Origin of the sequence: Polaromonas sp. (assembly GCF_043778355.1) — a bacterium.
Classification (GTDB): Bacteria; Pseudomonadota; Gammaproteobacteria; order Burkholderiales; family Burkholderiaceae_C; genus Polaromonas.
Window position 1 is genome coordinate 1 of record NZ_JAYWHI010000108.1, and the last position, 43,764, is coordinate 43,764.

Sequence of the window (43,764 nt, forward strand, 5' to 3'; positions counted from 1 at the left end):
AGCACGATGAAGAACACCACCAGCAGCAACATCAGGCTGAACGGTGCGAGCTGCAACCCCCCGATGAATTCCGCGAGATGCCGGGGCAGCCCGATGAAGCCCATCGCCAGTGTGAGGAACGCTGCGCCGGCCAGGATCAACCCGATCATGCAGTAGATGCGGCACGCGGCCACCAGACCTTCACGGAATTTGTCCCAGGTCAGCGACCGCTCGATGGCGGCCAGCACCAGCGAGCCGGCCACACCCAGAGCCGCAGCCTCGGTGGCCGTCGCAATACCGCTGTAAATCCCTCCCAGCACCACCACAATCAGCGAGACCACCGGGATCAGATGCCGTGAGGCATAAACCTTTCGCCCAAAACTCATGGCCGTGTCGGCAGCCGGGACTTTTTCCTTGTTCAGCAGCGCCCAGACCATGATGTAACCCATGAACAAGGCGGCCAGCATCAGGCCTGGGATCACACCGGCCAGAAACAGCTTGGCAATTGATACGTTGGCGGCGACGCCGTACACAATCATGATGATGGACGGCGGGATCAAGAGGCCCAGCGTGCCAGCGCCCGCGAGGGTTCCGATGGAAATATCGTCGGGGTAGCCGCGCTTCTTGAGCTCGGGCAAGGTGATCTTGCCGATGGTCGCGCAGGTGGCGGCCGACGAGCCGGAAATCGCCGCGAAGATGGTGCAACCGACCACGTTGATATGTAAAAGTCGCCCCGGCAAACGGTCCAGCCAGGGTGCCAGTCCCTTGAACATGCTGCTGGAAAGCTTGCTGCGAAACAATATTTCGCCCATCCACAAAAACAGCGGCAGCGCGGTCAGCGTCCAGCTGGAAGTCGAACCCCAGATGGTCAACATCATGCTGTCGCCGGCCGGGCGCGCGGTCAGCAGCTCCATGGCCAGCAGAGCCACAGCGAGCAGCGACAGGCCTATCCACAAACCGGAGCCCAATGCCACAAACAGCAGCACGATCAGCCCGAAAGCAATAACGATATCCATGGTGATCTTTCTTGAATCGGGCTATTCGATGTGGGCAGCATCACTGGGCACGGCAATGAAGTTGCCGCCCTGCCAGCGTTCAAGCAGAGCCTGCGCGAACGACAGCGCGAAGCCAAAACACCCCAGCACCATGGCAATTTGCGGAATCCACAGCGGTGAAGCATCGGCTGCCGGCGAGATGTCGTGGGTGGCATGGGACACCCACGCCAGCCGCCCCGCGTACCAGGCCATGTAAACGGTCAAAACCAGGCCTGCACCCAGCGACCACCATTCCAGGATATTGCGCACCCTTGGCGACACCCGGTCCAGCAGCAGCGTCACGCGGATGTGGTCGCCATGCTGCAGCGTGCCCGGCAGGGCCAGGAACAGCGCAGCGGCAATCGCGTAACCAGCGTAGGCATCGAGGCCGGCGATGTCCCAGTTGGCTTCGCGTGCCAGCACACCCAGCATGACGCTGCCGAAGGCCGCCAGCATGGCCAGGCAGGACAGCGCCATCAGCAGTTTGTAAAAATTCTGGACGAGTTTGCCCATGGCATGCTCCTGCACGGATTCGAAAAAAGACAAAAGAAGAAGGTGGCGGGTCGTCTGCCGCTGACGAACCCGCCTCGCCGCGCCACGCGGCAGTTGCGGGGCTTACTTCCTGCGGTAAGCGTCGACCACGGCCTGGCCTTCTGGGCCGGCGGTCTTGAGCCATTCGGCTGTCATGGTTTCGCCTATCGCGGCGAGTTCTTTCTTCACGCTGTCTGAAGGCGCAGCGATGGTCATGCCCTTGGCACCCAGTTCCTTGATGTACTCGCCGTCAAGCTTTTCGCTGGTGGCCCAGCCGCGCTCCTCGGCAGAGGCGGCGGCCTTGAGCAGCGCGTCCTGTGTGGGCTTGTCGAGGGCGTCAAACGCCTTCTGGCTCACCACCGTGGCATTGCGCGGCAACCAGGCGCTGACCGGGTAGAAGTACTTGACCTGCTCGTGCAGCTTGCTTTCCACGCCGCTGGCGCTGGAGGTCAGGAAGTTCTGCACGCCGCCCGTCGCGAGCGCCTGGCCAAGTTCGGCAAGCTGGATGGTGACGGGCTGGGCCTTGAGCAGTTGCGCAATGCGTGTGGTGGCCGGGTTGTAGGCGCGCATCTTGGTGCCCGCAAAGTCGGCTGGCGTCGTTATCGGTTTGAGCGAGTAGAGCGACTGGCCGGGCCAGGGCACGGTGAACAGCACCTTGACGCCTTGCGACGCGAGCAGTTTGTCCTGCGCCGGCTTGGCCGCTGTGTACAGGCGTTTGGCATCCCCGTAACTGGTGGCCAGGAAAGGGATGGAGTCCACGCCGAACAGCGGGTTTTCATTGGCGGCGCCGGACAGAATGAACTCCGCCGCCTGGACCTGGCCGGTCTGCACCGCGCGCTTGATCTCGTTGGCCTTGTACAGCGAGCCGCCGGGGTGCAACGTGATCTTGAGTTTGCCGCCGGTGAGCTGGTCCACCTCGTTGGCGAACTGCTGCACGTTTTGCGTCTGGAAGCTGTTGGCCGAATAACCGGTGGGCAAATCCCACTTGGTCTGGGCGCCGGCAAGCCCGGCACAGGCGATGCTCAAACCGAAAATAAGTGTCTTCATGAAAGGCTCCTGGTTAGAAACTGGCAAGTTGATGATTGAGAAGATCGGTGATCAGCATGGCGCCAGGCGCATGGGTGATGCAAAACGCGGGGCGCGCCTGGGTGACGGCGGCCTGCGGCGTGACGCCGCAAGCCCAGAACACGGGCACTTCGTCGGGCAGCACCTCGACGGCGTCACCGTAATCTGGCTGACCCAGGTCGTGGATGCCGATCAGCGCCGGGTCGCCGATATGCACGGGCGCACCATGCACATTCGGAAAACGCGAGGTGATCTGGATGGCGCGTATCGCATCGGCGGACTTGAAGGGCCGCATCGACACGACCATGGGGCCGTGGAAAATTCCGGCGCGTTCGGTGGCGATATTGCTGCGGTACATCGCGACGTTGCGCTGCTGTGCAATGTGGCGCAGGGGCAAACCGGCCTGCAACAGCGCCTCTTCAAACGAAAAAGAGCAGCCGATGACAAAGGTCACCAGGTCCTTGCGCCACAAGGCGCTGATGTCGGTTGGCATGTCCACCAGCTCGCCACCCTCCCAGACGCGGTAACGCGGCACGTCGGTGCAGATGTCGATGTCGGTACCCAGCCCCGGCAGTTGCGCCTGACCGGGTTCGGACACCGTCAACAAGGGACAGGGCTTGGGGTTGCGGTGGCAATAACGCAGAAAGTCATTGGCCTCGGCGGCCGGCAGGATGACCACATTGCCTTGCACATGCTCGCTGGCCAGCCCGCTGGTGTGCGCAGTCCAGCCACCCTTGCGAATGATGCCGCGCACATGTGCCGCGCTGCGTATGCCTTGGTCACCGAAGACCGAGAGTGCCGATGCGGCTGATTGCGACGATGTGCTCACCAGAAAATTCCCCGTTGCATGTGTCAATTGGATGACGATGGGCGAATTGTGTGAGTGTCTCCAGCGCCGGGCAAATTCAAAATATTTTGCTTACACCATCGAATTTTTCGATGCTGAAGTCAACTCAAGGGTTTACCTTTAGTCGTCTTTTTTGGTGCGTTTTTGGGGCGGCCCGCAAAACTCAGCGCTGACTGAACCACCGTTTCCACTGTCTTGGAGCTGGGATCGGTCCGGTAACTGGCATGGATGGGCAGGGACTGCAATTTCGCGTCACACGTCAATGGGCGCAGGCGTGCAAACCCGGTCAGCCGCTCGACCGCGGCACGCGGCAACAGGGCCACACCGAAGCCGCCCTGCACCAGTTGCACCATGGCCGAAATCGAGGAAATCGCATGCACCTTCTTGGGTTCCAGGTGATGCAGGCGAAACAGGTCGAGCAGCGTGACGTGCGGTTGCGAGCCTTTCTGGAAGGTCAGCAATTCCATTTCCGCCAGTTCAGCCAGCCTGTAATTTCTTTTTTTATGCAGGTCGGGGTGGCCGACAAAGACCATCTCCATGGTGGGCAATGCCTGGTTTCGCACACCGTCGCTGGAGGCCGGCAAGACCGCAAACACCAGGTCCAGCGTGCCACGCTGGATCAGGTCCACCAGAATGGGCGTGGTTTCCACCGTCAGTTCAAGCTCCAGGCCGGGGTGGTCAGCGCGCAGCTTCTCCAGCCAGGGGATCAGCCAGGAATGCAGCACCGACTCGATCGCGCCTATGCGCATGGACACCGCCATCGGCTGGCCCGAGCCCATCTCCAGCTTGACCTCCCGCTGCAACTCCAGCAACTTCTCGGCGTAGACCAGAAAACGCGCGCCGGCGCTGGTGAGCTTGAACTGTTTATCGCCGCGGTCCAGCAACAGCACGCCCAGCTCATCCTCCAGCGTGGCGATGCGGCTGGACATGGCTGACTGTGTCAGGTAGAGCTTTTCAGCGGCGCGCGAAATGCTTTTGAGCGAGGCTACCCAATAGAAAGCTTCAACAAACCGGAGATTCATGATCGTGGGCCCAGGGAGGTTGGCTTTTTTGGGGTATGTCCGGGGAACTGGCGCGGGATTTGCGTCTATCCTATCCAGACTTAGCGTCCTCAACCATCCTATTTGCCCAGGAGCTTTTCATGAAATTCAAACTTGCACTGATCGCCGCCGTTTTGAGCGTCGGCACCGCAGCCTTCGCCCAGACCAAATGGGACCTGCCTGCCGCCTACCCGGCCACCAACTTCCACAGTGAAAACCTGGTGCAGTTCGCCAACGATGTCGACAAGGCCAGCGCCGGCAAGCTCAAGATCACGGTCCACGCCAACGCTTCGCTGTTCAAGGCGCCCGAAATCAAGCGCGCCGTACAGGGCGGCCAGGCCCAGGCCGGCGAAATCCTGCTGGCCAACTTCCAGAACGAATGGCAAATCTTCGGCACCGACGGCCTACCCTTTTTGGCTGACAGCTACGACAGCTCCATGAAGCTTTATCAGGCGCAAAAACCCGCACTGGAGAAGAAGCTGGGCGAGCAGGGCCTGCAGCTGCTCTACGCGGTGGCGTGGCCTCCACAGGGCATCTACTCCAAGAAGCCGATCAACTCCGCCGCCGACCTCAAGGGCATCAAGTGGCGCGCTTACAGCCCGTCCACATCGCGCATTGCCGAGCTGGTCGGCGCGCAGCCGGTGACGGTCCAGGCCGCCGAATTTTCGCAGGCGCTGGCGACCGGCGTGGTGGAGTCCACCATGACTTCCGGCGCTACCGGCGTGGACAGCAAGCTGTACGAGCATCTCAAGTACTACTACGACACCCAGGCCTGGTTGCCCAAAAACGCCGTGATCGTCAACAAGGCAGCTTTTGACGCGCTGGACGCACCAACCAAACAGGCCGTGCTCAAGGCGGCAGCAGACGCCGAAACCCGCGGCTGGGCGGCCAGCCGCGGCGTCAACACAAGAACGCTGGAAACCCTCAAGGCCAATGGCATGCAGGTGCTGCCGCCCTCGGCTGCACTCAAGGCAGACATGAAAAAGGTCGGCGACACCATGCTCAAGGAATGGGTCGACAAGGCCGGCCCTGAAGGCCAGGCCATTGTTGAGAACTTCCGCAAGTAGGCTGCTGGCATGCGCAAGCTGCTAGACGGCCTTTACAACAGCGCCGCCGCCCTGGCGGCGCTTTTTATGGTGGGCCTGCTCGCCATGGTGCTGCTGTCCATCGTGAGCCGCCAGTTGCACTTTCATGTGCCAGGCACCGACGCCTACGCTGGCTACCTGATGGCCGCCAGCGGCTTTTTGGCGCTGGCCCACACACTCAAGCGTGGCGAGCACATCCGCGTGACGCTGCTGATCAATGCCCTCAAGGGAAGCGCCAAAAAAGCCATGGAAATCTGGGCGCTGACCACGGCCACCTTGCTGACGCTGCTGTTTGCCGTGTACAGCTGCAAACTGGCCTGGCAATCGCGCGCCTTCCACGACATCTCGACCGGCAGCGACGCCACGCCGCTGTGGATTCCTCAGCTTGCCATGGCCTTCGGCGCGGTGATCCTCCTGATCGCTTTCATTGACGAGCTGATATTGGAAATTCAGGGCCGACGCACCACGGTCACCAGCGGCGAAGCGCTGCGCAACGAATAGGGTTCTCATGAGTGATCTCGGCATTACCGCACTTCTGGTGCTTTCCCTGTTTCTGATTCTGGGCACCGGCGTCTGGATCGGCCTGACACTGTCGGGCGTGGCATGGATAGGCATGCAACTGTTCACCACACGCATGGCTGGCGACGCCATGGCCGTCACCATCTGGGGCTCGGCGTCGAGCTGGACACTGACCGCCCTGCCGCTGTTTGTCTGGATGGGTGAGATCCTGTTTCGCACCCGGCTTTCGCAGGACATGTTCAAGGGCCTGGCGCCGTGGATGCAGGCTTTGCCCGGACGCCTGCTGCACACCAATGTCGTCGGCTGCACGATTTTTGCGGCGGTATCAGGCTCCAGCGCAGCCACCTGCGCCACCATCGGCAAGATGACCCTGCCCGAACTCAAGCGCCGGGGCTATCCGGAACACATGATCATCGGCACGCTGGCCGGGGCCAGCACGCTTGGCCTGCTGATTCCGCCGTCCATCATCATGATTGTGTACGGTGTGTCGGCCGAAGTTTCGATTGCCAAACTGTTCATCGCCGGCGTATTGCCAGGCATCATGCTGGCGCTGCTGTTTTCCGGCTACATCGCGGTCTGGGCCTTGCGCAATCCGGAGCAGATCCCGGCCGCCGACGAAAAGACCACCCTGCTGCAAAAACTCTCGGCCTCGCGCGCATTGATTCCAGTGGTGTTGCTGATTGCCGGGGTGCTGGGCTCCATCTATACCGGCATTGCCACCGCCACCGAGGCGGCAGCCATCGGCGTGGTGGGCTCGCTGATCATCTCGGCGCTTCAGGGCTCCATGAACTGGGTCACTTTCCGCGATGCGCTGATGGGCGCCACACGCCTGTACTGCATGATTGCACTGATCCTGGCGGGCGCCGCGTTTTTGACCCTGTCCATGGGCTACATCGGCCTGCCGCGCCATCTTGCCGAATGGATAGGTTCACTGGGCCTGAGCCAGGGCCAGCTGATCCTGGCACTGACCTTCTTTTTCATCCTGCTCGGCTGCTTCCTCGACGGCATTTCCATGGTGGTCCTGACCATGGGCGTACTCATGCCCACCATCCAGAAAGCCGGCATCGATCCGATCTGGTTCGGCATCTTCATTGTGCTGGTCGTCGAGATGGCGCAGATCACACCGCCGGTCGGCTTCAACCTGTTCGTGCTGCAAGGCATGACGGGCAAGGAGCTGACCTGGATCGCCAAGGTCACGCTGCCCATGTTCTTCCTGATGTGCGCTGCCATCGCGCTGGTTTATGTCTTTCCCGGCATCGTGACCTGGCTGCCGCAGCAGATGAGTCGGTAGCAGTCTGCGGCCCAGCCGCGCAGTGATACCCCTGCCGACCTGCGGTTTTGAGCCGCACCGGCCAGGGCCCCGTCTATAGAATCAGGAGACATGCTCCTTCTCCTGCTTGTTCTGCCTTTTCTTGCCAGCGTGATCGCGGCCGCGCTGCCGGCCAACGCGCGCAACCGGGAATCGACACTGGCAGGTCTGGTCGCGCTCGGATGTGCGCTGCAGGTCGCCTGGCTGTTTCCCCAACTGGCCGGCGGCAATGTGATCCGCGAAGAAATCGAATGGGTGCCGGAGCTGGGTCTGAATCTTGTGCTGCGCATGGACGGCTTCGCCTGGCTGTTCTGCATGCTGGTGCTCGGCATCGGCGCGCTGGTGGTGCTGTACGCGCGTTACTACATGTCCGCGTCGGACCCGGTGCCCCGCTTTTTCTCATTTTTCCTGGCCTTCATGGGCGCCATGATCGGCGTGGTGCTGTCGGGCAACCTGGTGCAGATGGTGATGTTCTGGGAACTCACCAGCCTGTTTTCCTTCCTGCTGATCGGCTACTGGCACCACCGGCGCGACGCGCGACGCGGCGCGCGCATGGCGCTGACAGTCACGGGGGCCGGCGGCTTGTGCCTGCTGGCCGGCGTGCTGGTGCTGGGGCGCATCACCGGCACCTATGACCTGGACCTGGTGCTGGCCTCGGGCGACGCCATCCGCGCCCACCCGCTGTACCTCACCGTGCTGGTGCTGGTGCTGCTCGGCGCCTTCACCAAAAGCGCGCAGTTTCCGTTTCACTTCTGGTTGCCACGCGCCATGGCGGCGCCCACCCCAGTGTCGGCCTATTTGCATTCGGCCACCATGGTCAAGCTCGGTGTGTTCCTGATGGCGCGGCTGTGGCCGGTCCTGTCGGGCACCGAGCAATGGTTCTGGCTGGTCAGCGGTGCCGGTGCCATCACCTTGCTGCTGGGCGGCTTCATTGCCATGTTCCAGCGCGACCTGAAGGCGCTGCTGGCGTATTCAACGATTTCGCACCTCGGGCTGATCACCCTGCTGCTCGGGCTCAACAGCCCACTGGCTGCCGTGGCTGCCGTCTTCCACATCATGAACCACGCGACCTTCAAGGCCTCACTGTTCATGGCCGCCGGCATCATCGACCACGAAACCGGCACGCGCGATATTCGCAAGCTCAGCGGCCTGATGCGGCTGATGCCCATCACCGGCACGCTGGCCGTGATTGCCAGCGCTTCGATGGCTGGGGTGCCGCTGCTCAACGGATTTCTGTCCAAGGAAATGTTTTTCGCCGAAACCGTCTACATCCAGACCACCCTCTGGATCAACTGGGGACTGCCCGTCATCGCCACCGTGGCCGGCATGTTCAGCGTCGCGTATTCGGCGCGTTTTGTGTTTGATGTTTTTTTTGGCCCGCCTTGTGGCAACCAGGTGCCGCGCACACCGCATGAGCCGCCGCACTGGATGCGTGTGCCGGTCGAATTGCTGGTGCTGGTCTGCCTGGTGGTGGGTGTCGCACCGCACTGGTCAGTCGGTCCGCTGCTGGCCGAGGCGGCCCGGCCGGTGGTCGGCGGCACTCTGCCGGCGTACAGCCTGGCGGTCTGGCACGGTTTCAACCTGCCGCTGGTCATGAGTTTTATCGCGATGGCCGGTGGCGCCGCCCTGTACCTGCTCCAGCGTCGCGGCCGTGCGCACGGTTACCTGGCGCACACACCGCTGCTGCATCACTTTGACGGCCAGCGCATCTTCGAGAACATGCTGGCACGCCTGAGCGAGATCGGCCGGCGCAGCCGCTACCTGCTGGCCACCCGGCGCCTGCAGTCGCAACTGCTGATCCTGCTGGTGATCGCCATAGCGGGTGCTGCAGCCGCACTGTGGCTGGTCCCTGTCAAGCCCGGCCAGCGCGCACCTCTCGCCTTCTCCACGATGTTTGCCATGACCTGGGTCATAGGCGCGGTCTGCGCCGTCGCTGCCGCATGGCAGGCCAAGTTTCACCGCCTCGCCTCCCTGATGCTGGCGTCTGGCGCCGGCCTGGTCTGCTGCACCACCTACATCTGGTTTTCGGCGCCCGACCTGGCACTGACGCAGCTGGTGGTGGAAGCCGTGACCACGGTGCTGCTGCTGCTGGGCCTGCGCTGGCTGCCCATGCGCAGGGTGACGATCCAGCCCTTGCGGACCCGCGTGAGCCTGTGGGGCAGGCGCGGCCGCGATCTGGCCGTCGCCATTGCCGCCGGCGCTGGCATGGCAACCTTGTCCTGGACCGTGATGACACGGCGTTTTCCGGAAAGCATTTCCCCCTTCTTTCTTGATCGCGCGCTCACCGAAGGCGGCGGCACCAATGTGGTCAACGTCATGCTGGTGGACTTTCGCGGGTTTGACACCTTCGGCGAAATCACCGTGCTCGGCATCGTGGCGCTCACGGTGTACGCATTGCTGCGCCGCTTCCGGCCGGCGCTGGAGTCCATGGCCCTGCCGGCGCAGCAACGCGCACAGGCCGACGATGGCAGCAGTGACCTGCTGAACCCGCGTCGCGCCGTGGACACTGCCATCGGCTACCTGATGGTACCGGCCGTGCTGGTGCGGCTGCTGTTGCCTGTTTCGGTGCTGGTGTCGGTGTACTTCTTTCTGCGCGGACACAACGCGCCAGGCGGCGGTTTTGTGGCCGGCCTGGTGATGTCGGTCGCGCTGCTGCTGCAATACATCGTCTCGGGCACCGAGTGGGTGGAAGAACACCTGCGCATCTACCCGCGCCGCTGGATCGCCCTTGGCCTGCTGCTGGCGCTGGTCACCGGTGGCGGCGCCGTGGTGCTGGGCTACCCTTTCATGACCACCCACACCGCCCACCTGCATCTGCCGCTGATCGGCAGCCTTCATGTGCCCAGCGCACTGTTTTTCGACATGGGTGTGTTCTCCATCGTGCTCGGCGCCACCATGCTGATTCTCACGGCGCTGTCGCACCAGTCGGTGCGCAGCCACCGCTGGGTGGAAGAACAAGATGAGCGGCAGGCTGCCGCCGCCGCGAAGGCCCAAGCCGCCGGAGCGCCTGTCTGATGGAAATCGTGCTCGCCCTCGGCATTGGCGTGCTCACCAGCTCGGGGGTGTACCTGCTGCTGCGCCCGCGCACCTTCCAGGTCATCATGGGTTTGACCCTGATTTCCTACGCCGTCAACCTGTTCATTTTCAGCATGGGCCGCCTCAAGGTCGACAGCGAGCCGGTGCTGGTGACCGGTATCACGGCCACACTGGCCAACACCGCCGATCCGATGCCGCAGGCGCTGGCATTGACAGCCATCGTCATCGGTTTTGCGATGACGGCGCTGTTCCTGGTGGTGATGCTGGCCTCGCGTGGCCTGGCTGGCACCGACCATGTGGATGGCAAGGACGAGACCGCAGACGACACCAGCGTGCATGTGAAAGGTGCGCCGGAATGAACGAACTGCTGCGCTGGCTGGACACACTGCTCGAAGCCACCATGCCGCACCTGGTCGCGGTGCCTATTCTCGTCCCGATGCTGACCGCCGCGCTGATGCTGATGCTGGGCGAGCACCGGCGCAAGACCAAGGCGGCGTTCACCGTGGCCTCCGGACTGGTCGGCATGCTGGCCGCGTTGGCCTTGCTACGCTGGGTCAATGCGGTCGACACCGGAACAGGTCCTGGTTCCATCGGCGTTTACCTGCCCGGCAACTGGCGCGCGCCCTTCGGTATTGTGCTGGTGGCCGACCGTCTGTCCACGCTGATGTTGGCCTTGACCGGCGTCATCGCGTTTGCGGTGTCGATTTATTCGACGTCGCGCTGGGACCGCGCGGGTGTGCATTTCCACCCGCTGCTCCAGTTGCAGCTGATGGGGCTCAACGGTGCCTTCCTGACCGGCGACCTGTTCAACCTGTTTGTATTTTTCGAGGTCATGCTGGCGGCCTCGTATGGCCTGCTGCTGCATGGCTCGGGGCGACTGCGGGTCGGCGCCGGGCTGCACTACATCGCCATCAACCTGGCCGCCTCATCGCTGTTTCTGGTCGGTGCGGCGCTGCTTTACGGCGTCACCGGCACACTCAACATGGCCGACCTCGGCCTGCGCATTGCCCGGCTTGATGGGGCCGACCGCGGCCTGGTGCATGCGGCGGCAGCAATTCTGGCAACAGCATTTTTTGCCAAGGCCGGCGCCTGGCCGCTCAACTTCTGGCTGGTGCCGGCCTACAGTGCGGCAGTTGCGCCCGTCAGCGCCGTGTTTGCGCTGCTGACCAAGCTCGGCATCTACACCGTGCTGCGCCTGTGGACCGTGCTGTTCGCGCCGGACACCGGCGAGTCAGCGCAGTTTGGTCAGGAGATCCTGCTGGCCATTGGCCTGTCCACCCTGTTTGTCAGCGCGCTCGGCATCACCGGTACGCAGCGCCTGTCGCACCTGGCGGGTTACGCCGTGCTGATCTCGGCCGGCACGCTGCTGACCGCCATCGGCCTGGGCCAGCCCGCCGTCTGGGCCGGCGCCCTGTACTACCTGCTGAGCTCGACGCTGGCAGCCAGCGCTTTTTTCCTGTTGATCGACATGATCGAGCGCTGGCGCAATGCGGGCGCCAGCGTGGCACCGCATGAACAGGCAGGTGATGCCCCGTTTTTGTCGGAAGACCTGAGCGCCACAGCCGACGTGAACCTCGACGATGAACAGCAGGCACTCTACGGCCGCGCCATTCCGGCGGGGATTGCCTTCCTGGGCCTGGGTTTTGTGGCCTGCACGCTGTTGCTGGCCGGCCTGCCACCGCTGTCGGGTTTTATCGGCAAGTTCGCGATGTTGTCTGCCCTGCTGGATACGCCAGAGGTTTCACCGGCGAACTGGAGCTTCCTGGCGCTGCTGCTGCTGTCCGGCTTTTTAACGCTGGTGGCGCTGAGCCGGGCCGGCATTCGCTATTTCTGGACGCAGCCCATGACCAGCATGCCTGCCTTGCGCGCACTGGAGGTGTTGCCGGTCGCTGCACTGCTGGCGGCCAGTGTGGCTCTGAGCATCGAAGCCGGCCCCGTCATGCACCACGCGGGCGATACCGCGCGGGGCCTGTACAAACCCCATGCCTACCGAAACGCTGTGATGAACGCACGGCAGGTGCCCAACCCCCCTGCGCGCAAGGTGTCGCCATGATGCGCCGCTGGCTGCCGTCGCCGTCGCTGTCGCTGGCGCTGTTTGGCATCTGGCTGTTGCTGAACCAGACGCTGGATGCCGCCACCCTGTTGATGGCTGCCGTTCTTGCGGTGGTGGTCCCCTTGCTAACCCGAAGCCTGCGGCCCGCCACCGTGCGCCTGCGCAAGCCCGGCGCGGCCCTTCGCCTGGTTTGGCGCGCACTGGCTGACATGTTGCACTCAGCGCTGACCGTTGGGAAATTGCTGCTGACCCGCCGCACCGCAGATATCAAAAGCAGCTTTGTCGAAATTCCCCTGACGCTGCGCGACCCGAATGCACTCGCGATGCTCGCCATGATCTGTTGCCTGACACCGGGCACCGCGTGGGGGGAGCTGTCGTTTGACCGTTCCCGGCTGCTGCTGCATGTGTTTGACCTGAAAGACGAGGCGACTTTCATCGCGCTGATCAAAGAGCGTTATGAAGCCCCGCTGATGGAGATTTTTGAATCATGAGCGACTTTCTTTTCTGGGGCCTGAAACTCGCCCTGTTTCTGCTGGCCGTGGCCATGTTGTGTGCCGCGGCCAGACTCCTGATCGGCCCGACTGCGCAGGACCGCGTGACCGCACTCGACTGCCTCTACATCAACGGCATGCTGATGATGCTGGTGCTGGGCATTGTGTATGCCAGCAATGTGTACTTTGAAGCTGCCATGCTGATCGCACTGTTCGGTTTTATCGGCTCCACCGTGATGGCCAAGTTTTTACTGCGCGGCGAGGTGATCGAATGAGCACCGCGCTACCGCTCTGGGCCGAAGTCCTCACCGCGGTGTTTGCGGTTCTGGGCGCGGCCTTCGCGGCCATCGGCTCCTTCGGGCTGGTGCGGCTGCCGACCTTTTTTCAGCGCATCCATGCGCCCACCCTGGGCGCGACGGCCGGCGTGTGGTGCATCACCATCGCCACCGTCATCTATTTTTCGGTTCAGGGCCAAAACCTTTTTCTGCACGCCGTGTTGATCACGCTGTTTGTCGCCCTGACCGCACCGGTGACGACGATTTTTCTGGTGCGCGCGGCGCTGTTTCGCGAGCGGCAAAAAGGCGGTGATGTACCGCCGGCCGCGCTGTCGTCCGAATCCCCACCGCCTGATGTCGGCACGCCCACCGGGCCGCGCGACCGCTAACCGGAGGCCGCTGCAATGCTTGCCGTTCTTGCCATCTGCGTCGGTGCATGCGTGGGCGCTCTCGCGCGCTGGGGACTGGGCCTCTGGCTCAATCCCGGCGGACTGATCCCGTGGGGAACCGTCGCCGCCAACCTGCTGGGCGGCTACCTGGTCGGCGTCTGTGTCGCCACCTTCCAGCACCTGCCGCAACTGGAGCCGGTCTGGCGCCTGCTGCTGATCACCGGCTTTCTGGGTGCGCTGACCACCTTCTCAACTTTTTCAGCCGAAGTCGTCGGCATGCTGCAGCATGAGCGCTACGCTGCAGCCTTTGGCACGGCCGCGCTGCACCTGTTCGGCTCGCTGCTGCTGACTGTGGCCGGCATCAAGAGCGCTCTGTTTTTAATAGCTTCCCGCGCTTAGCGGGTTTGGGCTTGAGGCCGATCTCTCCGATAAAAAGGGCTCTTGCCAAGCGACCTCTGAAAACCCCTGAGTGCCGACCAGCGAATCGCGCTCCCCAGTCAGCGCCCATCCGCAAGGACTTTTTCAGCGTTTCCATGGCGGTGGTACATGAAAAACTGTGCATCTTTGTGCCAGCCTTGGGCTTCGTAAAGCGCTTGTCCTGGCGTGTTGCCCATGGCCACGTTCAGCGTCATTCGCGCGGCCCCGTGCGCCCAGGCGTATCCCTCCAGCGCGACCAACAACCGCGACGCCACGCCCTTGCGACGACCCATTTCATGGACAAACAGGTCGTTCAGAATAAATACCCTGGCCAGTGCCGTTGACGAATAGCTGGGATAAAGCTGCGCAAACCCCAAGGGTGTGGTCCCTTCGTGAGCCATGAAAACGACAGACTCACCATGGTCGAACCTCGCCTGCAGAAAAGAGCGCGCGGCAGGCAGGTCACTTTGCCGGCCCTGAAAAACGCGATATTGATCAAACAATCCCGACAGTTCCTCCAGGTCGGAAAAAATCGCCTGGCGGACAGTGATGCTGCTCATGGCGCGTAATCTCCGTGTGGGGTGAAGGCTAACGCTGCAGGCTGGCGGATGGAAAGGTCAAACGGCATGGCGATCCAACGGCCAGACTACTCTTTGGGTCGCCAAAACAGACACACACTGGCAAAGAACAGCATGAACACAAAATCGTTCAAGCCATAAATACTGTAGAAGGCGCCGGCAAAAAAATCTTTGGCATATAGCTGCGACAGACTGTTCTCAAAAAGCCACCTGGCCCAAACCACGACATACACCAGCTTTTCGACCGCAAAGGCAGCCATCAGCCATTTGAGGTCTGAACGGATGGCGGCTGCGCCCAGATAAGCCAGACCCCACACCACAATCATCAGAAGCCCGAAATTTGACATCACCACCGGGTCGGCATCGTTGATCGCCGAGTTGGTGAATGCCCGCGAAAACACAAGGACCCCGCCGATGTTCATCAGCCCAGCTGCAACAAGGCCCTTTTTGACGAAATTAGTGGTCACGCGGCAATCTCATCTTTTTTTCCAGGCGGACAACCGCTCACCACGAACGGGGTGCAGCCGAAGGACTTTGGAAAACATATCTTTGTCAAAGTGGCAATGCACCGCGTCCGCTACTGCGATGCGCAGCTCTGCTTCCGTAAAAATGGGTTCGACCAATCCACGGGCGGTAAGTCCCCCTTTGGGAGCCTGCTGGACCACAAAAACAATATCGCTCATGTTGATCTCCTGAAAGGATCAAGTCCGAGACAGACTGAGCCGCCTACCGGAGAGAAGATATCCTGTCGTTTCACATAACAGAGTATGCCTTCAAGCTCAAGTCAAGGCACAGCCTCCCTTTCATCATCGCCGACCCGGTGGGGCCGTGCTGCCGCGAACCACCAGTTCGAACGGAAGCAGCGACTGGGCTGCAATGGCGTCTCCCGCAATGGCCGAAAGCACGCTTTGCGCCGTAATGCGCCCGAGGTCTTGCGTAGGCAGGTGGATGGTCGTAAGACCGGGATTCAGGGCTTCGGCCAGTTCATGGTTGTCCATGCCGCAAATCGAAAGCTGGCGAGGCACGCCCAGGCCCAGACGCTGCGCCTCCAGCAGCGCCCCGGCGGCCAGCAGGTCATTTCCACAGAAGATGGCCGTCGGCGGCTGTCGAGCCCCCATGAGCGCGCGCAGACCAGACCGCCCGCCGTTGAGGTTGAATATCTGTTCACTGAGAAGGCTGGGCGGCAGCTTCAAGCCCACCCGCTTCAGCGCCTGGCGCACCCCCTCGATGCGGCTGCGCGCGCGGTCATTGTGCGACGTGAGCCCGGAGATGACCCCTATTCGTTGGTGCCCCAACGCCAGCAAGTGCTCAGTAGCCATGCGGGCGGCGGCTTCATTGTCAAAGCCAATAGAAGGAAGGCGCGGCTCGCACGACCAAGTCAGAAGCGTGGGTTTGCCCCAAACGCGCAACATTCTCCACAGACCAGACGCGTGGTCGGTACCCACCAGCACCAAAGCGTCCACGCCGCGCTGTTGCAGCACACGCACCACTTCCAGTTCAATTGCCGGGTCGTACTCATGACTGGCCACCAGCAACTGATAACCAGCGCGCGCCAACGTGGTTTGCATAGCCTGGGTGCTGCGCGCAAAAATCGCGTGGTCAAGCGTGGGGATCACGCAGCCGACGGTATGGGTGCGGCCTGAAGCCAGTGCGCGCGCAGCGGCATCGGGCTGGTAGTCGAGCTGTCGGACTGCAGCCATCACCCGCTCGCGCGTGCTGGCGCGCACGAGCTCCGGCCGGCTTAACACGCGCGAAACTGTAGCGGTGGACACGCCCGCAGCCTGCGAAACCTCCTCCAGGGTGATGCGCTGATTCATACCCAGAGCATGCCACAACGCGCTTAAAACCCGTTAAAAATGCAAGCGCTTACGAACGTTGTCTAGGTGTTTTCCAGCAATCTCATCGTAGAACGGACTTTGGTTCTTGACAATAGATCAAAATGGAATCATATTTACTGCAAGCGCTTACATTTTTAGCGCATCTGTTTGTTCCCGGCTAAACAAAGGATGTCACGTGGCCCTGGCGCACCGAAGCAGCATGCGAAGAACCGTTGTCGGCATGGCAACGGTGCTGGCTTTGCTGCTGCTGTGGTACCTGACCACCACGGTCACTGGTCTTATCAACCCCTCACGGTTTCCGCGCCCTGATCAGGTCTGGGAGGCATTCAGCTTCATCCAGACAGAAGGTTATGGAAACGGCAAACTGCATCAGCATGTGCTGCACAGCCTGCTTCTCGTCGCCATGGGATTTTCGGTCGCTGTGGGTGTGGGTGTGCCACTGGGCTTGCTGATGGGCTATTCGCGCCGGGCCGAGGCTCTGCTCAACCCCGCCTTCCTGCTGCTGCGCCCGATACCGCCCCTGGCCTGGATTCCACTAGCCATCGTGTGGCTCGGACTTGACGATGCCTCCAAAGTGCTGGTGATCTTTGTGGCGGCCTTTGTCCCTTCGGTCATCAACAGCTACACGGGCGTACGCAATATCGAGACACCGGTGATGGAGGCGGCAAAAATGCTGGGCACCAGGGGCTGGCGCATGGTCGCGGAAGTGCTGGTGCCGGGCAGCCTCCCGATGATTTTCACCGGGTTGCGGCTTTCCTTGCAGGCCAGCTGGACGACTCTGGTGGCCGCCGAGCTGATCGGCGCGCTGTACGGACTGGGCAGCATCCTGAATCAGGCCTCGCAAGACATCTTTCCGGCAATGATTCTGGTGGCCATGGCTTTCGTGGGAATTTGCGGTGCGGTCACCACATGGCTGCTTGGACAGCTCGAAACCCGTGTCATGCCCTGGCGCCAAGGGCGGGTGGTGGAATGAACGAGAAGCTGTCACGTGCGCAGTTCTGGCGTCTCACGGCCATTGGCGCATTCGCTTTCTTCGCTTTCTGGTACCTGGCACGCATACTGCATTTCGCGCCGCCGCAGTTTCTGCCGATGCCGCACGAGGTACTCGCAAAACTGATCGATCTCTTGCACATCCCGTTTGCAGGCGCAACGCTGGAAGACCACATGCTTTCCAGCCTGCGACGATTTGGCATGGGCTTTGGTCTGGCCGCACTGATCGGCGTGCCGCTGGGCCTGGCGATGGGATGGTTTCGGCTGTTGGACGACATTGTCACGCCGCTGTTTGACGGCTTGCGATTCATCGCGCCGGTGGCTTGGGTGCCGTTTGCCGCTCTCTGGTTTGGCACCGGCATCGGCGGTCCCACACTCATCATTTTTGCCGGCGCCTTCCCGCCCTGTCTGATCAACGCCTACCGCGGTGCGAAGAATGTGGACGTTCGATTTCTGGAAGCAGCCAGCATGCTGGGCGTGGGCAACTTCAGGACGATCACGGAGGTGTTGTTCCCTGCCGCCGTTCCGTCCATCATCGCGGGCCTGCGCATCGGTGCGGGCCTGGGATGGATGTCTCTGGTGGGTGCCGAGCTCATTGTGGCCAGCAGCGGGATGGGAAACCTCATCGTCCGTGCCCAAAGCGCGGTGGCCACCGACACCGTGATGGCTGGAATGATTGCCATTGGTCTGGTGGGCGTGGTGATCGATGTGCTGATCCGCCGGCTGGAGCGTCAGTTGCTCAAGCACCGCAATAGCTGACACCCTGGAATATTCGCCGATACCGAAAGACCTAAGTACATGGCAACCATCGAGTTCAAAGACGTCACGCGGATTTTTCAGCGCGATGGCAAAGACTTTCAGATCCTGGAAGACATCAACCTTGTGGTGCAGGATCAGGAGTTTGTTGCCATCGTTGGCCCATCCGGCTGCGGCAAGACCACCTGCATGCGTATGGCCGCCGGGCTGGAGTTTCCGAGCACTGGCAGCGTGAAGGTGAGCGACCAGGAAGTCACGGAACCCGGCCCGGATCGCGCGGTGGTTTTCCAGCAGTTCGCCCTGTTCCCCTGGAAGTCAGTACACGAGAACATCGACTTTGGCCTGCGCAGCAAAGGCTTGCCCAAGGCGGAACGCGCGCAACTCATAGCCCACTATGTGGACCTGATGAACCTCAAAGGGTACGAAAGTGCCTATCCGCATCAGCTGTCGGGTGGCATGCAGCAGCGCGTGGCGATTGCGCGGGCTTACGCGCTCAACCCCCAGGTGCTGCTGATGGACGAGCCTTTCGGGGCGCTTGATGCGCAAACCCGGGTCGTGATGCAGGAAGAACTGGTCAAGCTCGCCCGTAAAAATCCACGCACTGTACTTTTCATCACGCACGCGGTGGAAGAAGCGGTGTACCTGGCCGACCGGGTCGTGATCATGACCAGCCGCCCTGGCAAGGTCAAGGAAATTCTTGATGTGAAGTCGGTCCGCGAAGCGGACGACTGGGAACGTCACAGCAAGATCGAAGACGTGATGGACCTGGAAAGTTTTGTTCATCTGCGTACCCGCATCTGGAAGTCCCTGCGTGAAGAGCACGCCGGCACAGATCATTGAACCCCAACCGAAAAGGAGAAACGACATGAAAAAATCCATCGTGGCAGCCGCAGTTGCTCTGGGCGTTGCATTCGGAGTCGCCAGTGTGGCCCAGGCCCAAGCGCTGACCCCCATCAAGATCAGCTACCAGCCTTCCTTGTACTGGGCGCTGCCCTTTCACATCGCGACTGAAAAGGGGTGGTGGAAAGAGGTGGGTCTGGCGCCCGAATTCTCGGTCTTCCCGGCCGGTGTGCCACAAATTGCCGCATCGGCGGCCGGCTCCTGGGACGTAGGCGGAACCGGCTCCGTGCCAGCCGTACTCGGTCATGTGCGCTTCGGCATCAAGACCATCGGTTTGACCAACGACGAATCAGCAGCCAACGGGCTGGTGGGCAGCGGCAAGGCGGCCGCCGACTTCGCCAGGGACCCTGCGGCTGCACTGCGCGGCAAGACGATCACGCTGACCCAGAACTCCACGGCCGACTTCGCGGTACAGGCCTGCCTGAAGAAATACGGCCTGAAAAAGGCGGATGTCGTGATGAAGAACATGGGTCAGGCCGAGATCATCTCCGCGCTTTCGTCCAACAACTCCGACCTCGCCGGTATGTGGGCGCCCAACACCTACACGGTAGAGGAAAAGGCCGGTGCCAAAATGTTGTGCAGCGGCAAGGACAGCGGCGCCATCGTCCCCGGTGCGTTGATCGCGCGCGGTGACTACGCAAAACAAAACCCGCAAAACGTGGCGAAGTTTCTGGCGGTATACCTGCGCGCTTGGAGTTGGATGGGGGTGAACCGCCCCGAGGCGATCCGGATGATGAAGGACTTCTATGCCAAGGGCGGCGTGACCATCAGCGACGCGGCCATGAACAAGGAATTCGAGACCCGTCCGACCTTTACTTTGACACAGCAACTTAAGACCATGGAGCGTTCAGGCAGCGCCGCCAACTCCACAATGGACGGCTGGTTCACTGAGCTCTCCGGGTTCATGCGCGAGACCGGGGCCGTGCAGCAGGTGCCTAACGTCGGCGACTTCGTCACCGACGAGTACATGAAGCTGGTGCAGGCCGACCCCAAGCTGCGCGAGCTTGCCAACTCAACCCGGTAAACACCCTTCAGGCTCCGCAGCCAGCCTGCGGGGCCTGCCACCCACAGATCTACCTTTTTCGTCCACGGCAGCGCGGTCCCAGACAGCGCTCGCCCCGAATGACGGATCACCACATACCCAGGAGAACAACGTGGCCATCATCTACCTGAAGAAGGCTGACAAAACACCCGAGACCGAGACGGCGACCGCCCAGCAGGTCGTCAATACCATGCTGGCCGATATCCAGAAGAACGGCGAAGCGGCGGTGCGCAAATACGCTGCCGATCTGGACAAATGGACGGGAGAGATGATCGTCAGCCCCGAGCAGATTGCCGCCAATGCGCGCGAGGTGCCCCCACAGGTCAAGGCCGACATTGACTTCGCAATCAAGCAGATTCATGATTTTGCGCTGGCGCAGCGGCGTTCGCTGTCCGAGTTTCAGGTCGAGCTGCACCCAGGAGTCACAGCCGGCCAGCGGGTGCTGCCGGTCAATGTGGCCGGTTGTTATGCCCCTGCAGGACGGTACGCCCACATTGCCAGCGCCTACATGGGCGTGGCCACGGCGAGGGCAGCCGGAGTCAAAACCATCATCGCCTGCTCCGGACCGTTTCGCGGCGGGCCGATGCACCCCTACCTGCTGTACGCCTTCAACAAGGCCGGCGCCAACGTCATCATGACCCTGGGCGGCGTGCAGGCCATTGCGGCCATGGCCTATGGCCTTTTCACCGGCAAGCCGGCTGACGTGATCGTGGGTCCAGGCAACAAATTTGTGGCCGAGGCCAAGCGTACCCTTTTCGGCAAGGTCGGTATCGATGTGTTTGCGGGCCCCTCCGAGATCGGCATCATCGCCGACGAGACCGCCGACCCGGCCATCGTTGCCAGCGACCTGGTGGGCCAGGCCGAGCACGGCCACGAGTCCCCCGCCTGGCTGTTCACCACCAGCCAGGTGCTTGCGGAGGAGGTGATGCGTCGCGTGCCCTTGTTGATCGACACCCTGCCCCCAACAGCGCGCGACGCCGCGGGAGCCGCCTGGCGCGACTATGGCGAAGTCATGCTGTGCGACACCCGTGACGAGGTCGTCGATATCTCTGACCGCTACGCCAGCGAGCACCTGGAGGTACACGCCAAGGACCTTGACTGGTGGCTCAATACCCTGACCTGCTACGGCTCGCTGTTTCTCGGTGAGGAAACCACCGTGGCCTATGGCGACAAGGCCAGCGGGCCCAACCATGTCTTGCCGACCAAAGGGGCAGCGCGCTATTCGGGTGGCCTGTCGGTGCACAAGTTCCTCAAGACCTTCACCTGGCAGAAGATGACCCGGGCGGCCGCGCGGGACATCGGGCTGGCGACAGCGCGCATTTCGAGACTGGAAGGCATGGAGGCGCATGCGCGCACGGCTGATGATCGCCTGGCGAAATACTTCCCGGACGAAACGTTCGACCTTGGTGAACCGGTGAAGGTGTGAGCTTGACGCTTCTGACGCGCTTGGTGAATGCCCGAAAGGGCCTGGCGTGAACGCCATCGCTGAACTTTTCAAGCTGAGTGGGCGGAGCGCGCTCGTCACCGGGGGGAGTTCGGGCCTGGGAGAAGCCATGGCGCAGGCCCTGGGCCTGGCGGGTGCCCGAGTGGTCCTGATGGCACGGCACCAGGACACGCTGGCGCAGGCAGCCGACCGTCTGCGGGCGCAAGGTATCGAGGTACAAACCGTGGCCTGCGATCTCGCCCAACCGGACGCAGCACCAAAAGGCGCGCACGAAGCGCTCGCCCTGGGTCCGGTTGACATTCTGGTCAACGCTGCCGGTGTGAACCTGCGCGAGCCGTTTGCTGACGTTACGGTGGCGAGTTGGCAGACCCAGATCAACCTGCACCTGAGCGCGCCCTTCTTTCTGGCCCAGGCGCTCGCACCGGCCATGAAGGCGCGCGGCTGGGGTCGCGTCATCAACATCGCCAGCCTGCAAAGCCATCGCGCTTTCCCCAACAGCGCGCCCTACGGTGCCGGCAAGGGTGGCATCGTGCAACTCACCCGCGCGATGGCCGTCGAGTGGGGGTCGCACGGCATCACCTGCAATGCGATCGGGCCCGGCTTTTTTCCCACCGCGCTCACCGCGCCAGTCTTTGGCAACAGTGAACTGGCAGCCCGCCACGCGGCTCAAACCTGCCTCGGGCGCAACGGTGCGCTGCAGGACGTGAACGGCCTGACTGTGTTTCTCGCGAGCGAGGCTTCAGCTTTTGTCACGGGTCAGACCATCATGCTCGATGGTGGCTACACCGCGAAATGACACTGACATGGCCATCGACCTCAACGCTTTCTGGACGCCGTTCACCTCGAACCGGCAGTTCAAGGCCGCACCACGCCTGGTCTTTCTCGCGGCAGCGGGGATGGGTCGGGTGTTCGTGGTCCATAGCGGCTTCGAAGCTTGCCCCAAGGTGATGAAGATCGCGCTGGCTCACCTCCCTGCTCTTGAACACATCTAATGACTTCCTGCGATCAAACCCTGCCGAAGCCGGCCGACATCCATCCGATCATGCTCGGATCGTTGCTTCCCCCCACGGGAGTCAAGCCGCTGAACTTCAGCCCCGGGCCCACATCGCTTGCGGCCGAGGTCGAGGCGGGGGTCAAAGCCCTGTTCGAAGCGCCGCGCATGTGCTCCATGTACCTCTCGCACCGGTCTCCCGAGTTTTTGGGGATTCTGGCCAGCGTCGTGCAACGCTGCCGTGCGGCAATGGAAATTCCTGAGCAGTACGAGATTTTGTTCATGCACGGCGGCGGACACGGGCAGTTTGCTGCGGTGCCGCTCAACCTGTGTCCCCGCGGCGATGAAAAGGCGACCTACCTTGTCAATGGCACCTGGTCCAAACGTGCCTTGTCCGAGGCATCCAAATACTGCCGCCCCATCGTCGTTTCCTCCGAACAATCTGACGGCACGTTCACCCACCACCCGTCTTTTGATGACCTGGACCCGCAATCCAAATACGTGTATTTGTGTTCCAACGAAACGGTGAATGGCATTGAGATGCACCAGCTTCCCAGGCTGGGCCTCCGGGCGCCATTGGTGGTTGACGCGTCGTCAGACTTTTCCACCAAACCGATTGACTGGGTGGGTTGCAACGTCGGCGTGCTGTATGCCTGCGCGTCCAAGAATCTGGGGCACCCCGGTGTCACCCTGTGCGTGATACGCAAGGATTTGCTGGGCACCCCCAGCCGCTCCTGCCCGGGCGTACTCTGCTACACCACCAATGTCCGGGAAGGCAATTTGTGGAACACCATCGCCACCTTCAATGTGGAGGTGGTCAACATCTACCTGCAATGGCTGATCGCGCAAGGTGGCGTGCATGAGATGGAACGCCGGTCGATCGCCAAGTCGGCCATGGTGTACGACGTGATCGACCGCTCCGGGGGGTTTTATTCCACCCCGATTGCAGATCCATTGATTCGCAGCCGCATGAACGTTCCTTTCGATGTCGCCGGTGGCGACGAGGAAGTCACCCAAAAATTTTTGATTCAGGGCTGGGAACGGGGAATCGTCGGCTTGCGAACGCTGACCCCCTTTGGAGTTGGGAAGTACTTGAGGGCCAGTTTGTACAACGGCGTCAGCGTGCAACAAACCGAGGCCTTGGTCGCCTTTATGGCGGACTTCATGAAAAGCGCTCGCGGCACGCGAGCTGGGCATGTGCCCACAACCACGAGTCAAGACAATGAAAGCCCTGGTCTACACCCACCCCTTTGAAGTCCAGCTGCACGATCGCCCAGAGCCCGAGCTGGTCGATGGCGAGGTGATCCTGCGCATAGACGCAGTGGGCATTTGCGGCTCCGACATGCACGCTTTTCACGGCCACGACCCACGGCGCAAGCCAGGCCTGGTGCTGGGACACGAATTTTGCGGCACCGTGGTGGCCAGCGCCGCACCGGCCTATGCACCCGGCGTGCGCGTCACAGGCAACCCCCTCATCACATGCGGCACCTGTGACTACTGCGTGCAAGGCCGCAACAACCTGTGCAGCGACCGCACCATGGTCGGCATGAGCCGACCGGGCGCCTTTGCCGAGTTCATGTCCATCCCCGCATCGTCACTGATCGACATTCCGCAAGACATGCCTGCCCTGCACGCCGCGTTGACCGAGCCGGCGGCGACCGCGCTTCACGCCATCAACATGAGCCTGAAAGTCATGGCGCGCCCGCTACCGGAAAACCGGACACTCATCATCGGCGGTGGCGCCATCGGCATGTTGGCTGCGCTGCTGCTGCGCACCTACGGCTGTCGCGGCACCGTGTTGGCCGAGGTGAATCCACTTCGACGTCAGTCTGCAGAGCAGCACGCCGGAGTCGAGACCTATGATCCCCGCGATACCCCAGCTCAGGAAAACAGCTTCGACTACGTGATTGACGCCGTGGGCAGCAAACTCACACGCGTAGCCGCGCTGAGCGCGGTCAAGCCGGGAGGGGTGGTCATGCATGTCGGTCTGCAGGACTGGGCCAGCGAAATCGACATGCGCAAACTCACTTTGGCCGAAATCACACTCATGGGCACCTACACCTACACCACCGCCGACCTGCGCGCCACTGTCAAACTCTTGTACGAAGGAGATTTCGGTGATCTTTCCTGGGTTCAGAGTGCGCGGCTTGAAGATGGCGGCCAGGCATTTGCCGACCTGGACAGCGGCAGACTGGCCTCAAGCAAGGTGGTGCTTGTTCCCTGAAAGAGCGGCTTGCGCGCTTGGAGCGCATGCGCCAAACTGGAACGGCGCCGAACAACGTGCCTTGGAAGGCCATGGGCGGTGTCATGGCCTGCATCAAAATCGCTCTGTTTTTGATAGCTGCCCGCGCTCAGCAGGCAAGGGCTGAAGGCGATTTTGCTTCAATGAAAACATCCCTCTGCTGAATTTGACGATTCCCGAGACCGGATGACCAAAGGCCTCAGTGCGGACGCAGAACCCACACCAGAGCCACAGCGACAAAAACATAGATCGCTGCGGAAGCGGCAATGGTTGGCGTGGAAACCTGTCGCGCCCGTAGCAAGGCCAGCAGGCCCAGGGCTGACATCCCGTACATGGTGACGGCAAGCACATAGGCCAGTGGCGCCGGTACGAAGGTAGACGGCCCGCCGCGGCGCGGCGATGTGCCAAAGCCGGAATGGGCAAGGATCAGGCAGCCGCCCACCATCCCGAGAAATACCAGGGCAGCGATGGCCGCCTGTGCGGGGGCGCTGGGGACGGAGGACGGTTTCACGCGGCCTGAACTGGATGAACTGCGCCGGTCTGGAGTTTTAACGCCACCAGTTCAGGACGCCACTCGGGCCACGCCACACACCAACTCGCCCGCATCGTTGCCGGGCACAGCACGCTCATTCTTCGCCCGCGCCACTTCCATGTCGCGGGGCAGCACCACGCCGTTTTTCACGGCCAGCACCTCTGCCATCACGCTGACGGCAATTTCAGGCGGGGTCTTGCTGCCGATGTAGATGCCGATGGGGCCGCGCAGGCGCGCCAGGGCGGCTTCAGTCAGGTCGAAGTGTTCTGCCATGCGCTGGTGGCGCGTCTCGTTGTTGCGCCTGGAGCCGATGGCGCCGATGTAAAACGCATCGGTTCCCAGCGCTTCCATCAGCGCCAGGTCGTCGAGCTTGGGGTCGTGCGTGAGCGCGATCACGCAACTGCGCCGGTCGGGCTTGAAGGCGATGACCACGTCGTCGGGCATGTCACTGAGCACCCTGGCGCCAGGGACAGACCAGGCGCTGCGGTATTCCTCGCGCGGGTCACACACGGTGACGGCAAAACCGCTGAACAGCGCCATGGTAGCCAGGTACTCCGTCAACTGCCCGGCGCCAATGAGCAACATGCGGTACTCGGGGCCAAAGGTGTTGACCAGTTCGATGCTGGAGACGCTGAGTTCGGCTGGCGCCGTGGCGAGTGCCAGCTCCACCGCGCCGTCGGTGAGCCGCACGCTGCGCTGCATCAGTTGTCCGGCTTCGAGCGCCTGCACCAGCTCGGCCAGCGCGCTCGCCTCCGGGTCGTATTCGAGTAGCAGCTCCAGCGTGCCACCGCAAGGCAGGCCGAAGCGGTGCGCTTCGTCGGCGGTGACGCCGTATTTGACAAAGGTCGGTGGGCCGGACGGGATGGCCTTGCTGGCAGTGTCGCCCGCACCGGCTGCCGCGTAGGCCTGGGTGTACTGGTAGATCAGGTCGTCTTCGATGCAGCCGCCCGACACCGAGCCCACTACCGCACCGTCTTCACACAGCGCCATGATGGAGCCAACAGGGCGCGGCGACGAGCCCCAGGTGCGCACCACGGTGGCCAGCAGCGCCCGTTTGCCCGCTGTGCGCCAGTCGCGCAGGGTGCGGAGCACCATGACATCGAGGTTTTCCATCTGCTTTCTTTCTATTGCAGAACAGTGGCAGACCGCTCAGCTACCCAGCCAGGCCGCCAGCGCCAGCACCGCGGCGCCAACAACCCACACCCACACCGGAATGCCCGGCTTCTGCGCAGCCATCGGTGGTTCGGCTTTCACTTCACCCATGACCATTTTGGGCGCATAACTCTCGGGGTGCTGGCGCTGCATTTCGCCGTCAAAACGCTTGAAAAAATCTTCAGCCATGGACTTGGCCGCGCCATCAATCAGGCGCTGGCCCAGTTGCGCCACCTTGCCGCCGACCGAGGCATGCACAGTGTAAGACAGCTCGCAGCCATCGTCATTGGGCGTCAAAACCACCTCGGCGCTGCCCTTGCCGAAACCGGCCACGCCGCCCTGCCCGTCAAACGACAGCTTGTAACTGGCCGGCGGATTGATCTCGCTGAGTGTGATCTTGCCGGTGAATTTGGCCGACACCGGGCCAATTTTCAGGGCCATGGCAATGGCGTACTGGTTCTCGCCGGTGGCCTCGACCTTGTCGCAACCGGGAATGCAGGCCTTGAGCACAGCCGGGTCGTTGAGCGCATCCCAGGCCTGTTGTTGTGTGACCGCGAGTTGGCGGCTTCCTTGCATGTCCATGTTTTTTCCCTTTTTTAACTTTGAAGGCTTGTCATCCCGGACCAGATCCGAGATCCATGTCGGTACGCTGCGACTTACCGGGGTAATGCAGCCTGGATTGCGGGTCAAGCCCGCAATGACAACAGCGTTTTCTCATGTTACTTCTTCATCAGAGCCGCCAGACTGGCCGCCAGTTCCTCAAGTTTGCTGAGGTTGTGCACCGCCAGCATGCCGTGGGCGTGGGCATGCAACACTGTCGCGCCACGGGCCAGCGGCGCGTAGCCGTCAAAGCGCATCAGCGGGTTGAGCCACAGCAGGCGGCGGCTACGGCGGCGCAGCCAGCCCAGCTCGCGCGCCAGGTCGGACGGCTCACCGGTGTCCAGTCCGTCACTGATGACCAGCACCATGGTGCGGCGCCCGACCAGGCGGCGCGCATGGTGCTCGCGCAGGCTGGCCAGAGACACCCCCAATTGGGTGCCGCCGGCGAAATCTTCAATCGCGGCGCTGGCGTGGGCCAGCATCTCGTCGGTGTCGGCCTGGCGGAAAGCCGGCGTGAGGTCGGTCAGGTGCATGCCAAAGGCAAACACATCGCGCTGCGGGTGGCGCCGCGTGGCGGCATGCAAAAAGGCCAGCAGCAAGCGCGCATAACGCTCCATCGACCCTGACACGTCGACCAGCACCAGCAAAGGCAGGGCCTGCTCACGCCGCGCCAGCCGGGGCAGATGGATCAACTCGCCACCGGTGCGCGCGGCCTGGTGCATCACGCCGGGCCAGTGCATGCGTGCGCCGTTGCTGGCGGGGCGGCTGCGGCGCGAGGCAAACATCGGCAGCGGGAGCTTGATGTCGCGCGCCAGCCGCTCGACCAGCCGGTATTCGGAGGCCGACAGCGCATTGAAGTCCGCGTGTTGCAAGCGTTCAATATCACTGGCCGTCATGACCGCGTCAAACTCGACCTTCTGGTCTTCGGTCGTGGGTTTGGCCTGCTGGCCAAAGGCCTTCTGCGGCGCCAGTGCCTCGCGCACGCGCGGCCGGCGTTTGCTGGGCTCGGCCTTGCCTTCGGCGCTGGGCAGCAGTTGGGCCAGCAGCTTGTTGGCGACTTTGGGGTCCTGGAAATAGATGTCGAACAGTTCGCGGAACACCAGCCGGTCCTGCTCGCGGCTGATCATCACGGCTTCAAACGCGGCGCCCAGGTCGTTCCGTTCACTGATGCCAACGGCCAGCGCCGCTTCCTTGGCCAGGCCAATACGCTGGCTGTCGACCTTGACACCGGCGCGGCGCAGGGCGCGGCCGAAACCGGCGATGTTGTCGGCGAGTTTGCCGCCTCTTGAATCACCTAAAAGCATGAGGTTTCCCGCTAAATCCGTTCGGGCTGAGCCTGTCGAAGCCTGCAAATCCCTTCGACAAGCTCAGGGCGAACGGTTCTGGAAAATTTCATTCTGCGGCGGCCTCTTCAGGCTTCAACAACTCTACCGCCAACTCATGCGTGAGCGCGGCCACATCTTCGCGCTGCTTGAACAGAATCCCCGCAGTATCAGCCACCACTTCGGGGTCCACCACCAGGGTGTCCAGCGCCACCAGGGCTTTGGCCCACTCCACACTTTCGGCAATGCCGGGCGCGCGCTGGAAGGCATTGCCAAAGGGCGAGCGGCGCAGCCGGTCGACAAAGGCTGCCACCTGTGCCGACAACTGCTCGCCGGCTTCAGGCACCTGGGCGCGGATGATCGCGAGTTCGCGGTCGCGGTCGGGGTAATCGAGCCAGTGGTAGAGGCAGCGGCGTTTGACTGCGTCGTTGAGCTCGCGCGTGCGGTTGCTGGTCAGGAGGGTGACCGGCGTCGCAACAGCGCGCACCGTGCCGATTTCCGGAATGCTGACCTGGTACTCGCCGAGGTACTCCAGCAGAAAGGCCTCAAACGGTTCGTCGGCCCGGTCCACCTCGTCGATCAGCAATACTGCGCCCGGTGCCGGTGCCTGCAAGGCCTGCAGCAGCGGCCGCCGGATCAGGTAGCGGTCCTGATAAACCTCCCGCTCGACGTCCGCTGTATTTCCTTTGCCTTCCACCGCACGCATGTGCAGAAGTTGGGCTGCGTAATTCCATTCGTAGAGAGCCTCGCGCTGCTCCAGACCGTCGTAACACTGCAGGCGTATCAGTTGCCGCTGCAGCGCGAGCGACAGCGCCTTGGCCAGCTCGGTCTTACCAACACCGGGTTCGCCTTCAAGCAGCAACGGGCGCTGCAGCTTGAGCGCCAGAAACACGGCCGTGGCCAGGCGCCGGTCGGCAAAGTAGCCGGCCTGCTGCAACGCCTGCGCCAGGGCATCTATGGTGGGGAAAGGTGTCATCGGTCCAGTTTAGTACTTGCCGGAGCCGCTATTATTTTTATAGCTGCTCACGCATATCCCCCATGGGCTGGAGGCATTTTTTATCCAGAATCCAGACCCTGCCGGTCATCCCGGACCTGATCCGGGATCCATGCCACCCGACCCACTGGCGCGGGTAGGCTCACATGGATTGCGGGCAGAGCCCGCAATGACAGGCAGCAATCAGCCCAGCGCCTTCGCCACGCCGCGCTGCGTCTGAACGCTGATCAGGTTGGCGCGGTAGGCCGCCGTGGCGTGAATGTCGCTGTTGAGGTCGGTGGCATCTATCTTCACAGCTGCAGCCGACTCCGGCGTGAAACTCTTGCTGAGCGCCGCCTCCAGCCCGGCGTGGCGGAACACGCCGCTGGACGCACCGGTCACGGCCACGCGTACACCGGCGTCAAACTGCGCCACAAACACGCCGACCAGCGCAAAACGCGAGGCTGGCTGCTTGAACTTCATGTAAGCAGCGCGTTTGGGGATGGGAAAGCTGATCGCTGTGATCAATTCACCCTCCTCCAGCGCGGTGGCAAACATACCGAGAAAGAAGTCGTCGGCGGCAATCTTGCGCGCGGTGGTGTGAATCGTCGCGCCCAGTGCCAGCACCGCGCTCGGGTAACAGGCCGAGGGGTCGTTGTTGGCAACCGAACCGCCCAAGGTGCCCATGGCCCGTACCTGCCGGTCACCGATGTTGGCCGCCAGGTCAGCCAACGCGGGCAACGCCGCCTTGACGTCTGCATTGTTGGCCACGTCGAGATGGCGGGTCATGGCACCAATCACGAAGGCATTGCCCTCGCGCTTGATGCTGCTCAACTCCTTGATGCCGCTGAGGTCAATCAGTTGATCCGGGCTGGACAGACGCAATTTCATCGACGCCAGCAGGGTCTGCCCGCCGGCCAATGGTTTGGCGCCGTCAGCCGTCAGTTGGGCAGCCGCAGCCAGGGTGGTGGGGCGCTCCAGGGTGAATGCATACATGGTGATACTCCTTGGATGTTTGTTTATTTCTTGGCCGACTGGATGGCTTCCCAGACGCGCGCCGACGAAGCCGGCATGTCGAAGTCGGTCACGCCCAGTGGCCGGAGCGCGTCCAGCACGGCGTTGATGACTGCGGGTGGTGACCCGATGGCACCGGCCTCACCGCAGCCCTTGGCGCCCAGCGGGTTGTGGCTGCAAGGCGTGCACAGCGTGTCGAGCTTGAAGTTGGGCATGTCCCCGGCGCGTGGCATGGCGTAGTCCATGAAGGAGCCGGTCAGCAACTGGCCGGACTCCGGGTCATACACGCAGTTCTCCAGCAGCGCCTGGCCAATGCCCTGCACCAGCCCGCCATGCACCTGGCCCTCCACGATCATCGGGTTGATGATGTTGCCGAAGTCATCCACGGCGGTGAAGCTCTCCACCCGCACCAGGCCGGTCGCGGGATCGACCTCAACCTCGCAGATGTAGGTGCCCGACGGAAAGGTGAAGTTGGTCGGGTCGTAAAAGGCGGTTTCGTTCAGGCCCGGTTCAAGCTTGTCGAGCGGGTAGTTGTGCGGCACATAGGCCGTCAGCGCCACCTGGCCGAAAGTCACCTTTTTGTCGGTGCCCTTGATGGTGAACTCGCCGTTGGCAAACTCGACGTCGGCATCGCTGGCTTCCATCAGGTGTGCCGCGATCTTCTTGGCTTTGGTCTCGATCTTGTCGAGCGCCTTCATGATGGCGGTGCCGCCGACCGACAAGGAGCGCGAGCCGTAAGTGCCCATGCCAAACGGAACACGCCCGGTGTCACCGTGGACGATGTCCACCGCATCGACCGAGATACCGAGGCGCGAAGCCACCACTTGGGCAAATGTGGTCTCGTGGCCCTGACCGTGGCTGTGCGAGCCGGTGAACACGGTCACGCTGCCGGTCGGATGCACGCGCACCTCGCCGCACTCAAACAAGCCAGCACGCGCACCGAGCGCACCGGCGATGTTGCTGGGCGCCAGGCCGCAGGCCTCGATGTAGCAGGAGTAGCCGAGGCCGCGCAACAACCCTTTGGCTGCCGAGGCGGTTTTGCGTTTCTCGAAACCGGCCACATCGGCCAGCTCGTTGCCGCGCTTGAGCAGCGCGTGGAAGTCGCCCACGTCGTACTGCAAGGCCACCGGTGTCTGGTACGGAAAGTCCTTGACGAAGTTGCGACGGCGGATTTCGTCCTGGCTCAAACCCAACTCCCAGGCTGCGCGCGTGACCAGGCGCTCCAGCAGGTAAGTTGCTTCGGGGCGGCCGGCGCCCCGGTAGGCATCGACCGGCGCAGTGTTGGTGAACCAGGCATCCACTTCGACATAAATCTGCGGGCAGGTGTACTGCCCGGCCAGCAAGGTCGCATACAAAATGGTGGGCACCGCCGGCGCGAAGGTCGAGAGGTAGGCGCCCATGTTGGCATCGGTGTGCACACGCATGGCCAGGAACTTGCCGTCCTTGTCCATCGCCATTTCGGCGTGGCTGGAATGGTCGCGGCCATGGGCATCGCTGACAAAAGCCTCGCTGCGGTCACAGGTCCATTTGATGTTGCGATTGAGCTTTTTCGACGCCCAGGTCAGGCACACGTCTTCGGCATACAGATAGATCTTGGAGCCGAACCCCCCGCCGACGTCAGGGGCAATCACGCGCACCTTGTGCTCGGGCAAGCCCATGACGAATGCCGTCAGCAGCAGGCGTTCGACGTGCGGGTTCTGGTTGGACACATACAGCACGTATTCATCGGTCGCGCGGCTGTAGGAGCCGATGACAGCACGTGGCTCCATCGCGTTCGGGATCAGCCGGTTGTTGGTCAGGTCCAGCTTGGTCACATGGGCAGCATTGGCAAACACCGCATCGACCTGGCCCTTGTCACCAATCGCCCACTTGTAGCAATGGTTGTCAGGGGCTGCATCATGCAGTGCAACGGCTTTGGCCGCATCTGTGACCCGCACGACGGCGCTCAGCACGTCGTAGTCCACCTCGACCAGCTCGGCAGCATTTTTGGCCTGCTCCAGCGTCTCGGCCACCACCATGGCGACATGGTCACCGACATAGCGCGCCTTACCCTGCGCCAGGATGGGGTGTGGCGGCTCCTTCATCGGGTTGCCATCGGTACTGGTGATCAGCCAGCCGCAAGGCAGGCCGTTGATCTTGTCGGCGGCGACATCCTCACCGACAAACACGTCGAGCACGCCGGGCGCGGCTTTGGCGGCGGCGGTGTTGATGCTGTTGATGTTTGCGTGCGCGTGGGGGGACCGAACAAACACCGCATAACTCTGGTTGGCCAGCGTGATGTCGTCGGTGTATTGCCCGCCGCCAGTCAGAAAGCGGTAGTCCTCCTTGCGGCGGACGGAAGTGCCAATGTTTGGCAGATTGACGAAGTCGGATGCACCCATGTGTGTACTCCTGAAAATGGGGGAAATCTGTTGGCAGCGGTTCGCAGGATGGCGGCGCTGCAAGAAGTGATCAGCGCGTAGGTTCAGGTCGCCATGGCTGCAGCGCCCTGCTGCACCGCCTTGACGATGTTCTGGTAGCCGGTGCAGCGGCAGATGTTGCCTTCGAGCAGCTCGCGGATTTCGCCTTCACCGGCCTTGGGGTGGTGCTTGCACAGGTCCACCGCACTCATCACCATGCCTGTGGTGCAGAAGCCGCATTGCAGGCCATGGCATTCCTTGAAAGCGGCCTGCATCGGGTGCATGGTGCCGTCGGCAGCCGCCAGACCTTCGATGGTGGTGATGTCCGCGCCTTCGGCCTGGGCCGCCAGGATGTTGCAGGACTTGACCGCGCGGCCATTCATCAGCACGGTGCAGGCGCCGCACTGGGCGGTGTCGCAACCCACATGCGTGCCGGTCATCTGAAGCTGCTCACGCAGCACCTGAACCAGAAAGGTATTGGGCGGCGTCTCCACGTTTTTGGCTTTGCCGTTGACTTTGAACTGAACTTGCATGCGCTTGTCTCCTGATGGCTGTTGGTGCTGGCTGCGGATAGAACGCTTCATTGTTGAAGTGCCCCTCCGACGCCCGACTAGGTTAAACCCTAGAAGCTTGCCAAAGCCTTCTGAAATTCTCAAAATGGAACATTTCCTGACGGGGCCGCAGCGCGGTCCCGTCAGGTCTGGTAGGCTGCCCCCAGCGAATTATTTACACCCATGTTGTCTGTCCTCCCACTGTCTTCCGAACAACGCCTGCAGCAAATCGCGCAGGCGCGCCAGGCTGTGCTCCATGAGGGCAACAGCCTGTCTGGCGGGCGGACCGATTCCTGGATTACCCGCTCCTGGCAGCGCTGCCTGGACAAGGGTCAGAGGCCGGAGCAGCAGGTCAGCTTCGATGTCATGCCGGCTGAAGCCCTGCGCCGCACCGAAGAAGCCAACCATGTGCTGGTGCAGGCCGCGCGCCCGGTACTGGAGAAACTGGGCGCCGCGATTGCCAGTACCCGTTACTTCGCCATCCTCACCAATGCGCAGGGCGTGGTGGTTGATGTCAATGGCGTGATCGACAGGCGCGACCGCCGCGCCGACCTGATCACCCGCATCGGCGTGGACCTGTCCGAGGACAGCGTCGGCACCACCGCGATTGGCGCGGCGCTGACCGAATTGCAGCCGGTCTGGTTGCACCGCGGCGAGCATTTTTTCAACGCCAACTCGGCCTACAGCTGCGCCGGTGCGCCGCTGTTCGGCCCCGACGGCCGCTGCGCCGGCATGCTGGACCTGACGGGCGTGGACACGGTGGAGCGGCCCGAGCTCAAACACCTGGTGGTGCAATCGGCACGCAGCATTGAAAACGCCCTGATTCAGAGCCGGCCGCACGACTTGCTCATCCGCCTGAACTGGTCCAGCCACAACCTGGGCGACGACATGGACGGCCTGATTGGGCTGGACCCGGACGGCTGGGTGCTGGGGGCCAACCCGGCGGCGCGGCAAATGGTGGCGGCGCTGCAGGCCGGCAACCCGTCGGCGGTGCACTGCAGCGAACTGTTCGCCATGCCTTACGAGATGTTGTTTGACGCCGCCAAAAGCGGAACGCTTGGTGAGCCCCAGGCCATCGATGTGCCGCTGTGGTCCGGCCTGCGCTTGCATGCGCTGCCGCTGCTGCGCGGGCAGGTGGCGGCGCCGGGCCGGCTCGGCAACCGCGCTGCCGCGCCTGCCTTGCCCCTGAAAGATGTCGAAACAGCGCTGATCCGCAAAGCCGTGAACGAAGCCAAGGGCAACGTCATGAAAGCCGCGCGCGCGCTGGGCATCAGCCGCGCCACGGTTTATCGCCGTCTGGGCGGCAAAATCAAATAATCAGTGTTTGTGGCCGGCGCCGTGCTCCGGCACGGCGGCACCGGGCGCAGTCGCGGCCACCGGCAGTTTCAACTCGACCCTGCTTTCCTGCCCCTTGGCGTCCCTGAGCGTCAGGATCAAAGGCACCGTGCTGCCTTTGGGCAAGGCCTGCCTGAGTTCCATCAGCATGATGTGGTAACCGCCGGGCTTGAGCTGCACGGTTTTTCCCGCAGGCAAGTCCAGCACCGGCACGGCGCGCATGCGCATCACATCGCCGTCCATCTTCATCTCGTGCACTTCAGCCACGCCGGCCACCGGCGACGATGCAGCCACCAGCTTCGCGCCGTCTTTGGCGGTGATGGACATAAAGGCGCCGGTGCCCGACTGGCCGGGTACGGCGGTGCGGACCCAGGCGTCCTTGACGTCAATGCCCTGGGCCTGGGCCCATGCGCTGGTCACTACCAGCAGCGCGGTGATCGTTGTGAGTTTCATGGTGTTTCCTTGAAGAGAAGATTGAATAAAGCGGCGAGAGTTCAGTGAAGGTGGCGCGCGGTGCCAGCAGACTCGACCTGCAACGGCAACGGCAACGGCGATGGCAACGGCCGCGGCAGCGTTGGCGACTCCACGCGTTGCGTCTGGTTTCGCGGCCTTGCCGCACCTTGAACCAGAGCGGCCGCGCAGCGCAAACATGGATTGCGGGTCAAGCCCGCAATGACAAGTGCCCGCTCAGTTCAAAGTACGGGCGGGCCACGGCTGAAAGGCAGGCCCGGCGAGGAGGCCGTACGAACGGCATCCTCAAAAACAAGCGCTATCGCGATGACGGTGGCGGAGCAACTGGCAGACTGGGCCTGCGGTGGCAAGGCCATGCCGGCCGAGCCGCAAAGATCGCAGTGGCCGCTGGCAGACGAGGCATCGTCGCTGCCCGGCTGGCCAGCGCCGTTTGCACTGCACAAGCCGCCAAGCTGCCCGGTGCGCACGTCGTCAGCCAGCAGGGCCACCGGCGCAATCAGCGCGGCGAACACGGCCAGACATCCCAGCCACGCCGCAAGGCGGGCCCAGAACGGGCGGGAGGTCAAGAGCGTCGGCACCGACTGATTATAGGGAGGGGACTTGCGGCACAAAATGCTACAAAATCAGGAGCTACTCACGCCCGCTGGCTATGGGCTGGAGGCCAATTTGATTCATAATTGCTGTGAAAGGGCCCACGCTACATGTTCACGCACCACTTCACTGGCATGAGCACGCCGCGCCAGCAGGGCAGCTCGCAGTGCGCCGCCCTCATCAACACCGGCATGCATCGCATTGCCCATGGCGACCGCAATATTGCGCAGCCAGCGCTCGTGGCCAATGCGCCGGATCGCACTGCCTTCGGTGTAACGCAAAAACTCTTCCTCGCTCCAGGCAAACAAGGTGACCAGTTGCTGTCCGCTCAGGCCCTGGCGTTCGTCAAAATCCGGCAAGGCGCTGCGCTGCGCAAACTTGTTCCAGGGGCAGATCAGCTGGCAGTCGTCGCAGCCGTAGATGCGGTTGCCCATCAAGGGCCGCAGCTCCAGCGGAATCGCACCGGCATGTTCAATGGTCAGGTAGGAGATGCAGCGGCGCGCATCAAGCCGGTACGGCGCGACGATGGCCTGCGTCGGGCAGATGTCCATGCAGGCGCTGCAACTGCCACAGTGTGGCGTGACCGGCTCGCTGGGCGGCAACGCCACATCGACATAAATTTCACCAAGAAAAAACATCGAGCCGGCTTCGCGGTTGAGCAGCAGCGTGTGTTTGCCGCGCCAGCCCTGGCCGCTGCGTGCGGCCAGCTCGGCCTCCAGCACCGGCGCGGAGTCGGTGAAGGCGCGGTGGCCGAGTGGCTGGACCTCTTGCGCAATCCGTTCGGCCAGCTTTTGCAGGCGCGTGCGCATGACCTTGTGGTAGTCCCGGCCGCGCGCATACACCGACACAATCGCTTCGCCGGGTCGTCCCAGCCGGGCCAGTTCCATCGCCTGCCACTGTCCTGGCGCCTGCGGCGTGGATGCGGGCAGGTAATCCATGCGCGCGGTGATCACGCTGACCGTGCCCGGCACCAGCTCTGCGGGACGCGCGCGCTTGAGGCCGTGCGCCGCCATGTAATTCATGTCACCATGAAAGCCGGCCGCGAGCCAGGCCGATAATCCAGGTTCCGCCGATGACAAATCAATGCCTGTTATGCCAATTTGCGAAAACCCAAGCTCGCGCGCCCACGTTTGAAGTCGAGAAACGAATTGATGGCCAGTAACGATCACCCGCTCATTGTAAAAAGGATTGCCTGGGCGACCGAAAGAGACACCCAGGCCTTTGCTGAGGCGCTCGCCGCCCGGATGCGAGGCAGCGCCGGGGCCCAGGTCCTGATCGAGCTGCACGGCGACCTTGGCAGCGGCAAAACCACGTTTGCGCGGCACCTGCTCACGGCTCTGGGGGTGAGCGGCCGCATCAAAAGCCCGACCTATGCGGTGGTTGAGCCCTACAGGGTCGACGGCACGCCCGGCGGGCCGCTGGACATCTGGCATTTCGATTTTTACCGCTTCAATGATCCGGACGAGTGGGAAGAAGCCGGCTTTCGCGACATCTTTGCCAGCCCCGGCCTGAAGCTGGTCGAGTGGCCCGATAAAGCCGGCGAGCATCTGCCTGCCGCTGACCTGGACATCGCCCTCGACTTGCAGGACGGTGATGTGCGCGCCGTCACCCTCACCGCCCGCAGCGATGCCGGCGCGGCGCTGCTGCCATGAACACGCCCGGCGCAATCAGCCGGCGCGGCGCGCTACAGATGGGCAGCGTGGTGCTGCTGCTGGGCGTGCAGCAGATCGCGCGCGGCCTGACCATCATGGCGGTGCGGGTCTGGCCGGCCAAGGACTACAGCCGCGTCACCATCGAATCCGACGCCGGCCTCAAGACCAAGTACTACTTCATCGCCGAGCCGCCCCGGCTGGCGGTGGACATCGAGGGCATCGACCTGATCCCCGCGCTGCGCGAGCTCGTGGCCAAGGTCAAGCCCGATGATCCCAACATCGCTGGCATTCGCGTCGGCCAGAACGCGCCCGGCGTGGTGCGCCTGGTGATCGAACTCAAGCAGCCCATGCTGCCCCAGGTGTTCAGCCTGCAGCCGGTCGCAGCCTACCAGCACCGGCTGGTGTTCGATCTGTACCCGACGCAGGTGGCAGACCCGCTGGAAGCGCTGATTGCCGAACGCCTGAAAGACAAATCGCAGCCTGCCGCTTCGCCGGCGACGGATCCGCTGGGTGATCTGATTGCCAGACAAACGGAACGGCCGACCCCCGCCAGCCCGCCGCCCGCCGCAAGCACCGAGAAGCCGCCGGCAACCGCAGCAGCCCCTAAATCGCCGTCTGAAACCGTGGGCGCCGGCGCGGGCAGCCGCAACAAGACTGATCGCCTGATCATCGTGGCGCTGGACCCCGGTCACGGCGGCGAAGACCCCGGCGCCATCGGCCCCGGCGGCACACGTGAGAAAGACGTGGTGCTGCAGATTGCGCTGCGCCTGCGCGACCGCATCAATGCCATCCCGAACATGCGCGCCTACCTCACGCGCGACGCCGACTTTTTTGTGCCCTTGCACATCCGCGTGCAGAAGGCCAGACGAGTGCAGGCGGACCTGTTCATCAGCATCCACGCCGACGCGTTTTTCACACCACGTCCACAGGGCGCCAGCGTATTTGCGCTCAGCGAAAAAGGTGCCACCAGCAGTGCAGCGCGCTGGATCGCCGACAAGGAAAATTCTGCCGACCTGGTCGGCGGCATCAACGTCAAGGCCAAAGACGCGCAGGTGCAAAAGGCCCTGCTCGACATGAGTACCACCGCGCAGATCAACGACAGCCTCAAGCTCGGCGGTGCGATGCTGGGCGAGATCGGCAGCGTCGGCAAGCTGCACAAGCCGCGCGTCGAGCAGGCCGGCTTTGCGGTGCTCAAGGCGCCGGACATTCCCAGCGTGCTGGTCGAAACTGCCTTCATCAGCAACCCCGATGAAGAGGCCAAGTTGCGCAGCGAGGCCTACCAGGTGCAACTGGCCGATGCGCTGATGCGCGGCATCAGCAGTTATTTCGCAAAAAATCCTCCGCTGGCGCGCAACCGCCCGTTGTAAATGGAATAAGCCTGCATCACGCACACGCGGGCAGATGACAGCATGCGCAGGCCGTTTCCTACAGCTCTGACAGCACGCCCAATCTACAGTTCAGCTACAGGCAACAACAAGGCTTCATCCCAATCCTTTTGAGACTTGCCTGCATTCCGACAAAGGTGAACATGATGACAAAGAACATTCTGATGGCAGCAGCAGCCGCATCGCTGATCGCACTGACCGGTTGCGGTACTTCTCTGAACAACCAGCAAATCGGCACCGGTACCGGCGCGGTGCTGGGTGGCGTAGCAGGCAGCGCACTGGGCGGCGGCACACTGGGCACGGTAGGTGGCGCAGCAGCCGGCGCTGTGATTGGCAGCGAAATCGGCAAAAAGCAGGACCAGAAGCGCTAAAACCCACAGCAGACCGGTTTTTCCGGTCTGCGGTAATCACTTCACCGTCTCGACCGGGCAGCAGGCGTTGTATGTGCGGTCCTAGACGGGATAGATCAGCGAGTTGAGAATCATCTCGCTGTCGTAAACACACAAGCGCGAGCGGAATTTCAGACCTTCGGGCGTGCGCACGATCTCGTCGATATAACGCCCGACGTTATACACCTCGCTGACCCCGGCGGGTTTGGTTCGGAACACCGCGTAATTGGCCTGGACTTTCACCAGATCGCCTTCAACGCCCAGAATCTGCGCCGGGCTGATGACATGCCGCGTGTAATACGGCCCGTGGTAAATCGTCTGCGTGATGCCGTAAACGCGGTCTTTCATCATGCCGCGGCTTTCGAGGTCCATCAGCGCCAGTGGCAGGCCCCGGTCAAAATTTTCGCGCGCCTGCAGCGTGTAGCGCCCGTCCTCAACAAAAAACTCCGGCCAGGCATCAAAGCGTTTTTCATCGAGCGCTGAGGCATAGGCTGCATTAAGCTGGTCGACCTCGTGCTGCAGTTGCAGGCGCTCCAGGCTTACCGCGCGCATGTCGTTCCCCACTCTGTGGGGCCCCTCGCCAAGTGCGCTCATACCGCCATCACTTTCTTCCAATAGGCATACATGCTGCGGATCAGGGTTTCGGTCACCATGTGTTCGGTCATCTCGGTGCCGGTGCCGCCGAGTTCGCACAGGGTTTCGCCAGACTCCCCCCACTGCGCAAAACCCGCCTGGCTGAACTCGATCACCTCGCCATCGTCAGCGCTGACAAACCCGGCCGGCCCAAACAGATTGGCCTGGCGCAGGCGGCGCCGCGTCATTTCGGGTGTGTCGTCCGCAAATCCGAAGTGGGTCCAGACAAAATCAAACTCGCCCTGACCGCGCGGCACGATGTGGCGGGTGCTCAGCGAGTTGACCTGCTGCTGGATGATCAGGCTGGGGAACAGCGTGATCATGGTCACGGTGGGCGTGATGTCGGTACCGGGGTTGGCCGGGTCATCAACCTTCCACCAGGCTTCGGGCACCACGTCGAGCAGGCGGTCATCCTGCAGCGCCATGTTGGCCTTGAAGGAAGTCACACCCTCGGTCACGGCGGCGTTTTGGCCACCCTCGTTGCGGCGCGAAATCATCACCGCGTGCCGCCCGTGGCCATCCATCACCATGCGGCTTTTCTGGTCGGCTCGCCACAAACCGAAAGTCACAAACCAGGTGTGCAGCAGCCCAGGGTGATAGGGGTCCTTGATGTTTTCCATCATCAGCTTCCAGTTGCCTGGAATGCGCTGGCGGTTGTAGCCCAGCAGGGTCAATTCCCGGCTCTTGAAGATGCGGTCCAGCCAAGGCATGACGTTAGCGCCCAGGTAGTCTTCGAGCGGCTCGGCCGCGTCGCTGAACGTCGCAAACACCAGGCCATGCAGCACCGCGACACGCAGCTTGGTCAAACCGTGGTCCTTCAGGTCGAAGCCTTCCGGCATGCCGCCGTTCACGCACTCCCCGTCTTTGACGCCGTCCTTGAACGGCAGGCCGGCAAGATCGCCGTTGAGCTTGTAGGTCCACTGGTGGTAGGGGCAGACAAAACTGCGCGCATTGCCCTGCGGGTTCTGGCAGAAACGCACACCACGGTGGGCGCAGCGGTTTTCCACCACGCGGATGCCGGGGTCGGTGTCACGGTCTTTCGGTGCCACGCGGTCGCGCACCATCACCACCTGGCGCTCGCCGACATGGCTCAGCTTGAAGTCGCCCAGTTTGGGGATCTCGACCGCCAGGCCCACATAAGACCAGTGCGGACCATAAAAAATTTTCTCCAGCTCGCGCTGGTACAACTGCTCGTCGGTGTAGGCCCAGAAGGGCACGCGGCTGGAGCCCGGTTGGCTCCAGCGCGACAAGGTTTGAGGTGAATTCATGGGGGCTTGTTCTCCATCCGGCGCCTGGTTGGCCCCGGTTGAGGATAAATAATACGCTTACTTATTAATTGCAGCCACCCCGCGCCGACTGCGACGGCATCGCAGCGCTGGATGAACATACATCATCAATTCAGGGGATGCGAAGCAAGGTCCTTTCAAGCACCATTGCCCTGGCTGGCCGGTCGCACAACGCCACACCGCAGCAAACCAGGAAGCAGGCATGAAGGAAACAAGGGCCGGGAAAAATCGCAACAAAGTGGCAAACCATACCCGGCCTGTCACACGCGCAGTCGCGCTGCTGGCGGCAGTCCTCCTGCTCAGCGCCTGCGCAGGCACGCCGTATGTCCGGATCGACTCCACGGATTCGACCGTTCCCACCGAGCCACCCACGCTTCCCGCCTCGATTCGCCATGCCGAAGGTGTACAGAGGATCTACCGCGACAAACTCATTGAGCTCGGTGATGCCGAACGTCATCTCTCCAACGGCTTGATCGGGCTGGGCGCGCTGGCGCTGGGCCTCGGTATTTCTGGTTCGCATTCAAGCGCGATCAGGGGTGTGGCGCTCATCGCCGGCACGGCCTACACCCTGGGCACGTTCAACACCGACAAACGGCGCGCAGCCGTTTACGGCGCAGGCATTGAAGCGCTGAACTGCGCAAGCGGCGCCGTGACGCCTCTGGACTTCAACAAGGCAACGGTGACATTGATCACTGATTTGCTGAACGACAAGGGCGCCCAGCAGGCGCGTGTCATCCAGCAAGTCAGCGCTGTACTCGGGCTTGTCGCAAGCACCGAGGCGGCGGGCAATGCGAACGCCAACGCGGTGACCGCCGCGCGTGCGACCGTGGTTTCAGCCCAGGCAGCGCTGGCCCGCGCCACGGAGGCCAAAAAGGCCGGTGACCACCTGATGATGCGGCACTACCGCGCGGGTGGTGATTTACGCAATGCAGTGAAAACCATCGACGCCCAGGTGCTCAATGCCATCCGCAGTACCGAAGTGGATATCCGCGCGGTGCCGAACGCCCTGGCGCAACTCGCGGGCAGCAGCCAGATTTTCTCGGACGCGTCGGCTGGAACGATTACCGTGCCCACCCCTCCTGACACAGAAAAGGCAGTTCGAGCCGCTGGTGACAAGAACCAGCCGGATTTACGGGTCCAACTGGATGCCGCCGTGTTCAACCTTCAGGTGGCGATCGCCGCGCTGGATACCCACACTGCGCGCCTCGCCGGCATCGTTGCCAGTGTTGACAAAGACACTGCCGAGAAACTGAAAGCTTGCAAGATCGAGGGCTTGATCCTGCCCATCGCGGTTTCAACCGGAACAGTCTCCTTCAAAGAGAAAACGCCGGGCGTCGAGATTGTCGATATCAGCGGCGGACAGCGCAACACCTACCGGGCCGAGTTCATGGTGCGGCCACATCCCGGCCTGTCGGTTCGCATCCCGCGCTCCAGCGACACCCTTGAAATCGAGGCCACCGCACAGACGGTGCCAGGCACCTACCGCGTCCGGGTGGACGATGCCACACTACAAAGCTCCCAGATCGTGACGGTGAAAATCACCAAGGCTGAATAGGGCCCGAACGAACTCAAGGCCGGTCGCTCGTCCCGGCCGTCGTCAGCGGCTTGTTGCGGCTGGCCTTCCAGGCACCGTAAAGCACGATCAGGCCAGGAATCAGAATCATGGCCCAGATGATCTTGCTGAGGTTTGCCTGCACCCAGGGCAGGTTGCCGAAGAGATAACCGGCGCCGCACAGGCCGATCACCCAGATCAACGCGCCGATCACGTTGTAGGCGCTGAACTTGGCGCGGCTCATCTCTGCCACACCGGCCACAAAAGGTGCGAAGGTGCGAATGAAAGGCATGAAACGCGCAATGATGATGGTGATGCCGCCGTAACGCTCGTAAAACGCGTGCGCCTGGTTGAAAGCGCGCTTGTTGAAAAATTTCGACTGCTCCCACTGGAACACCTTGGGTCCGAAATAACGGCCGATCAGGTAGTTGCACTGGTCACCCAGAATCGCCGCAACAACCAGCAGACCCATGGCCAGTGGCAGATTCAGCAGCCCGGCCCCGCACAGCGCGCCGACGATGAACAGCAAGGAATCACCCGGCAGGAAAGGCATGACCACCACGCCGGTTTCGACAAACACAATCAGGAACAGCAGCGCGTACACCCACATGCCGTAGGAGCGGGTGAAAGCCTCCAGGTGTTTGTCCACATGGAGAATGAAGTCGATCAGAAAAGCGATGATTTCCATAACGTTGATTTTGACATGGGGTGATGGCCCCATATGACGGGACACTTTTTCCGCTGCCTTTGCATCACGCCTCGATACAGGTCTGTTCTGGACGGTAGGAGCGACTCCCCACTCCCACCCCTAACCCCTCCCTCGCCCCGCTGGGCGATGGAGGGGGACTTCATGTGGCCGCGTGCTCTGCCCTCGCGTGCAAACATGGCTGTCTGTTGGGATTCCCGCACAAGAAGCGCTGCGCGCTTCTTGTGCTCCGGAGGGGAGTTCGGTGTTGGTGTTTTTCTTCTCTGCCTCTCCACCCGTCGGGCTGGGCCGAGGAGCGCAGCCGAAAACGGATCAGGGCGAGCGATTGTCTGAGGCGCTAGCCGAGTTCGAGCTCGATCCCGTTTTCGGC

48 protein-coding genes are annotated in these 43,764 nt (G+C 62.5%); 25 read left to right on the forward strand and 23 right to left on the reverse strand.

The window, feature by feature from the left end:
- The 5 genes from ACH2CW_RS16040 to ACH2CW_RS16060 all read right to left on the reverse strand — a co-directional run.
- Window positions 1-995 (reverse strand): TRAP transporter large permease (locus ACH2CW_RS16040; protein WP_395059943.1); only part of this gene is annotated, 995 nt, incomplete at its 3' end.
- Between the two features lie 21 nt (window positions 996-1,016).
- Entirely contained in the window at window positions 1,017-1,526 is a 510-nt protein-coding gene (locus tag ACH2CW_RS16045; RefSeq protein WP_395059945.1) for a TRAP transporter small permease, read from the reverse strand.
- 102 nt (window positions 1,527-1,628) lie between these two features.
- Window positions 1,629-2,591 carry a TRAP transporter substrate-binding protein gene (locus tag ACH2CW_RS16050; RefSeq protein ID WP_395059947.1) on the reverse strand — a complete coding sequence of 321 codons (963 nt, stop codon included), beginning with the start codon at window positions 2,589-2,591 and terminating at the stop codon, window positions 1,629-1,631.
- A gap of 13 nt (window positions 2,592-2,604) precedes the next feature.
- Window positions 2,605-3,381, reverse strand: coding sequence for a putative hydro-lyase (locus ACH2CW_RS16055; protein ID WP_395060033.1), 777 nt, complete (start codon window positions 3,379-3,381; stop codon window positions 2,605-2,607).
- A 176-nt stretch (window positions 3,382-3,557) separates the two neighbouring features.
- Window positions 3,558-4,478, reverse strand: a complete 921-nt coding sequence (locus ACH2CW_RS16060) for a LysR family transcriptional regulator (RefSeq protein ID WP_395059949.1) — start codon at window positions 4,476-4,478, stop codon at window positions 3,558-3,560.
- A 119-nt stretch (window positions 4,479-4,597) separates the two neighbouring features.
- Here ACH2CW_RS16060 and ACH2CW_RS16065 point away from each other — a divergent pair, with 119 nt between their 5' ends.
- From ACH2CW_RS16065 to crcB, 10 genes are all read left to right on the forward strand, one after another.
- A complete protein-coding gene (locus ACH2CW_RS16065) occupies window positions 4,598-5,563 on the forward strand; it encodes a TRAP transporter substrate-binding protein (RefSeq protein WP_395059951.1) in 966 nt (321 codons plus the stop codon).
- Window positions 5,564-5,572: 9 nt separating this feature from the next.
- The gene (locus tag ACH2CW_RS16070; protein WP_395059953.1) at window positions 5,573-6,082 is read left to right on the forward strand and encodes a TRAP transporter small permease; all 510 of its coding nucleotides are present in this window, start codon (window positions 5,573-5,575) and stop codon (window positions 6,080-6,082) included.
- A gap of 7 nt (window positions 6,083-6,089) precedes the next feature.
- The gene (locus ACH2CW_RS16075; protein WP_395059955.1) at window positions 6,090-7,391 is read left to right on the forward strand and encodes a TRAP transporter large permease; all 1,302 of its coding nucleotides are present in this window, start codon (window positions 6,090-6,092) and stop codon (window positions 7,389-7,391) included.
- Window positions 7,392-7,481: 90 nt separating this feature from the next.
- Complete coding sequence (locus tag ACH2CW_RS16080) at window positions 7,482-10,424, forward strand: monovalent cation/H+ antiporter subunit A (protein WP_395059957.1); 2,943 nt, start codon at window positions 7,482-7,484, stop codon at window positions 10,422-10,424.
- Window positions 10,424-10,804 carry a Na+/H+ antiporter subunit C gene (locus tag ACH2CW_RS16085; RefSeq protein ID WP_395059959.1) on the forward strand — a complete coding sequence of 127 codons (381 nt, stop codon included), beginning with the start codon at window positions 10,424-10,426 and terminating at the stop codon, window positions 10,802-10,804. Before ACH2CW_RS16080 ends, ACH2CW_RS16085 begins: the two co-directional genes overlap by 1 nt.
- A complete protein-coding gene (locus ACH2CW_RS16090) occupies window positions 10,801-12,498 on the forward strand; it encodes a monovalent cation/H+ antiporter subunit D (protein ID WP_395059961.1) in 1,698 nt (565 codons plus the stop codon). The genes ACH2CW_RS16085 and ACH2CW_RS16090 overlap by 4 nt, the downstream gene beginning before the upstream one ends.
- Entirely contained in the window at window positions 12,498-12,989 is a 492-nt protein-coding gene (locus ACH2CW_RS16095) for a Na+/H+ antiporter subunit E (RefSeq protein WP_395060035.1), read from the forward strand. Before ACH2CW_RS16090 ends, ACH2CW_RS16095 begins: the two co-directional genes overlap by 1 nt.
- Window positions 12,986-13,264, forward strand: coding sequence for a K+/H+ antiporter subunit F (locus ACH2CW_RS16100; RefSeq protein WP_395059963.1), 279 nt, complete (start codon window positions 12,986-12,988; stop codon window positions 13,262-13,264). The genes ACH2CW_RS16095 and ACH2CW_RS16100 overlap by 4 nt, the downstream gene beginning before the upstream one ends.
- Window positions 13,261-13,653, forward strand: coding sequence for a monovalent cation/H(+) antiporter subunit G (mnhG, locus tag ACH2CW_RS16105; protein WP_395059965.1), 393 nt, complete (start codon window positions 13,261-13,263; stop codon window positions 13,651-13,653). Before ACH2CW_RS16100 ends, mnhG begins: the two co-directional genes overlap by 4 nt.
- A 15-nt stretch (window positions 13,654-13,668) precedes the next feature.
- Window positions 13,669-14,052 (forward strand): fluoride efflux transporter CrcB, encoded by a 384-nt coding sequence (gene crcB, locus ACH2CW_RS16110; protein WP_395059967.1) that lies wholly within the window; start codon window positions 13,669-13,671, stop codon window positions 14,050-14,052.
- A gap of 98 nt (window positions 14,053-14,150) precedes the next feature.
- Here crcB and ACH2CW_RS16115 read toward each other — a convergent pair whose 3' ends face one another.
- From ACH2CW_RS16115 to ACH2CW_RS16130, 4 genes are all read right to left on the reverse strand, one after another.
- Window positions 14,151-14,630, reverse strand: a complete 480-nt coding sequence (locus ACH2CW_RS16115) for a GNAT family N-acetyltransferase (RefSeq protein ID WP_395059969.1) — start codon at window positions 14,628-14,630, stop codon at window positions 14,151-14,153.
- 86 nt (window positions 14,631-14,716) lie between these two features.
- On the reverse strand, window positions 14,717-15,115 hold the full coding sequence (locus ACH2CW_RS16120; protein WP_395059971.1) for a hypothetical protein: 399 nt from the start codon (window positions 15,113-15,115) through the stop codon (window positions 14,717-14,719).
- A gap of 9 nt (window positions 15,116-15,124) precedes the next feature.
- Entirely contained in the window at window positions 15,125-15,331 is a 207-nt protein-coding gene (locus tag ACH2CW_RS16125) for a 2-oxoisovalerate dehydrogenase E1 subunit beta (RefSeq protein WP_395059973.1), read from the reverse strand.
- 123 nt (window positions 15,332-15,454) lie between these two features.
- On the reverse strand, window positions 15,455-16,465 hold the full coding sequence (locus tag ACH2CW_RS16130; protein WP_395059975.1) for a LacI family DNA-binding transcriptional regulator: 1,011 nt from the start codon (window positions 16,463-16,465) through the stop codon (window positions 15,455-15,457).
- A gap of 220 nt (window positions 16,466-16,685) precedes the next feature.
- Between ACH2CW_RS16130 and ACH2CW_RS16135 the strand changes: the two genes are divergently transcribed.
- The 9 genes from ACH2CW_RS16135 (at window position 16,686) to ACH2CW_RS16175 (ending at window position 24,833) form a co-directional block, all read left to right on the forward strand.
- Window positions 16,686-17,459, forward strand: a complete 774-nt coding sequence (locus ACH2CW_RS16135; RefSeq protein ID WP_395059977.1) for an ABC transporter permease — start codon at window positions 16,686-16,688, stop codon at window positions 17,457-17,459.
- The gene (locus tag ACH2CW_RS16140; protein WP_395059979.1) at window positions 17,456-18,235 is read left to right on the forward strand and encodes an ABC transporter permease; all 780 of its coding nucleotides are present in this window, start codon (window positions 17,456-17,458) and stop codon (window positions 18,233-18,235) included. The genes ACH2CW_RS16135 and ACH2CW_RS16140 overlap by 4 nt, the downstream gene beginning before the upstream one ends.
- A gap of 39 nt (window positions 18,236-18,274) precedes the next feature.
- Complete coding sequence (locus tag ACH2CW_RS16145; RefSeq protein WP_395059981.1) at window positions 18,275-19,072, forward strand: ABC transporter ATP-binding protein; 798 nt, start codon at window positions 18,275-18,277, stop codon at window positions 19,070-19,072.
- A gap of 25 nt (window positions 19,073-19,097) precedes the next feature.
- Window positions 19,098-20,156, forward strand: a complete 1,059-nt coding sequence (locus ACH2CW_RS16150; RefSeq protein ID WP_395059983.1) for an ABC transporter substrate-binding protein — start codon at window positions 19,098-19,100, stop codon at window positions 20,154-20,156.
- Window positions 20,157-20,286: 130 nt separating this feature from the next.
- On the forward strand, window positions 20,287-21,600 hold the full coding sequence (gene hisD, locus ACH2CW_RS16155) for a histidinol dehydrogenase (RefSeq protein WP_395059985.1): 1,314 nt from the start codon (window positions 20,287-20,289) through the stop codon (window positions 21,598-21,600).
- Between the two features lie 46 nt (window positions 21,601-21,646).
- Window positions 21,647-22,414 (forward strand): SDR family NAD(P)-dependent oxidoreductase, encoded by a 768-nt coding sequence (locus ACH2CW_RS16160; protein ID WP_395059987.1) that lies wholly within the window; start codon window positions 21,647-21,649, stop codon window positions 22,412-22,414.
- Window positions 22,415-22,421: 7 nt separating this feature from the next.
- Window positions 22,422-22,610 (forward strand): hypothetical protein, encoded by a 189-nt coding sequence (locus ACH2CW_RS16165; RefSeq protein ID WP_395059989.1) that lies wholly within the window; start codon window positions 22,422-22,424, stop codon window positions 22,608-22,610.
- Window positions 22,610-23,863 carry a 3-phosphoserine/phosphohydroxythreonine transaminase gene (gene serC / locus ACH2CW_RS16170; protein ID WP_395059991.1) on the forward strand — a complete coding sequence of 418 codons (1,254 nt, stop codon included), beginning with the start codon at window positions 22,610-22,612 and terminating at the stop codon, window positions 23,861-23,863. The genes ACH2CW_RS16165 and serC overlap by 1 nt, the downstream gene beginning before the upstream one ends.
- Window positions 23,832-24,833 carry an alcohol dehydrogenase catalytic domain-containing protein gene (locus tag ACH2CW_RS16175; protein WP_395059993.1) on the forward strand — a complete coding sequence of 334 codons (1,002 nt, stop codon included), beginning with the start codon at window positions 23,832-23,834 and terminating at the stop codon, window positions 24,831-24,833. Before serC ends, ACH2CW_RS16175 begins: the two co-directional genes overlap by 32 nt.
- Window positions 24,834-25,050: 217 nt before the next feature.
- On the opposite strand, the gene ACH2CW_RS16180 is transcribed toward ACH2CW_RS16175, so the two are convergent.
- The 8 genes from ACH2CW_RS16180 to ACH2CW_RS16215 form a co-directional block, all read right to left on the reverse strand.
- The gene (locus ACH2CW_RS16180) at window positions 25,051-25,362 is read right to left on the reverse strand and encodes a hypothetical protein (RefSeq protein WP_395059995.1); all 312 of its coding nucleotides are present in this window, start codon (window positions 25,360-25,362) and stop codon (window positions 25,051-25,053) included.
- 51 nt (window positions 25,363-25,413) lie between these two features.
- Window positions 25,414-26,496 (reverse strand): XdhC family protein, encoded by a 1,083-nt coding sequence (locus ACH2CW_RS16185; RefSeq protein WP_395059997.1) that lies wholly within the window; start codon window positions 26,494-26,496, stop codon window positions 25,414-25,416.
- A 36-nt stretch (window positions 26,497-26,532) separates the two neighbouring features.
- The gene (locus tag ACH2CW_RS16190) at window positions 26,533-27,117 is read right to left on the reverse strand and encodes a CoxG family protein (RefSeq protein ID WP_395059999.1); all 585 of its coding nucleotides are present in this window, start codon (window positions 27,115-27,117) and stop codon (window positions 26,533-26,535) included.
- A gap of 137 nt (window positions 27,118-27,254) precedes the next feature.
- Complete coding sequence (locus ACH2CW_RS16195; RefSeq protein ID WP_395060001.1) at window positions 27,255-28,439, reverse strand: VWA domain-containing protein; 1,185 nt, start codon at window positions 28,437-28,439, stop codon at window positions 27,255-27,257.
- 88 nt (window positions 28,440-28,527) lie between these two features.
- Complete coding sequence (locus ACH2CW_RS16200) at window positions 28,528-29,433, reverse strand: AAA family ATPase (protein WP_395060003.1); 906 nt, start codon at window positions 29,431-29,433, stop codon at window positions 28,528-28,530.
- A gap of 201 nt (window positions 29,434-29,634) precedes the next feature.
- Complete coding sequence (locus ACH2CW_RS16205; RefSeq protein WP_395060005.1) at window positions 29,635-30,426, reverse strand: FAD binding domain-containing protein; 792 nt, start codon at window positions 30,424-30,426, stop codon at window positions 29,635-29,637.
- A 23-nt stretch (window positions 30,427-30,449) separates the two neighbouring features.
- Window positions 30,450-32,825 carry a xanthine dehydrogenase family protein molybdopterin-binding subunit gene (locus ACH2CW_RS16210; protein ID WP_395060007.1) on the reverse strand — a complete coding sequence of 792 codons (2,376 nt, stop codon included), beginning with the start codon at window positions 32,823-32,825 and terminating at the stop codon, window positions 30,450-30,452.
- An 83-nt stretch (window positions 32,826-32,908) separates the two neighbouring features.
- Window positions 32,909-33,376: a (2Fe-2S)-binding protein gene (locus tag ACH2CW_RS16215; RefSeq protein ID WP_395060009.1), complete on the reverse strand. Its 468-nt coding sequence runs from the start codon at window positions 33,374-33,376 to the stop codon at window positions 32,909-32,911.
- A 201-nt stretch (window positions 33,377-33,577) separates the two neighbouring features.
- Between ACH2CW_RS16215 and ACH2CW_RS16220 the strand changes: the two genes are divergently transcribed.
- Complete coding sequence (locus tag ACH2CW_RS16220; RefSeq protein ID WP_395060011.1) at window positions 33,578-34,711, forward strand: sigma-54-dependent Fis family transcriptional regulator; 1,134 nt, start codon at window positions 33,578-33,580, stop codon at window positions 34,709-34,711.
- Here the strand turns inward: ACH2CW_RS16220 and ACH2CW_RS16225 are convergent, their stop codons facing one another.
- The 3 genes from ACH2CW_RS16225 to queG all read right to left on the reverse strand — a co-directional run bounded on the left by ACH2CW_RS16225 (window position 34,712) and on the right by queG (window position 36,957).
- Window positions 34,712-35,182 carry a copper chaperone PCu(A)C gene (locus tag ACH2CW_RS16225; protein ID WP_395060013.1) on the reverse strand — a complete coding sequence of 157 codons (471 nt, stop codon included), beginning with the start codon at window positions 35,180-35,182 and terminating at the stop codon, window positions 34,712-34,714.
- 239 nt (window positions 35,183-35,421) lie between these two features.
- A complete protein-coding gene (locus ACH2CW_RS16230; protein WP_395060015.1) occupies window positions 35,422-35,778 on the reverse strand; it encodes a DUF2946 family protein in 357 nt (118 codons plus the stop codon).
- 93 nt (window positions 35,779-35,871) lie between these two features.
- Complete coding sequence (gene queG, locus ACH2CW_RS16235) at window positions 35,872-36,957, reverse strand: tRNA epoxyqueuosine(34) reductase QueG (RefSeq protein WP_395060037.1); 1,086 nt, start codon at window positions 36,955-36,957, stop codon at window positions 35,872-35,874.
- Between queG and tsaE the strand changes: the two genes are divergently transcribed.
- The 3 genes from tsaE (at window position 36,943) to ACH2CW_RS16250 (ending at window position 39,199) form a co-directional block, all read left to right on the forward strand.
- The gene (tsaE, locus tag ACH2CW_RS16240; protein ID WP_395060017.1) at window positions 36,943-37,443 is read left to right on the forward strand and encodes a tRNA (adenosine(37)-N6)-threonylcarbamoyltransferase complex ATPase subunit type 1 TsaE; all 501 of its coding nucleotides are present in this window, start codon (window positions 36,943-36,945) and stop codon (window positions 37,441-37,443) included. The genes queG and tsaE overlap by 15 nt on opposite strands.
- The gene (locus tag ACH2CW_RS16245; protein ID WP_395060019.1) at window positions 37,440-38,810 is read left to right on the forward strand and encodes an N-acetylmuramoyl-L-alanine amidase; all 1,371 of its coding nucleotides are present in this window, start codon (window positions 37,440-37,442) and stop codon (window positions 38,808-38,810) included. Before tsaE ends, ACH2CW_RS16245 begins: the two co-directional genes overlap by 4 nt.
- Before the next feature lie 161 nt (window positions 38,811-38,971).
- A complete protein-coding gene (locus ACH2CW_RS16250) occupies window positions 38,972-39,199 on the forward strand; it encodes a glycine zipper 2TM domain-containing protein (RefSeq protein WP_395060021.1) in 228 nt (75 codons plus the stop codon).
- Between the two features lie 81 nt (window positions 39,200-39,280).
- Here the strand turns inward: ACH2CW_RS16250 and ACH2CW_RS16255 are convergent, their stop codons facing one another.
- The gene (locus tag ACH2CW_RS16255; protein WP_395060023.1) at window positions 39,281-39,769 is read right to left on the reverse strand and encodes an aromatic-ring-hydroxylating dioxygenase subunit beta; all 489 of its coding nucleotides are present in this window, start codon (window positions 39,767-39,769) and stop codon (window positions 39,281-39,283) included.
- Window positions 39,770-39,807: 38 nt separating this feature from the next.
- A complete protein-coding gene (locus ACH2CW_RS16260; protein WP_395060025.1) occupies window positions 39,808-41,118 on the reverse strand; it encodes an aromatic ring-hydroxylating dioxygenase subunit alpha in 1,311 nt (436 codons plus the stop codon).
- Between the two features lie 220 nt (window positions 41,119-41,338).
- On the opposite strand from ACH2CW_RS16260, the gene ACH2CW_RS16265 reads away from it, so the two are divergent.
- Window positions 41,339-42,691, forward strand: coding sequence for a hypothetical protein (locus ACH2CW_RS16265; protein WP_395060027.1), 1,353 nt, complete (start codon window positions 41,339-41,341; stop codon window positions 42,689-42,691).
- Between the two features lie 13 nt (window positions 42,692-42,704).
- Here the strand turns inward: ACH2CW_RS16265 and ACH2CW_RS16270 are convergent, their stop codons facing one another.
- Entirely contained in the window at window positions 42,705-43,376 is a 672-nt protein-coding gene (locus ACH2CW_RS16270; protein WP_395060029.1) for a DedA family protein, read from the reverse strand.
- Window positions 43,377-43,563: 187 nt separating this feature from the next.
- On the opposite strand from ACH2CW_RS16270, the gene ACH2CW_RS16275 reads away from it, so the two are divergent.
- Window positions 43,564-43,764 (forward strand): hypothetical protein (locus ACH2CW_RS16275; protein ID WP_395060031.1); only part of this gene is annotated, 201 nt, incomplete at its 3' end.

What these genes read in the sequence shown, in the direction of transcription:
- ACH2CW_RS16245 (WP_395060019.1), top strand. Translation starts at nt 37,440, where the DNA reads ATGAACACGCCCGGCGCAATCAGCCGGCGCGGCGCGCTACAGATGGGC.
- ACH2CW_RS16095 (WP_395060035.1), top strand. Translation starts at nt 12,498, where the DNA reads ATGCGCCGCTGGCTGCCGTCGCCGTCGCTGTCGCTGGCGCTGTTTGGC.
- ACH2CW_RS16140 (WP_395059979.1), top strand. Translation starts at nt 17,456, where the DNA reads ATGAACGAGAAGCTGTCACGTGCGCAGTTCTGGCGTCTCACGGCCATT.
- ACH2CW_RS16070 (WP_395059953.1), top strand. Translation starts at nt 5,573, where the DNA reads ATGCGCAAGCTGCTAGACGGCCTTTACAACAGCGCCGCCGCCCTGGCG.
- ACH2CW_RS16190 (WP_395059999.1), bottom strand. Translation starts at nt 27,117, where the DNA reads ATGGACATGCAAGGAAGCCGCCAACTCGCGGTCACACAACAACAGGCC.
- ACH2CW_RS16100 (WP_395059963.1), top strand. Translation starts at nt 12,986, where the DNA reads ATGAGCGACTTTCTTTTCTGGGGCCTGAAACTCGCCCTGTTTCTGCTG.
- ACH2CW_RS16205 (WP_395060005.1), bottom strand. Translation starts at nt 30,426, where the DNA reads ATGTATGCATTCACCCTGGAGCGCCCCACCACCCTGGCTGCGGCTGCC.
- mnhG (WP_395059965.1), top strand. Translation starts at nt 13,261, where the DNA reads ATGAGCACCGCGCTACCGCTCTGGGCCGAAGTCCTCACCGCGGTGTTT.
- ACH2CW_RS16195 (WP_395060001.1), bottom strand. Translation starts at nt 28,439, where the DNA reads ATGCTTTTAGGTGATTCAAGAGGCGGCAAACTCGCCGACAACATCGCC.
- ACH2CW_RS16200 (WP_395060003.1), bottom strand. Translation starts at nt 29,433, where the DNA reads ATGACACCTTTCCCCACCATAGATGCCCTGGCGCAGGCGTTGCAGCAG.
- tsaE (WP_395060017.1), top strand. Translation starts at nt 36,943, where the DNA reads ATGGCCAGTAACGATCACCCGCTCATTGTAAAAAGGATTGCCTGGGCG.
- serC (WP_395059991.1), top strand. Translation starts at nt 22,610, where the DNA reads ATGACTTCCTGCGATCAAACCCTGCCGAAGCCGGCCGACATCCATCCG.
- ACH2CW_RS16260 (WP_395060025.1), bottom strand. Translation starts at nt 41,118, where the DNA reads ATGAATTCACCTCAAACCTTGTCGCGCTGGAGCCAACCGGGCTCCAGC.
- ACH2CW_RS16265 (WP_395060027.1), top strand. Translation starts at nt 41,339, where the DNA reads ATGAAGGAAACAAGGGCCGGGAAAAATCGCAACAAAGTGGCAAACCAT.
- ACH2CW_RS16075 (WP_395059955.1), top strand. Translation starts at nt 6,090, where the DNA reads ATGAGTGATCTCGGCATTACCGCACTTCTGGTGCTTTCCCTGTTTCTG.
- ACH2CW_RS16165 (WP_395059989.1), top strand. Translation starts at nt 22,422, where the DNA reads ATGGCCATCGACCTCAACGCTTTCTGGACGCCGTTCACCTCGAACCGG.
- ACH2CW_RS16185 (WP_395059997.1), bottom strand. Translation starts at nt 26,496, where the DNA reads ATGGAAAACCTCGATGTCATGGTGCTCCGCACCCTGCGCGACTGGCGC.
- ACH2CW_RS16045 (WP_395059945.1), bottom strand. Translation starts at nt 1,526, where the DNA reads ATGGGCAAACTCGTCCAGAATTTTTACAAACTGCTGATGGCGCTGTCC.
- ACH2CW_RS16080 (WP_395059957.1), top strand. Translation starts at nt 7,482, where the DNA reads ATGCTCCTTCTCCTGCTTGTTCTGCCTTTTCTTGCCAGCGTGATCGCG.
- ACH2CW_RS16050 (WP_395059947.1), bottom strand. Translation starts at nt 2,591, where the DNA reads ATGAAGACACTTATTTTCGGTTTGAGCATCGCCTGTGCCGGGCTTGCC.
- ACH2CW_RS16255 (WP_395060023.1), bottom strand. Translation starts at nt 39,769, where the DNA reads ATGCGCGCGGTAAGCCTGGAGCGCCTGCAACTGCAGCACGAGGTCGAC.
- ACH2CW_RS16135 (WP_395059977.1), top strand. Translation starts at nt 16,686, where the DNA reads ATGCGAAGAACCGTTGTCGGCATGGCAACGGTGCTGGCTTTGCTGCTG.
- ACH2CW_RS16225 (WP_395060013.1), bottom strand. Translation starts at nt 35,182, where the DNA reads ATGAAACTCACAACGATCACCGCGCTGCTGGTAGTGACCAGCGCATGG.
- ACH2CW_RS16060 (WP_395059949.1), bottom strand. Translation starts at nt 4,478, where the DNA reads ATGAATCTCCGGTTTGTTGAAGCTTTCTATTGGGTAGCCTCGCTCAAA.
- ACH2CW_RS16125 (WP_395059973.1), bottom strand. Translation starts at nt 15,331, where the DNA reads ATGAGCGATATTGTTTTTGTGGTCCAGCAGGCTCCCAAAGGGGGACTT.
- ACH2CW_RS16130 (WP_395059975.1), bottom strand. Translation starts at nt 16,465, where the DNA reads ATGAATCAGCGCATCACCCTGGAGGAGGTTTCGCAGGCTGCGGGCGTG.
- ACH2CW_RS16215 (WP_395060009.1), bottom strand. Translation starts at nt 33,376, where the DNA reads ATGCAAGTTCAGTTCAAAGTCAACGGCAAAGCCAAAAACGTGGAGACG.
- ACH2CW_RS16150 (WP_395059983.1), top strand. Translation starts at nt 19,098, where the DNA reads ATGAAAAAATCCATCGTGGCAGCCGCAGTTGCTCTGGGCGTTGCATTC.
- ACH2CW_RS16250 (WP_395060021.1), top strand. Translation starts at nt 38,972, where the DNA reads ATGATGACAAAGAACATTCTGATGGCAGCAGCAGCCGCATCGCTGATC.
- ACH2CW_RS16065 (WP_395059951.1), top strand. Translation starts at nt 4,598, where the DNA reads ATGAAATTCAAACTTGCACTGATCGCCGCCGTTTTGAGCGTCGGCACC.
- ACH2CW_RS16145 (WP_395059981.1), top strand. Translation starts at nt 18,275, where the DNA reads ATGGCAACCATCGAGTTCAAAGACGTCACGCGGATTTTTCAGCGCGAT.
- ACH2CW_RS16210 (WP_395060007.1), bottom strand. Translation starts at nt 32,825, where the DNA reads ATGGGTGCATCCGACTTCGTCAATCTGCCAAACATTGGCACTTCCGTC.
- ACH2CW_RS16220 (WP_395060011.1), top strand. Translation starts at nt 33,578, where the DNA reads ATGTTGTCTGTCCTCCCACTGTCTTCCGAACAACGCCTGCAGCAAATC.
- ACH2CW_RS16175 (WP_395059993.1), top strand. Translation starts at nt 23,832, where the DNA reads ATGAAAGCCCTGGTCTACACCCACCCCTTTGAAGTCCAGCTGCACGAT.
- ACH2CW_RS16115 (WP_395059969.1), bottom strand. Translation starts at nt 14,630, where the DNA reads ATGAGCAGCATCACTGTCCGCCAGGCGATTTTTTCCGACCTGGAGGAA.
- ACH2CW_RS16090 (WP_395059961.1), top strand. Translation starts at nt 10,801, where the DNA reads ATGAACGAACTGCTGCGCTGGCTGGACACACTGCTCGAAGCCACCATG.
- ACH2CW_RS16085 (WP_395059959.1), top strand. Translation starts at nt 10,424, where the DNA reads ATGGAAATCGTGCTCGCCCTCGGCATTGGCGTGCTCACCAGCTCGGGG.
- ACH2CW_RS16270 (WP_395060029.1), bottom strand. Translation starts at nt 43,376, where the DNA reads ATGGAAATCATCGCTTTTCTGATCGACTTCATTCTCCATGTGGACAAA.
- crcB (WP_395059967.1), top strand. Translation starts at nt 13,669, where the DNA reads ATGCTTGCCGTTCTTGCCATCTGCGTCGGTGCATGCGTGGGCGCTCTC.